Annotated in this window: 48 protein-coding genes and 2 pseudogenes; 20 read left to right on the top strand and 30 right to left on the bottom strand. The window is 56.4% G+C overall.

The genetic code is table 11. From position 1 onward, the window contains the following. Positions 1 to 119: 119 nt before the first annotated feature. Positions 120 to 2,096: a ferrous iron transport protein B gene (feoB, locus tag APY94_RS10905; protein WP_058939656.1), complete on the bottom strand. Its 1,977-nt coding sequence runs from the start codon at positions 2,094 to 2,096 to the stop codon at positions 120 to 122. A 10-nt stretch (positions 2,097 to 2,106) separates the two neighbouring features. Continuing rightward, positions 2,107 to 2,334: a FeoA family protein gene (locus tag APY94_RS10900; protein ID WP_014011926.1), complete on the bottom strand. Its 228-nt coding sequence runs from the start codon at positions 2,332 to 2,334 to the stop codon at positions 2,107 to 2,109. A 221-nt stretch (positions 2,335 to 2,555) separates the two neighbouring features. Between APY94_RS10900 and APY94_RS10895 the strand changes: the two genes are divergently transcribed. From APY94_RS10895 to APY94_RS10885, 3 genes are read left to right on the top strand one after another with little or no spacing between them, the layout of a single operon-like run. Then, entirely contained in the window at positions 2,556 to 2,918 is a 363-nt protein-coding gene (locus APY94_RS10895; RefSeq protein WP_058939655.1) for a DUF4870 domain-containing protein, read from the top strand. Between the two features lie 37 nt (positions 2,919 to 2,955). Continuing rightward, the gene (locus tag APY94_RS10890) at positions 2,956 to 3,756 is read left to right on the top strand and encodes a 7-cyano-7-deazaguanine synthase (RefSeq protein ID WP_058939654.1); all 801 of its coding nucleotides are present in this window, start codon (positions 2,956 to 2,958) and stop codon (positions 3,754 to 3,756) included. Then, positions 3,753 to 4,763 carry an AIR synthase family protein gene (locus APY94_RS10885; protein WP_058939653.1) on the top strand — a complete coding sequence of 337 codons (1,011 nt, stop codon included), beginning with the start codon at positions 3,753 to 3,755 and terminating at the stop codon, positions 4,761 to 4,763. Before APY94_RS10890 ends, APY94_RS10885 begins: the two co-directional genes overlap by 4 nt. Here APY94_RS10885 and APY94_RS10880 read toward each other — a convergent pair. Beyond that, the gene (locus tag APY94_RS10880; protein ID WP_058939652.1) at positions 4,750 to 5,823 is read right to left on the bottom strand and encodes an mRNA surveillance protein pelota; all 1,074 of its coding nucleotides are present in this window, start codon (positions 5,821 to 5,823) and stop codon (positions 4,750 to 4,752) included. The genes APY94_RS10885 and APY94_RS10880 overlap by 14 nt on opposite strands. A gap of 55 nt (positions 5,824 to 5,878) precedes the next feature. Beyond that, positions 5,879 to 6,925: a Xaa-Pro dipeptidase PepQ gene (gene pepQ, locus APY94_RS10875; RefSeq protein WP_058939651.1), complete on the bottom strand. Its 1,047-nt coding sequence runs from the start codon at positions 6,923 to 6,925 to the stop codon at positions 5,879 to 5,881. A gap of 122 nt (positions 6,926 to 7,047) precedes the next feature. Here pepQ and APY94_RS10870 point away from each other — a divergent pair, with 122 nt between their 5' ends. From APY94_RS10870 to APY94_RS10860, 3 genes and pseudogenes are all read left to right on the top strand, one after another. Next, complete coding sequence (locus tag APY94_RS10870; RefSeq protein WP_058939650.1) at positions 7,048 to 7,707, top strand: HAD family hydrolase; 660 nt, start codon at positions 7,048 to 7,050, stop codon at positions 7,705 to 7,707. A gap of 48 nt (positions 7,708 to 7,755) precedes the next feature. Further along, positions 7,756 to 8,022 carry a 50S ribosomal protein L35ae gene (locus APY94_RS10865; RefSeq protein ID WP_058939649.1) on the top strand — a complete coding sequence of 89 codons (267 nt, stop codon included), beginning with the start codon at positions 7,756 to 7,758 and terminating at the stop codon, positions 8,020 to 8,022. A 46-nt stretch (positions 8,023 to 8,068) separates the two neighbouring features. Beyond that, positions 8,069 to 9,213: pseudogene (locus tag APY94_RS10860) on the top strand (tRNA (guanine(10)-N(2))-dimethyltransferase). A gap of 14 nt (positions 9,214 to 9,227) precedes the next feature. On the opposite strand, the gene glmA reads toward APY94_RS10860, so the two are convergent. The 7 genes from glmA to APY94_RS10825 all read right to left on the bottom strand — a co-directional run bounded on the left by glmA (position 9,228) and on the right by APY94_RS10825 (position 18,362). Beyond that, entirely contained in the window at positions 9,228 to 11,576 is a 2,349-nt protein-coding gene (glmA, locus tag APY94_RS10855) for an exo-beta-D-glucosaminidase (RefSeq protein ID WP_058939658.1), read from the bottom strand. Positions 11,577 to 11,581: 5 nt separating this feature from the next. After that, positions 11,582 to 12,562, bottom strand: a complete 981-nt coding sequence (gene glmD / locus APY94_RS10850; protein ID WP_058939648.1) for a glucosamine-6-phosphate deaminase — start codon at positions 12,560 to 12,562, stop codon at positions 11,582 to 11,584. Then, positions 12,563 to 13,525: an ABC transporter ATP-binding protein gene (locus APY94_RS10845; protein WP_058939647.1), complete on the bottom strand. Its 963-nt coding sequence runs from the start codon at positions 13,523 to 13,525 to the stop codon at positions 12,563 to 12,565. Then, a complete protein-coding gene (locus tag APY94_RS10840) occupies positions 13,522 to 14,487 on the bottom strand; it encodes an ABC transporter ATP-binding protein (protein ID WP_058939646.1) in 966 nt (321 codons plus the stop codon). Before APY94_RS10840 ends, APY94_RS10845 begins: the two co-directional genes overlap by 4 nt. Further along, positions 14,474 to 15,427 (bottom strand): ABC transporter permease, encoded by a 954-nt coding sequence (locus APY94_RS10835; protein ID WP_058939645.1) that lies wholly within the window; start codon positions 15,425 to 15,427, stop codon positions 14,474 to 14,476. The genes APY94_RS10840 and APY94_RS10835 overlap by 14 nt, the downstream gene beginning before the upstream one ends. A gap of 2 nt (positions 15,428 to 15,429) precedes the next feature. Beyond that, on the bottom strand, positions 15,430 to 16,422 hold the full coding sequence (locus APY94_RS10830; RefSeq protein ID WP_058939644.1) for an ABC transporter permease: 993 nt from the start codon (positions 16,420 to 16,422) through the stop codon (positions 15,430 to 15,432). 104 nt (positions 16,423 to 16,526) lie between these two features. Then, complete coding sequence (locus tag APY94_RS10825; RefSeq protein ID WP_083500652.1) at positions 16,527 to 18,362, bottom strand: ABC transporter substrate-binding protein; 1,836 nt, start codon at positions 18,360 to 18,362, stop codon at positions 16,527 to 16,529. Positions 18,363 to 18,569: 207 nt separating this feature from the next. On the opposite strand from APY94_RS10825, the gene bgaS reads away from it, so the two are divergent. The 3 genes from bgaS to APY94_RS10810 are packed head-to-tail and all read left to right on the top strand — an operon-like array spanning position 18,570 to position 20,685. Next, on the top strand, positions 18,570 to 20,042 hold the full coding sequence (bgaS, locus tag APY94_RS10820) for a beta-galactosidase BgaS (RefSeq protein WP_058939643.1): 1,473 nt from the start codon (positions 18,570 to 18,572) through the stop codon (positions 20,040 to 20,042). After that, positions 20,023 to 20,232, top strand: coding sequence for a hypothetical protein (locus APY94_RS10815; RefSeq protein WP_058939642.1), 210 nt, complete (start codon positions 20,023 to 20,025; stop codon positions 20,230 to 20,232). Before bgaS ends, APY94_RS10815 begins: the two co-directional genes overlap by 20 nt. Positions 20,233 to 20,235: 3 nt before the next feature. Continuing rightward, positions 20,236 to 20,685, top strand: a complete 450-nt coding sequence (locus APY94_RS10810) for a type II toxin-antitoxin system VapC family toxin (RefSeq protein ID WP_058939641.1) — start codon at positions 20,236 to 20,238, stop codon at positions 20,683 to 20,685. Here the strand turns inward: APY94_RS10810 and APY94_RS10805 are convergent. Beyond that, positions 20,682 to 21,482, bottom strand: a complete 801-nt coding sequence (locus APY94_RS10805) for a PIG-L deacetylase family protein (protein WP_058939640.1) — start codon at positions 21,480 to 21,482, stop codon at positions 20,682 to 20,684. The genes APY94_RS10810 and APY94_RS10805 overlap by 4 nt on opposite strands. Before the next feature lie 136 nt (positions 21,483 to 21,618). On the opposite strand from APY94_RS10805, the gene APY94_RS10800 reads away from it, so the two are divergent. Beyond that, the gene (locus APY94_RS10800) at positions 21,619 to 22,713 is read left to right on the top strand and encodes a VIT1/CCC1 transporter family protein (protein WP_058939639.1); all 1,095 of its coding nucleotides are present in this window, start codon (positions 21,619 to 21,621) and stop codon (positions 22,711 to 22,713) included. On the opposite strand, the gene APY94_RS10795 is transcribed toward APY94_RS10800, so the two are convergent. From APY94_RS10795 to APY94_RS10775, 5 genes are all read right to left on the bottom strand, one after another. Then, positions 22,710 to 23,108 (bottom strand): type II toxin-antitoxin system VapC family toxin, encoded by a 399-nt coding sequence (locus tag APY94_RS10795; RefSeq protein WP_058939638.1) that lies wholly within the window; start codon positions 23,106 to 23,108, stop codon positions 22,710 to 22,712. The two genes, APY94_RS10800 and APY94_RS10795, sit on opposite strands and share 4 nt — an antisense overlap. Further along, entirely contained in the window at positions 23,095 to 23,316 is a 222-nt protein-coding gene (gene vapB / locus APY94_RS10790; protein ID WP_058939637.1) for a type II toxin-antitoxin system VapB family antitoxin, read from the bottom strand. The genes APY94_RS10795 and vapB overlap by 14 nt, the downstream gene beginning before the upstream one ends. A 47-nt stretch (positions 23,317 to 23,363) precedes the next feature. Then, entirely contained in the window at positions 23,364 to 24,764 is a 1,401-nt protein-coding gene (locus APY94_RS10785; RefSeq protein ID WP_058939636.1) for an MATE family efflux transporter, read from the bottom strand. Positions 24,765 to 24,874: 110 nt separating this feature from the next. Next, positions 24,875 to 25,066, bottom strand: a complete 192-nt coding sequence (locus tag APY94_RS10780) for a 50S ribosomal protein L37e (protein ID WP_058939635.1) — start codon at positions 25,064 to 25,066, stop codon at positions 24,875 to 24,877. Between the two features lie 20 nt (positions 25,067 to 25,086). Next, the gene (locus tag APY94_RS10775; protein ID WP_058939634.1) at positions 25,087 to 25,317 is read right to left on the bottom strand and encodes an LSm family protein; all 231 of its coding nucleotides are present in this window, start codon (positions 25,315 to 25,317) and stop codon (positions 25,087 to 25,089) included. Positions 25,318 to 25,471: 154 nt separating this feature from the next. On the opposite strand from APY94_RS10775, the gene glyS reads away from it, so the two are divergent. After that, entirely contained in the window at positions 25,472 to 27,184 is a 1,713-nt protein-coding gene (gene glyS, locus APY94_RS10770; protein WP_058939633.1) for a glycine--tRNA ligase, read from the top strand. Here the strand turns inward: glyS and APY94_RS10765 are convergent. Next, positions 27,181 to 27,525, bottom strand: coding sequence for a HepT-like ribonuclease domain-containing protein (locus APY94_RS10765; RefSeq protein WP_058939632.1), 345 nt, complete (start codon positions 27,523 to 27,525; stop codon positions 27,181 to 27,183). The genes glyS and APY94_RS10765 overlap by 4 nt on opposite strands. Further along, on the bottom strand, positions 27,518 to 27,820 hold the full coding sequence (locus tag APY94_RS10760) for a nucleotidyltransferase family protein (RefSeq protein ID WP_245610464.1): 303 nt from the start codon (positions 27,818 to 27,820) through the stop codon (positions 27,518 to 27,520). The genes APY94_RS10765 and APY94_RS10760 overlap by 8 nt, the downstream gene beginning before the upstream one ends. A gap of 51 nt (positions 27,821 to 27,871) precedes the next feature. Between APY94_RS10760 and APY94_RS10755 the strand changes: the two genes are divergently transcribed. The 3 genes from APY94_RS10755 to APY94_RS10745 all read left to right on the top strand — a co-directional run bounded on the left by APY94_RS10755 (position 27,872) and on the right by APY94_RS10745 (position 29,874). Beyond that, entirely contained in the window at positions 27,872 to 28,378 is a 507-nt protein-coding gene (locus tag APY94_RS10755) for a DUF402 domain-containing protein (RefSeq protein ID WP_058939631.1), read from the top strand. A gap of 1 nt (position 28,379) precedes the next feature. Continuing rightward, the gene (locus APY94_RS10750) at positions 28,380 to 28,664 is read left to right on the top strand and encodes a DUF167 domain-containing protein (protein ID WP_058939630.1); all 285 of its coding nucleotides are present in this window, start codon (positions 28,380 to 28,382) and stop codon (positions 28,662 to 28,664) included. A 103-nt stretch (positions 28,665 to 28,767) separates the two neighbouring features. Continuing rightward, complete coding sequence (locus tag APY94_RS10745) at positions 28,768 to 29,874, top strand: aromatic amino acid transport family protein (RefSeq protein ID WP_058939629.1); 1,107 nt, start codon at positions 28,768 to 28,770, stop codon at positions 29,872 to 29,874. Between the two features lie 58 nt (positions 29,875 to 29,932). Here APY94_RS10745 and APY94_RS13725 read toward each other — a convergent pair. Together APY94_RS13725 and APY94_RS10730 are read right to left on the bottom strand one after the other, a co-directional pair. Beyond that, positions 29,933 to 30,733: pseudogene (locus APY94_RS13725) on the bottom strand (PhzF family phenazine biosynthesis protein). 69 nt (positions 30,734 to 30,802) lie between these two features. Further along, positions 30,803 to 31,807, bottom strand: coding sequence for a phosphorylating glyceraldehyde-3-phosphate dehydrogenase (locus APY94_RS10730; RefSeq protein ID WP_058939626.1), 1,005 nt, complete (start codon positions 31,805 to 31,807; stop codon positions 30,803 to 30,805). A gap of 157 nt (positions 31,808 to 31,964) precedes the next feature. Here APY94_RS10730 and APY94_RS10725 point away from each other — a divergent pair, with 157 nt between their 5' ends. Then, entirely contained in the window at positions 31,965 to 32,723 is a 759-nt protein-coding gene (locus tag APY94_RS10725) for a molybdopterin-binding protein (RefSeq protein WP_058939625.1), read from the top strand. Positions 32,724 to 32,788: 65 nt separating this feature from the next. Next, a complete protein-coding gene (locus APY94_RS10720) occupies positions 32,789 to 33,616 on the top strand; it encodes a translation initiation factor eIF-2B alpha/beta/delta subunit family protein (RefSeq protein WP_058939624.1) in 828 nt (275 codons plus the stop codon). 38 nt (positions 33,617 to 33,654) lie between these two features. Here the strand turns inward: APY94_RS10720 and APY94_RS10715 are convergent, their stop codons facing one another. Both APY94_RS10715 and APY94_RS13720 read right to left on the bottom strand, forming a co-directional pair. Then, positions 33,655 to 35,940, bottom strand: a complete 2,286-nt coding sequence (locus tag APY94_RS10715) for a CBM96 family carbohydrate-binding protein (RefSeq protein WP_245610465.1) — start codon at positions 35,938 to 35,940, stop codon at positions 33,655 to 33,657. Further along, positions 35,924 to 36,112 (bottom strand): hypothetical protein, encoded by a 189-nt coding sequence (locus APY94_RS13720; protein WP_245610467.1) that lies wholly within the window; start codon positions 36,110 to 36,112, stop codon positions 35,924 to 35,926. The genes APY94_RS10715 and APY94_RS13720 overlap by 17 nt, the downstream gene beginning before the upstream one ends. A gap of 67 nt (positions 36,113 to 36,179) precedes the next feature. On the opposite strand from APY94_RS13720, the gene APY94_RS10710 reads away from it, so the two are divergent. Beyond that, a complete protein-coding gene (locus APY94_RS10710; RefSeq protein ID WP_058939622.1) occupies positions 36,180 to 36,695 on the top strand; it encodes a cob(I)yrinic acid a,c-diamide adenosyltransferase in 516 nt (171 codons plus the stop codon). Here the strand turns inward: APY94_RS10710 and APY94_RS10705 are convergent. The 7 genes from APY94_RS10705 to APY94_RS10680 form a co-directional block, all read right to left on the bottom strand. Further along, positions 36,688 to 37,932 carry an MFS transporter gene (locus tag APY94_RS10705; RefSeq protein WP_058939621.1) on the bottom strand — a complete coding sequence of 415 codons (1,245 nt, stop codon included), beginning with the start codon at positions 37,930 to 37,932 and terminating at the stop codon, positions 36,688 to 36,690. The genes APY94_RS10710 and APY94_RS10705 overlap by 8 nt on opposite strands. Beyond that, positions 37,929 to 39,176, bottom strand: coding sequence for an MFS transporter (locus APY94_RS10700; protein WP_058939620.1), 1,248 nt, complete (start codon positions 39,174 to 39,176; stop codon positions 37,929 to 37,931). Before APY94_RS10700 ends, APY94_RS10705 begins: the two co-directional genes overlap by 4 nt. Before the next feature lie 63 nt (positions 39,177 to 39,239). After that, positions 39,240 to 39,893, bottom strand: a complete 654-nt coding sequence (locus tag APY94_RS10695) for a DUF4097 family beta strand repeat-containing protein (RefSeq protein ID WP_058939619.1) — start codon at positions 39,891 to 39,893, stop codon at positions 39,240 to 39,242. Further along, positions 39,890 to 40,027: a hypothetical protein gene (locus APY94_RS13255; RefSeq protein WP_157065532.1), complete on the bottom strand. Its 138-nt coding sequence runs from the start codon at positions 40,025 to 40,027 to the stop codon at positions 39,890 to 39,892. The genes APY94_RS10695 and APY94_RS13255 overlap by 4 nt, the downstream gene beginning before the upstream one ends. Before the next feature lie 5 nt (positions 40,028 to 40,032). Further along, on the bottom strand, positions 40,033 to 41,334 hold the full coding sequence (locus tag APY94_RS10690; RefSeq protein WP_058939618.1) for a hypothetical protein: 1,302 nt from the start codon (positions 41,332 to 41,334) through the stop codon (positions 40,033 to 40,035). Next, positions 41,331 to 41,744 carry an ArsR/SmtB family transcription factor gene (locus APY94_RS10685; protein ID WP_058939617.1) on the bottom strand — a complete coding sequence of 138 codons (414 nt, stop codon included), beginning with the start codon at positions 41,742 to 41,744 and terminating at the stop codon, positions 41,331 to 41,333. The genes APY94_RS10690 and APY94_RS10685 overlap by 4 nt, the downstream gene beginning before the upstream one ends. A 145-nt stretch (positions 41,745 to 41,889) precedes the next feature. Next, on the bottom strand, positions 41,890 to 42,378 hold the full coding sequence (locus APY94_RS10680) for a PadR family transcriptional regulator (protein ID WP_058939616.1): 489 nt from the start codon (positions 42,376 to 42,378) through the stop codon (positions 41,890 to 41,892). 117 nt (positions 42,379 to 42,495) lie between these two features. Between APY94_RS10680 and APY94_RS10675 the strand changes: the two genes are divergently transcribed. From APY94_RS10675 to APY94_RS10665, 3 genes are all read left to right on the top strand, one after another. Continuing rightward, positions 42,496 to 46,548 carry an MMPL family transporter gene (locus APY94_RS10675; RefSeq protein WP_058939615.1) on the top strand — a complete coding sequence of 1,351 codons (4,053 nt, stop codon included), beginning with the start codon at positions 42,496 to 42,498 and terminating at the stop codon, positions 46,546 to 46,548. A gap of 97 nt (positions 46,549 to 46,645) precedes the next feature. Further along, positions 46,646 to 47,524, top strand: a complete 879-nt coding sequence (locus tag APY94_RS10670) for an AEC family transporter (protein WP_058939614.1) — start codon at positions 46,646 to 46,648, stop codon at positions 47,522 to 47,524. 185 nt (positions 47,525 to 47,709) lie between these two features. Next, on the top strand, positions 47,710 to 48,591 hold an 882-nt coding region (locus APY94_RS10665; protein WP_058939613.1), incomplete at its 3' end, for a M42 family metallopeptidase.

Here is a 48,591-nt window from a genome sequence, read left to right as displayed (position 1 = left end):
GCCAGCACCTCCATGGCGCCGACGACCTCGTCCCTCGGAACGTCCAGCTCCCGGGCTATCCTGTCTATGCTCCTCCCTTCCTCCAGCAGTTCTAGGATCCTCTCCAGCATTCCAACACCTCAGTAGCCCAGCGCTGTCCCCACGTTCCATATCAGGATTCCAACGAGCGACGCGAGGCTGATCATGTAAACCACCGTGAAGGTGGCCCATTTCCAGTTGCTCTCGGCTCTAATGGCGCCTATCGTGGCTATGCACGGGACGTAGAGGGTGGTGACCATGCCAAGCACGTAGGCCTGGAGCGGTGTCATTGCTCCCACTATGGCCTCCTCGCTTCCGTAGATTATTCCGTAGGTCGATATGACGTTCTCCTTGGCGATTATCCCGAACAGCAGGCTAACCGCCGCCTTCCAGTCGAGGCCCATGAGACGCATGTACGGCTCGAAAAACATACCGAGCCTCTCCGCGTAGCTTCCCCCGGTGCCCATCTGCACGGGATAGCTGCTGAGGTACCAGATGGCCATCGATCCGAGCAGGATTATGGTTCCCGCCTTCTTTATGAACTCCTTGCTCCTCTCCCACGAGTGGAGCGTCACCGTCTTCCACGACGGGATGAGGTACTCCGGTAGCTCGATGATGAACGGGCTCTCCTCGCCCCTGATAACAAACCTGCTCAGGAGCCAGGCCACGAGGAGGGCAAGCAGCACCGCCGTGGCGTAGATGCTCACCGCGACGAGCGCCTGGTGACTGGCGAAGAAAGCCCCCGCCAGGAAGCTTATGACGCTCAGCCTGGCGCTACAGGGTATCAGCGGGTTGACGAGCATGGTCAGCAGTCTGTCCCTCTCGTCATCGAGCGTTCTGGTGGCCATCACGGCAGGGACGTTGCATCCGAAGGCGAGCACCAGCGGGATGAAGCTCTTGCCCGGCAGGCCGAACTTTCTCATTATGCGCTCCATGACCACAGCCGCCCTGGCCATGTATCCAACGTCCTCGAGGACGGAGAGGGCCAGGAACAGCAGGAAGACGAGCGGGAAGAAGCTGAGCACGGAACCAACGCCCGCTATGATTCCATCGACCAGGAGTCCCCTCAGAGCCTCGTTTGCTATATGCGGCGCGAGCCATTCCCCGAAAGCCGTGAAAGCATCGTCGAGGTATCCCTGGAGGGGCAGCCCGACGGCAAACACGAATTTGAACATGAGGTAGAAGACGCCAAAGAGTATGAGGAGGCCGTAGACGGGGTGGGTGAGGAACCTGTCGAGCTGGTCGCTGAAGCTCTCGCCTTCCACCTTTGTGTACCGCACAAAGCGGTGCATGAGCCTGTCGATGAACTCGTACTTCTGGCTGGCTATTATAAGGTCCATCGCGCGCTTGTAGCGCTCTTCAACCTCCGCTATGTGCCCCATGATCTCGTCGAGCTTCTCACTCCCGAGGTGCCGGAGGATGAGCTTTATGACCCCATCGTCGCGCTGAAGGAGCTTTATCGCAAGCCAGCGGAGGTTGTACTCCTCCCCCAGTTCGGTGCCCTTGAGAACTGCCATTATGTGCTCTATCTCCCTCTCGACCTCCGGGTCGTACTGGGGGATCACGGGCCTCTCCTTCAGCATCCCGTTGGCCATCAGGTGTATCTTCTCCTTCAGCTCGTCGAGGCCGGCGCCTTCCTTTGCGCTCATCGCCACGATGGGAACACCGAGAACCTCCTCCATCCTCTTCACGTTTATCTCGATACCGTGCTTCTCGGCCAGGTCTATCTTGTTGAGGGCTATGATAACGTTGTTGAGGCCCATCTCCAGTATCTCCATGGCGAGGAAGAGGTTTCGCATGAGGGCCGTTGCGTCGATGACGTTCACGACCACATCGGCGCTCCCCTTCAGGAGGAAGTCCCTCGCGACGAGTTCGTCGATGGAGTGGGCCGTGAGGGAGTACGTGCCGGGGAGATCAACTACAAGAAACTTCTGCCCCTTGTATTCCAGTATTCCCTCCTTCTTCTCGACCGTGACGCCGGGCCAGTTGCCAACGTGCTGCCTCAGCCCGGTCAGTGCGTTGAATATGGTCGTTTTTCCGACGTTGGGGTTCCCTGCCAGTGCAATGACCTTCATCATGACGGCCACCTCACAGTTTTCGTATCATGACCTTCGCCGCCATTCCCCTGCCGATAGCGAAGCGCACGCCGCCGACGGAGATGATTATCGGGCCGTACTGGTGGGACTCGATTATTTGAACCGTCGCTCCGGGGGTGAGGCCCATGCCCACAAGCCGCTGCCTTGCGGTGGGGCCGCCGAGGATATTCACCACAATCCCCCTGTCCCCGGGTCTGAGTGCGTTTAAAGGTACAATCATGAGCATCACCGTTAGGCTTTCCTAATTCGATATTCCAATCCCTCGATGACCTTAAAAAGCTTTGGTGAGCCTAACAAAATCGGGGAGTTCGAAATCAGAAATCCGCGGGTTCTAAGATGCCCCGGGAAGGTGTTCCCAGGGGATACGGAATTTAAAACTTCGGAAAGGTATTTAAGGGATTGGAGAGAATACAACAAGTTGAATTTCGGAGGTGTGTTATCATGGAGGAGACTCCACCTGAAGAACCCAAGAAGACGTCCCTCGGCATGGATGAGAACCTTGAGGGACTGCTTGCCTATCTCGCCTGGTGGATTACAGGGATAATATTCCTGGTGCTTGAGAAGGAGAGCGATTTCGTCCGTTTCCATGCTATGCAGTCGACGATAACCTTCATAGGCATCACGGTGCTCCAGGTGATCCTCAGCTTCATCCCGTACATAGGGGGCATTATCGCCTGGCTCCTGGGAATCGTGGGCTTTATCCTCTGGATCCTCGGCATGGTGAAGGCCTACCAGGGCGAACGCTACAAGTTCCCCATCGTCGGCAACCTGGCCGAAGAGTGGATGGAAAAGGTCAACGTCTGAGGCTTAGCTTTTTAAGCCTCCTTTTTTACCTCACCTCATGAGGGGCATCGAGAGCGTCGTTGAGGAGATAGCGAGGTTTTCCAGGGAACACGGGCTTTATGAAAAACGCATACTCGTCATGTTTTCGGGCGGAAAGGACAGTTCACTGGCCCTCCACATCCTCAAGGAGGCAGGTCTTGAGGTCTCCGCGCTGACCTTCTTCCACCGCTGGAGCTGGAGGGAAACCCTGAACTGGGCGATGGGTTTTACCAAAAAACTCGGAGTTGAACACTACCTCGTTGATGTTACCGACGGGCTTCTTCGCGAGGCGGCCGGAAGAAAGGGGCCGATCTGCATAAACTGCAAGAAGGTCATGCTCTGGAACGCCAAATGGTTCGCCATCAACAACGGCTTTGATGTCCTTGCCAAGGGGGACAACGCCAACGATAAGATAATAGGCGCCCTCCTGGATCAGTGCACGAGGGATATAAGGCTCTGCGACATACCGAGGATTGGGATTCCATTCTTCAGACCCTTAATCAAACACACTGCCGAGGAAGTCGAAAGGCTGGCCGATGAGGTGGGGATAAGACCCTACCGCATGTACGAGCACGCGAGGAGGCGGCAGTGGAGGGAGGGCTGTCCGCTCCAGTACATCGACCGTGAGGAGGTCGTCACGGAGGAGCTCATGAACCTGGCCTTCAGGGTGAACTACGAGGTGAGCAAAATCGCCCGGGCAAGAAAGGTTCGCGTGAGCGTCCGGGTGCCAAGCTTCGAGATAATGTGCTGGGACTGTGATGAGGGAACCCTCAGGGAGGTGGGGAGGGTTACCTCGATGTTTGGGGGGAAAGGAAAATGAGGCTTCCTCTGGGGAAGATACGAAACGACGTCCTGCACGATGTTGTATTCCCAAACCTGGGCGTGGAGGATATGAAGGTGGTATACGGGCCCAGGGAGGGCTTTGACTCGGCCGTCCTCGAATACGACCACGACCACTACCTTGCGGTCGCCACCGACCCCACCCTCGGCGTTCCCAGGGAAACCTTTGGATTTTTCTCGTACCATTTCGCGGCCAGCGATGTGGCGGTTTTCGGGGCGAGGCCGAGGTGGCTGGTGGTTGATATCCTCCTTCCCCCCGGAAGCGAGAAGGGCTTTCTCGAAAAGACGATGCGCGACTTAAACGCGGAATGCCGGAAGTACGGGAGCGCGATAATCGGGGGCCACACGGGCGTTTATCCGAGCGTAGCCGAGCCCACCTCAACGACCACCGCCATGGGTCTTGTGAAGAAAGACCAACTGAGGCTTCCACTTGCAAAGCCCGGCGACAGAATAGTCGTGACCGGCAAGGTCGGTCTTGAGTTCGCGGTCTCCGCGGCGTACTTCCGGGAGGACGAGCTTAGAAAGCTCCTCTCTTTCAGGGAAATTCAGCTCCTCAGGGGGCTCTACCGCTTCGAAACCGCGGTTCCGGATGCCCTCGCGGCCGGACCCTTTGTCAGGGGCATGCACGATGCCACCGAGGGCGGTTTAACTGCCCTCCACGAGATAGCCGACAACTCCGGGGTCGGCTTCACAGTTCACGCCGAGAAGCTCCACCTGGACCCCCTCGTGAGGAAGGTCCTCGACTTCTACGGCCTCGATCCGTGGGGCGTTTCGTCCACCGGCACGCTGATAGCGATAACCCCACCGGAAAACATCGATTCCCTAATTAAAGAATTCAATAAAAATGGAATTATTGCATTTGAACTCGGCGAGTTCACCGCCGATAGGAAGCGCATCCTAATCGAAAACGGGGAAGAAAGGGAGTTTCCAACGTTTAAGAGCGACCCCTACGTGGAGCTGTACAGCAAAGAACTCACTTCACCCTGAACCTCAGCAGTGCCGCCAAGCCTCCGAGGGCCTTCAGCTTGTCGCCGCCTTCGTGCTCCGAGCTTACCACGACCACCTCGCCGCGGGAGTAGCGAACCGCGTCCATGAGCTCCTCTATCTTCTCCCTGTGCTCCCCTTTCAGGAGCTCATCGAGGACCAGGAGCGTCTCAACAGCTCCGTAGTTCACGGCCTCCTCGACCTCTCTAAGACCGTAAGCGGCCAGGCCGTTGTTCTTGGCTATGTTTTCGAGCACCTTCTCGACGAGCTGAACCTCTTTAGCAACGCGGTTCTCGTGGTAGACCTTGTCAACCGTTCCGCGTTTGATGACTTCGTAGATGCCCGTCCTTCCAGTTACGCTCGTGTCCTCGATGACCACCTTCTTCGCCAGCTCGGGATAATTCTCGCGCAGGAACTTGTAGAAGTCCTCTTTGACGAAGCCGGGGCCGGCAACTATGGCCCTCTCTATGCCCTCCCGGTTTATTATCTCCTCCATGCTCTTCGCCACATCGTGGAAGAACTTCTTCTCCTCACTCTCGCGGTTGGTGCTGTACCTCTTCCCCCCGAGGTTGTAGCGTATCCCCTTGAGTATCTCGACGCCGTATTCTCTGATTATCGCCATGTCAGCTTCGCCGTCGTCTATGACGACTATCATCACGCGCGCTCTCTTAGAAGCCTCCACGGCTTCCTTTAGCCTTTCGATGTGGTGCTCCTTCCAGCGGGGCTTCTGAATGGTTACCACAGTGCCTTCCTCTATCGCTATCGTGTGGTACTTGCCGAGGGGGACGTCGTCCCTGCTGACGTAGACTATCGGCCCGGTAACGCGGACCTGGTTGGCGAACTTGTGAAAGTTTATCTTCTCGGCCCTAACCCCAAGGAAGACGGGAATGACCTCGACCTTTTCTGCCCTGAGCGAGTCCGAGCGCTGGGCCTGCTTTCTGAGGGTCTTTGCGTAAACGGTATCCCCCGGGTCTATGATGTGGTAGAGGTGCCAGAGATCATCGAGGGTCTCTGCCTTGACCTTTATCTTGCCCTCCTTGACGTCCTGGTGAATTATCTGCACTCTCTCACCCCCGAGAAAAGTTAGCCGATGGCCTTTAAAAAGTTGTTAGAGGGGGTTAAATGAGTTCCCTCTCCGTCTTGGTGAGCCTCTCGGCGCCGTTCTCCGTGATGAGGATGGTGTCCTCGATGCGGACGCCACCGAACTTGGGCAGGTATATTCCTGGCTCAATGGTTATCACCATTCCCGGCTTGAGCTCCGTATCGTCCTGCTGGCTCACGCGGGGCCATTCGTGTATCTGAAGTCCGACGCCATGTCCAGTGGAGTGTATGAAGTAGTCACCGTAGCCGTACTCTTTGATGACGTCCCTGACGAGGGTGTCGAGCTCTTTGGCCGTCATGCCGGGCCTGGCCGCCTCGACGCCTTTCCTCTGGGCCTCGAGGACGGCGTAGTAGATGTCCTTCTGCTTCTCGTTCGGACTGCCCACGACTATCGTCCTCGTGGTGTCCGAGTGGTAGTGCCTGTAAAGTGCTCCTTCGTCAATGACAACCAGGTCTCCCTTCTCTATCCTCTTGTCGCTGGCCAGACCGTGCGGCAGGGCCGCCCTCCAGCCGCTGGCTATTATCGTGTCGAAGGCCGGCTTTTCGGCACCGTTCATTTTCATGACGTACTCCATCTTCGCCGCTATCTCCCTCTCGCGCTTGCCTTCGCTTATCTCCTCAAGCGCCGCCATCATGGCCATGTCCGCTATCCCGCAGGCGGCCTTTATAACCTCAATCTCCTCGGGAGTCTTGATTATGCGGAGCTCCTTCACCACATCATCGACTGAGACGAAATCCGCGGCGCCCACCTTTTCCCTGAGTGTCTGGAGGGTCGAGAAGCTCGTTCTGCCCTCTATGCCAAGCTTCTTCAGCTTGAAGGAGGAAAGCCTCTCGTAAAGCTCCTTTCCTGTCTTGAATTTTTCGACGGGAACCCTGGAGGTTTCCCTTGCCTCCTCGTACTCCAGCTCCGGGACGATGAAGATGGCATCGTCAGGGGTAACGACAAGGTAGCCGCCGAGAACCGGGGAGCTGCCGGTGAAGTAAAAGAGGTTCTCTTTCCCGGTAATTAGAACTCCATCGAGCTCGTTTTCGGATATGAACTCCTTAAGCCTGTCAATCCTCATCTTTTAATCACCGGGCATTTGTAATCGTCATTGCAATAAAACCCTTTCGGCAGACCACCGACGAAAACCCGACGCTTCTCGTTTCAGGAAAAGGTTATAATCCAGCAGAGGATACTAGGTGCATGGCGGTTTATCTGTTCGACTTTGACGGGACCCTCGTGGACAGCACGGGCGCGGTTGAGAAGGCTCTCCGCATAGCCATCGAAAAGACCGTCCCTGCAGTCATTGAGAGCGACCTGTACGAGGACTACTATAAGGCCCTTGCCCTGTTCATCAAGGGTCGGCTCACATACCAGTACCTCGGGGTTATACACGAGCTGGTGGCACAGGGGACTATACACGAGTACTACAAGCTCATGCCCCGATACATCAAGGACTTTCCCCACTCCCGGAACGTCGTCCGAACGCTGAGAAAACGTGGACGCTATGTCATCAGCTTCTCCGGCGAGCACACCTACCCCGGGGGAAAGGTCATCTTCATGAAAAGGACAAACTGGTACGACGAGTTCGATGAGGTGATAACCTTCAGGGGTACCAAGGACATGCTCAAGAAGTTTGAGAACCTGCGCGAACTCTATCCCGACGAGCCCTTCGTCTGGGTGGACGACAGCCCGAGCAGGTTCACTTACATACTGGATGAGAACACACTCCTCGTTCAGAAGGCATCGCCGTACAAGAGCGACGTCGCTCTCCTCTTCGAGAGGCAGAACTTCCTCAAGATCAAGTCCCTCCGGGAGATCCTGGAGATAGACGATGGGCTCTCCGCCTGCACTGAGGGATAAAACTTAAAAATGCCGCCGGATGAACCCCCTTCGCTGGAGGTGGGGACGATGGCCAGGGGAAAGGCTCTCGTCCTTGCCTACGCCGGGACGAAGGAGCACCAGAACAACCACCACATGATTCTGAAGCCCCTCGGCATCGACGACAGGAGCACTGCTTCGAGGCTCATAGGCAGGAAGGTCGTCTGGAGGACTCCAACCGGCAGGAGAATGTACGGCAAAATCCTCAGGACGCACGGCAACAGGGGCGAGGTTAAGGCCTACTTCAAGCCAGGACTGCCTGGACAGGCGGTCGGTGACTACGTCGAAATCCTCTGAGCGCAACCCTTTAAACCTCCCAACCTTTTCTTTCTCCGGTGAGAGAATGGAGTTCGTCGAGGTGCGCGAGGGTCTTGCAAAAATCCTTGTCCCGAAGGCGGAGAGGATATACGACGCCCCGGTCTTCTACAACCCGGTCATGGCGTTGAACAGGGACATAAGCGTCCTCGCCGTGGGGGTACTCAAACCGCGGACCGTTCTCGATGCCCTCTCGGCCACCGGAATCCGGGGCATCCGCTACACCCTCGAAACCCCCGCCGAGGAGGTCTGGCTCAACGACATAAGCGAAGAGGCCTTCAACCTGATTCTGGAAAACGTCCGGCTGAACCTCGGCGTTGATGGGGAGAGGATAGGTGAGAAGAGGTTCTCCTTCGGAGAAGAGAAGAGGGTTGTGGCCAACCTCGACGACGCTAACCGGCTCATGGCCGAGAAGTTCCGCTACTTTGACTTCCTCGACCTCGACCCCTTCGGCTCTCCCCTGGAGTTTCTCGACACCGCTCTGAGGAGCGTCAGAAGAAGGGGCATTTTAGCGGTCACCGCCACCGACACCGGCGTCCTCTGCGGGGCCTACCGGCACGCCTGCCGCAGGAAGTACCTGGCGGAGCGATAAGGGGCGAGCTCTGCCACGAGGCAGGTTTGAGGATACTCATCGGAACCGTTGTCAGGTACGCCGCCAAATACGACCTCGGCGTCGAGGTTCTTCTCGCCTACTACCGCGACCACTACTTCAGGGTCTTTCTGAGGCTCAAGAGCGGCGCGAAGAAGGCCGACGGGAGCATTGAAGGGCTCGGCTACCTGTGGCAGGATGAAAACGGTAGGTTTGAGTATGAGAACTCCTTCCTGCCCAGAAAACCGGGCTCATACGGCCCCCTCTGGCTCGGTCCGCTAAAGAGCCAGGGGTTCGTTGACGATATGCTGAAGCTGGCCGGGGAGTACCCCCTCGCCCACAAGAAGACGCTCCCGTTCCTCGAAACCCTCGCGGGGGAGCTGGACACCCCCTTCCACTACGACACCCATGCCCTTGCTAGGAGGAACAACCTTCAGGTCGGAAAGCTCGCGGAGATAATCGAGATTCTCCGCGATAAAGGCTACTCTGCAACGAGAACCCACTTTTCGCCGATGGCCCTCAAGACCGATGCCCCGTTTGAAGAAGTCCTCAATGCCCTCAAAGCCCAGAATAAAAAAGCGTGAAGGAGACAGTGGAGTCAAAACTCCAGCTCAAAGCTTCCGGCCTCGTGCTCTACGAGAACCGTCAGAACACCCCCGGAGAGAGATTCGTCCACTATCCTGCCCCCAACGGCCCTGACGTCCTCAACGTTCCTCAGCGCCACCTCACTCAGGCCCGAGAGGTGGTTGCGGAGGTGGAGCACGTCGCCGTCCCTGCTGAGGACGGTCGCCGTGGAGTAAACGACCTCGACATCCCCGTACCTGACCCCGAAGGGCAGGAAGAGAACGCCGCGCTTCCTCATCTCTATTCCATCCATGAGCCTTGGAACCTCAAGCCCGTTGTACCTAATCTTTCCGAAGACCCTGTGGCCGCGCGGGTTGGCGAGAACCAGGTAGTTCCCGCGGGGAATCGCTATCATGTCACCGTCTGTGACCTCAAAGTCCCGTCTAACGCCCTGAAGGGACAGCAGTTTATCAACGAACTTTCTGTGGAGGTCGTGGTGGCTGCTGAAGTACTGGAGCCTGAAGCCCAGGACTACTGCGCTCCCTGTCCCCTTCCGAACGAGCGCTCCGACGGGCTTTCCGTCGGCGAAGGCTATGGGAGTTCCTCCCCTCACCTCCCTGGCAACGTTCCTGGTTATCATCCTGTCAATCCCGTCCGAGGAGACGCTGACGAAGGGGATGAGCCTGAAGTTGTCCCTCGCCTCGGCTATCCTAACCTCAACGCCGAGATAATCGGCCAGGGCGGAGTACGGCTTCATGTTCTCGTCGAGGTAGGGAAGCATCGGGAGGATTACGAGGTTGCCGCCCCGCTCAATGAACTCTACCAGCTTGTCCTGAACGTCCCTGGCCATGAAGTCGAGGCTGTAAACCCAGAGCTGGTTGTACTCTAACATCTCCCCGACGCTCGCCTCCTCCAAGTCCAGAACGTCAAAGGGCACGTTACTCATCGCCAGGAGCGTCAAAAGCCCGCGCTCTCCAAGAAGGTACTCGTTGAGGTTGACGCTCTCTTTCAGGTCGCCTCTAAGCCCCCACACCGCGAGGGGCTCGTAGGGCTCGTAGCTCCCGAAGGCGACCCTTGGCTTGAGCCCACTTTCCACGAAACCTGGGTTGCCCCTCAGAAACTCACCGAGCCACCTAATGGGCTCGACGTGCGGCCTTTCACTTCCATCAAGGCCTATCGGCGAGTAAACGTCCCAGGTTACTCCGTTGTGCGACTCGTAGCCTTCGGGGTTCTCTCCACCGGCGTAGAGGTAGTAGTTGATGTTGTGAATTCCAAGGGCAGGAAGGAGTGCGTAGAGCAGCTCGGCCTCGTCCGGCTCTATCGTGTGGGCCAGCGAGACCTGGGTCTCTATGCTCAGCGGCGGCGTTCCAAGTTTTCCCTGGTAGAAGCGGTAGATTCCGGTTTTGTAATAGATGTGCCCGAGCCTGTCCTCCTTGAAGTCGAAGGAGCGGTAGAAGGAGTACCAGAACTCCGTCCAGAGGTGAATATCGAGGTTCCTCTCCCTCACGTAGCGGTAGAAGTGCCTCCACGCCGCCAGGAGAAGGTAGGGGTCGAGTATGCTTATCGGGACATCAACGTAGCGCCTCAGGTGGTCGTAGAGGATCTCGACGTAGTGGTTGGTCATCCATATCTTGAAGTGGTGCCAGTCGAGGAGCTTTGTGAGGGGCTCCGATGGGTCGGTCGGGGGTTTGACCTCCCCGTAGTCCGAGATTTCAGCTCCGTACCGCTCCGCGAGAGTTTCAAGGGGGTAGTTTTCTCTGAGCCATCCCTCCCAGAGGCCGCCGGGTTTAGCGACGACATCGTTGTAATCGGTGAGGAACGGCTGGAATATCGTCTCCCAGTATGAGGGCTCGTCATCGATTGAGACGCTTATTATGGGGCCCCCTTTGGTGTAGAGGTAGTCCCGGATTACCGGCAGAACAGCCTCATACCACTCAGAAACGGCCTTCAGGTAGGTCGGATGCAGGTACGTGATGGGTGGATAATAGATGTCCCGTGGAAGGGCCCCGTCCGGCCCCCTGGCGAGTATCTCGGGGTGCTCGTTGATGAGCCAGTCGGGGATTCCGCCGTTCCGCCACTCGCCGCAGATGTATGGGCCGGGCCTGACGATGGCGTACATCTCCAGCTCCTGAACCAGCTCAAGGAATCCCACCATGTCCCTCTCTGGAGTTGTTTCTCCGGTGAAGTCGAGCTCACCCTTCGAGGGCTCGTGCCAGTTCCAGACGACGTAGGTATCGACGATGTTGAGGCCGTGCCTCTTCATTTTTTCCAGCCTGTCGCGCCAGTGTCTCTTCGGAACGCGGAAGAACTGGAGCGTTCCGCCGTAGATCACCACTCTCTCGCCATCGATAACGTAAACTCTGCCGTCGTGCTCAACCTTCATAACCATCACCACTTCACCACCTTGCTCAGAAACCTCGGCCTGTCCGGATTGAGTCCACGCTCAACGGCCTTGTAGTAGGCGAGGAGCTGGATAACCGGCAGATAGAGAACCACGTTAGCCGGTGGGCCCAGCTCTGGGACCTCGATAAAGTAATCGGCTCCAGCATCGTGCCTTCCAACGGTGAGAACCCTCGCTTTTTGCCCCTGGAACTCCTCCGTGAGCTTTTCGTGCCACTCGAAGGGCTCGTCCACGAGTAGAACCACGAGGGTTCCGTCGTCGGCTATGGACTTGAAGCCGTGCCTGACCTCGAAGGTCGGGTAGGCCTCGCTCCAGAAGAGGGCCATCTCCTTCATCTTCAGCATGGCCTCAAGCGCCACCGGATAGAGTATTCCGGAGCCGAGGAAGATGACGTTTCTGAAGTCAAAGCCGTTGACGATTTCCCTGATGTACTCCTCGCTCCCCAGGACTTCCTTAGTTAGCGACGAGACGAGTTCCGCATCGTAGGTTTCCCGCCCGTACGAATGGAGGAGAAGCTGCAGGAAGGCGAAGTAGAAGGCCGTGAAGGAGTGGGTCATGACGACGCTCTCCTCGTGAGCTGGGACGATTAGGGCGTAGTCTGACTTCCTTGAAAGGCCGCTCTCGTAGGCGGTGAGGGCGAACCTGGGAACGTTCAGGGCATCGAGGGCTTTTATGGCCTCGGTTGTCTCACCGGAGCGCGATATGGCGACGAGAAGTTCGGGATTTCCTATTGGGTACCACTCCCGCGAATACAGAAGTTCGGAGCAGGGGGCGCTGAACCCCCTGCCCCCAAGGCGGGTGGTTGCCATGGCCAGCGGCTGCGACAGGAAGTGTGAGCTGCCACAGCCAGTGTAAACTATCTCCCTCGGTAACCGGAAGTCGTGATGGGTTAGGAAGTCCTCAAAGGCCTTCTGGGCGGTGAGTATCCCCTCCGGAGTTTTCCTTATCTCCCTCAGCGTCGCGTGCATTCAACCACCCCCGTAGAGATGACAGGCAACCCAGTGGTTCTTCTCGACCTCACGAAGCTCGGGACGAATCTTGAAACAAACGTCCTTGGCCTTCGGGCATCTAGGCGCGTAGCGGCATCCGGCTATCTCATAGATGCCGCGCTCCTCCTTCTCGGGCTCGATTCCCTTGAACTCCCACTTGACGTTCAAATCGGGAACGCTCTCCAGGAGCATCCGGGTGTAAGGATGCAGCGGGTTGTGGAAGACCTTCTCCGTGTCGCCCATCTCAACGATGGTTCCGCGGTACATGATTATCGTCGAGTCGCTGATGTAGTATCCGAGCGCCAGGTCGTGGGTGACGAAGAGAATCGAGGTGTCGTACCTGTCCCTGAAGTCGCCGAGGAGGTTGAGGATGTCGATTCTGGTTGACGCGTCGAGCATTGAAACGGCTTCGTCGGCTATGAGGAGCTTCGGCTTCACAAGGAGGGCCCTCGCTATGAGTATGCGTTGCAGCTGGCCTCCGCTGAGCTGGTGCGGGAACTTGCCGTGTACCTCGCTCGGATTCAGACCGACCTGGGTCAGCGCGCCGTTTATCATCTCGTCACGCTCGTCCTGACCAACGTCCGGGAAGAACGACCGAAAGACCAGGTCAAAGGCCCTGTCAATCTCGTGGAGGGGATTGAAGCTCGCGAAGGGGTCCTGGAACACCGCCTGGACGTCCTTGTAGTACTCCCTCCTCAGCTGCTTCTTGCTCAGCTCGGTTACCTCCCGACCCTCGAAGAGTATCCTTCCGGAGGTTGGCTTTATCAGCCTGAGGATGAGCTTCCCGACGGTGGTCTTTCCGCTCCCGCTCTCGCCGACGAGGGAAACTATCTCGCCCTTTCCAACGGTGAAGCTGACGTCGTCAACGGCCCGGATTTCAAAGCCGCCAATCAGACCTGAGGTGAATACCTTGGTCAGGTGTTCGACTTCGAGAAGGCTCATTGCTCCTCACCTCCAAGGAGATGGCAGGCCGCGTAGTGCCCCTCGCCGACCCTCACGAGCCCGGGCTCGACGTGGGGACACTTGTCGAGGGCGTAAGGACAGCGGGTGTAGAAGCGGCAGCCCTTAGGGGGGTTGAGCAGGCTTATCGGGTAGCCTGGAATGCCGCTCAGCTTCTGCTTTTTGTACTGCACGCCCATCCTCGGCAGGGAGTTGAGGAGAAGCCGGGTGTATGGATGAACCGGGTTGTTGATTATCTCCTCCGTGGGGCCGATTTCGACGACTTTGCCCGCGTACATGATCATTATCCTGTCCGCTATCTTGTCGAGTATCGCCAGGTCGTGGGTGACGAAGATTACCGACTTGACTATGCCCTCCTCCATGAAGTGGTGGAGCAGCTCGATGACGACGCGCTGGGTCGTGACGTCCAGGGCGGAGGTTATCTCGTCCGCTATGAGCAGATCCGGGTTGAGAAGCGTTGAGACGACCATTGTGGCGCGCTGGCGCATTCCACCGCTCAGCTCGACGGGGTACATATTCGCCACATTGGGACTGAGCTTCACCATCGCCAGCCTCTCGCGAAGGAGCTTCTCGACCTCTTCCCTGTCCGTCTGGCCGTGTTCCTTCGCCAAATCCCAGACTATGTCCCTTATCTTCTTGGTGGGGTTGAGGGCGTTCATCGCGTACTGGGGGATTATGGAGAGTTCACTGTAGCGTATCCTCCTAGCCTCCTCCTCGCTCAGCCTCATCAGGTCCCTTCCCTTGAAGAGCGCCTTTCCACCCATGTGAACCATCGGGGGCTTTCTGAGGATAAGGGAGTGGACGAGCGTTGATTTCCCGCAGCCGCTCTCGCCGGCTATGCCGAAGACCTCCCCCTCCTTGACCTCGAAGCTGACGCCGTCAACGGCCTTTACGTGGCCGACGGGAGTCGCGTAGTAAATTTTAAGGTTCTCAACGGTGAGCATGACATTCCCTCCTAAGCCTCGGGTTGAATGCCTCCTCCATTCCCAGGTTGATGAAGAACAACGCCGTGATGATGAGGGTGATTATCAGCCCGGGCGGAATGAACCACCACCACCAGCCGAACTGGAGGGCGTTGTGGGCTATCGCCTTCTGGAGTATCGTTCCCAGCGATACCGCCGTCGTTGGGCCGAGGCCTATGAAGTCGAGCGTCGCTGAGGCGAGTATCGCGCCGCTGAACTGCAGGATTCCGACCATGAAGATGTAGGAAATCATGTTGGGCATTATCTCCTCGAAGATTATCCTGAGGTCGCTGAGGCCGACTATCCTCGCCAGGTTCACGAACTCGCGGTTCTTTAGCGAGAGGGTCTGGGAGCGAACGGCTCTAGCCACCCAGGGCCAGCCGGTTAGACCTATGATGACCGCCTGAACCTCAGGGCTTCTGGCTTCAAGGTAAGCCGCCACGAGGATTAGGAGCACTATCGACGGGATAACCAGCATTATGTTGACGAACATCATGAGCAGCTCGTCGGTCAGTCCGCCCTTGTAGCCCGCTATGAAGCCTATGGTGATTCCGAGTGCGGTTCCAATCACCGCCGCCAGCACCGCCACCCAGAGGCTGGTCCTCAGACCGTAGACGAGGAGGGCGTAGAGGTCTTTTCCGAGCTTGTCGGTTCCGAGGATGTGGAGAACCTCCACCTGCCTGCCTGTGTAGGTCGTGAGCACCTCTCGCGTCATGGGCGGGAGGGTCTTGGTGGAGTACGTCGCCACCGTGATGTTCGTTCCGGGTATGGTCTCGTAATAGAGGCCATCGCTCAAGAACACCGTGAATAGGGGGCCGATTATGGCGAATACCACGAAAAACAGGAGTACCCCAAAGCCGAAGCGGAACTTGTTGTTCCTCATGGCGAGTTTGAACTTGTAGAGCTTGCTCTCCCTGGCCATCTTCAACCCTCCGTGTAGCTTGTCCTGACGCGCGGGTCAATGAAGGCGTAGACTATGTCTATGATGAAGTTCGCCGCGAGAACCGAGACCACGACCATGAGGAACGCCCCCTGGAGCAGGAAGTAGTCCTGGCTAAGCGCGGCGTTCATGAGGAGGATTCCAATGCCGGGGTAGTTGAAGACTATCTCCGTCGCTATAGCTCCAGCAACCATCAGGCCGAGCTGAAGCGCCAGACCGGTGACCTGGGGAAGGATAGCGTTCCTGTAGGCGTGCTTGGTCATGAGCTTCTCGCTCGCGCCGAGGGCTTCGAGATAGCGGACGTAATCGGCCTCAAGCTCGTAGATGATCATGTTGCGCATTCCGATTGCCCAGCTGCCGATCATGACTGTGAAGAGGCTCAGGAAGGGAAGAATCCAGTGCTCCAGGAAGCTCTTTATGAACTCCCAAGAGAGGCTGGGAACGAGGGCCGGGTCGTAGGCACCTTGGTAGGGGAGCAGGTCGGCCCTGACGCCGACGAAGTAGACGAGAAGCATGGCGAACCAGAAGTAGGGCATGCTCGCGAGGAAGTAGAAGATGGGCATCATGTAGCGGTCGTACCTCGTATTCTTACCCGCTATCGCGCCCAGCCAGTTTCCGACCAGCCAGCTGAGCGCTATGGCCGGGAGGAGGATGGCAATATCATAGGGAAGGGCGTGCTTGATTAAATCCCACACCGGGGCCTTGTAGAGAAGGCTGTAGCCGAGGTCCCCGTGGAAGAGCCTAACCCAGAAGTTCACGAACTGCCTCCAGAGGGGCTCGTTGAGGCCATAAAGCTCCTCATAAAACTTTATGAGTATCTCCTTCTCGCCGGGGGCGAGGTTGAGGTTGGATTCTATCATGGCCTCGATTGGATTGCCGGGCATGAGCCTGGGCAGGAGCCAGTTGAGCGTAACCGCGAAGAGGAAGGTTATCAGGTAAACCACCGTCTTCCTGAGCAGGTACTTCCTGAACCCCATTCGTTTCCCCCCATCGATTTAAAAGAAAAGGAAGAACTCAGCGCCTCCTCCTCAGGAGGAGGGGCACCGCCGCCAGTAGGATCAGGGCGGCCGGACCGCAGGTGCTACCTCCGCCACCGGTTGTAGTTGTGGTTCCGCTCGGGCTGCGTGGTCGTCGGTGAGGTGGTCGAGGGCGTGGTCGTGGTGGACGGTGTGGATGACGTGGTGGTCGTTGTCGTCGGGGCCGGCGTGGCCGGCGGATTCTCGTTGTACATGATGCTGTAGTAGACGCTGTACGGGTCGGGCTTGAAGGTTCCGGCCCAGTGGAGCGCAAGATCGAAGTTGCCGCTGTTGAGCTTCTGCATGAAAAAGTTGGTCCAGTCACCCTTGTCGATGACCACCTTTATTCCAAGGGGCTTGAGCTGGTTGGCTATGATCTCGCCCGCCTGTATCCAGTCGGAACAGCCGGAGCAGGTAACGAAATGAAGCTCAAGGGGTTTTCCGTTGTACTCCCTTACGCCGTCACCGTCGGTGTCCTTGATGCCGAGGCTGTCGAGTATCTTTATGGCCCCCGCTATGTCGCCGTACTTCCAGCCGTACTCGTTGATGAGCTGGTCGGCGCCTATCTTGTCCTTCCAGCCCTGCATGATGGGTCCGAGCGGGGTCTGGTCGGGGACGGCGCTTATCGGACCCTGCTGAACGATCTGCTGCGGGTTGATGGCCATGGCTATCGCCCTCCTGACCCCAGGGTTGTTCAGGGGCTCATGGGCGGTGTTGAAGTAGAGAACCACCGGGACGACGGGCGGGAAGTAGGGTTCACTATTGAGCCAGCTGACGATGTTCGGGTTCTGCTTCTTGAGCTCGGCGATGTCCAGGTAGTACGTTGCGACGTCGAGGTCGCCCTTGAGGAACATGTTGGCGGCCTGGTCGTTGCTTGAAACGTAGAGCTGGATGATGTACTTGGCGGCGGGTTCATTGAAGTACTTCGCACCCCACCAGTTGTCGTTCCTCTCAAGGATGGACTTCTGCTGCTGGACGACCTCCCTGAGCCTGTAGGCGCCGGAACCGACGAGGTACTGCTTGTCATCGCCGGTGAAGGTCATGGTCTTGACCTTATCGGGGTCGAGGCTCTCAAAGACGTGCTTCGGGATAATGAGAACGGAGTAGAGGTTGCTCCTCCAGGCCCAGACGTTGGGCTTGCCCTCAAAAACAAAGTCAACCGTTCTATCATCAACGACCTTTATCTCCTTGAGCCCCAGGGAGCTCCAGTCCTTGAGGCCGAGCTTCTCGTAGTACTCGAAGGAGAACTTGACGTCCTCCGCCGTCAACGGCCGACCGTCCTGCCACTTCGTTCCCTCGCGAAGCTTGACCTCGAAGGTGTTGTCGTTCACCCAGGTGCCGCTCTCGGCGAGCCAGGGCTTGAGTTCCGTCGTCATGAAGTTCAGCATGAAGAGGGGCTCGAAGACGAGACCGTCTATGCCAATTATGTTGCCGCCCTGGAAGGGGTTGGCGCTGGTCGGGGGAGCGCTGTTGGCGGTGTATATCGTCTCGTGCCTCGGGAAGTCGCCACCGGCATCGTCCTGCACTCCAGTCGGCTTGACGCCGAGGAGGGCCAGGGCGGTTCCCCAGGTTCCGAAGCCGGCCCAGAATATCGGGACGCCGTAGGGGTTCTTTTCGTTGGGCCAGTCCTTCCAGTACTTGGTGTTGGCCTCGTAGAAGACCGTACCCGTGTAGACGGGAACGGCTGGAACGTCCTGAAGCCATATCTTGGTCAGCTCCCCCAGGTACTCAACCTGCTTGTTCTCATCGGAGGCAGTTGCGAGGGCCTTCAGGAGCTCGTTAGCCTCAGCGTTGTAATAGTTGCCGAAGTTTGCGGGGCCTTTCTCCTCAGCGGCACTTGCAAAGCCTGCTAAACTCCCAAGCAGAAGAGCCACCAGGGCAAGGGTGAGGTACTTTTTCATAGTTTCCCACCTCATTATAAACAATGTCAATTTTATAACATACTGAGAATCTATATAAGCTTTTTGGTGAACAGGATGGGTATACAGTGCACATAAAAGTTCATGAGAACAGAAGCGACGGGCACGGCCAATGCACCACGGCGTCACGGCAGCACGAGTAGGAAAATTATAAAAACACTAAAATCTATAACTGCCTAGGTGGAACCGATGGAAGAATTTTACTGGGGCGTCGTTCAGTCGGCCTTTCAGTTCGAGATGGGTGACCCCCTACGGCAGGCCATAGACGCGAGGAGCGACTGGTGGCAGTGGGTCCGCGATCCGTTCAACATCAAGAACGACCTCGTCAGCGGCGATTTGCCCGAGGACGGCATAAACAATTACGAGCTATACGAAATCGACCACAGACTCGCCAAGGACCTGGATTTAAACGCCTATCAGCTCACGATAGAGTGGAGCAGAATCTTCCCGTGCCCGACCTTCGGCGTCGATGCCGAGGTTGAGAGGGACTCCTACGGCCTGATAAAGCGCGTTAAAATCAAGAAGGAAACCCTGGAGGAGCTCGATGGACTGGCCAACCATTCCGAGGTCGCCCACTACAGAGCCGTGCTGAAGAACCTCAAGAAGCTCGGCTTCTCGACCTTCGTGACACTCAACCACCAGACCCTCCCCCTGTGGCTGCACAACCCCATCGAGGTGAGGAGGAACCCCGAAGGGGCGAGGGCAAGGGGCTGGGTTGACGAGGGGAGCATAGTCGAGTTCGTTAAGTTCTCGGCGTACGTTGCGTGGAAGTTCCCGGACCTGGTGGATTTCTGGGCTACCTTCGACGAACCGATGGTTACCGTTGAGCTCGGCTACCTCGCCCCCTACGTCGGCTGGCCGCCGGGGATACTAAACCCCAACGCGGCGAAGAAGGTCATAATTCACCAGATGGTCGCACATGCAAGGGCCTACGACGCGATAAAGGAGTTCTCCAAGGCACCGGTAGGGATAATCCTCAACATAATCCCCGCCTATCCCCTGAACCCAAGGGACGAGCGGGACGTTAAAGCCGCGGAAAATTACGACTACTTCCACAACCGGCTCTTCCTCAACGCCCTCAATGACGGCCGGGTTGACCTAGAACTGAACCGGGAGGAGGTTAAGATCAACCACCTGGCCAGGAACGACTGGATAGGAAACAACTACTACACCAGGGAGGTTGTTAAGTGGGTCGAGCCGAAGTTCAAGGAGCTGCCGATGGTCAGCTTCGTGGGTGCCGAGGGATACGGCTATTCCGGAAATCCGATGGGCGTCTCGCCCGACAACAACCCGACCAGCGACTTCGGGTGGGAGGTTTATCCGAAAGGTATATACGACTCGACGATGATAGCCGCGGAGTACGGAAAGCCGGTCTACATAACCGAGAACGGGGTAGCAGATTCCAAGGACATACTGAGGCCGCGGTACATAGTCAGCCACGTGAGGGAGCTGTTCAGGGCGATTGAGAACGGCGCCGACGTTCGGGGCTACTTCCACTGGGCGCTGACGGACAACTACGAGTGGGCGATGGGGTTCAAGATACGCTTCGGCCTATACGAGGTCGACCTGATAACCAAGGAGAGAATCCCGCGTAGAAAGAGCGTGGAGACGTATAGAAGAATAGTCACGGAGGGGTTGGGAGATGAAAACGATAGCAGTTGATGAGAGCACATGGAAGAAGATAAAGCTCCTCAAGGACAAGCTTGAGGCTCGCTCCTACGATGAGGTGCTCCAGAAGCTCATAGAGACCTGGCACCTCGTCGAGCTCGACAAGAAGGTTGACAACGTCATAATGGACGACGAAGAGGCCGAGATGCTCATCAACCTGCTCGAAAAGAAGAAGGGGAGTTGAATCATGCCGCTCCCATCGGAGATAACCTTCGACAGCCGGACGCTCCTCAAGATGCACACCGCCAGCAGAAAGAGGCAGCTGGAGATAACGCTGGCCAAGTTCACCGTCTCGCTCTCGGCCATCACGCTCTACCGCTACCTTTCGGTTCGTGCGTACCTCAAGAAGAACGTCGAGGGGGAGCTGGAGGTACTGAGGGACATCTACACGGTAGTCCCCCTGAGTGATGAGATACTCGTTAAAGCGGCCCGGATAGAGGCCCAACTCCTCCAGAAGGGGAAGATGCTCGACCTTGAGGACATCTTAACCGCCGCAACGGCTATCTGCACGGGCAGTTTGCTTGTCACGGACGACCCCAAGAGGTACGAATCGATCAGGCAGTTCGGCCTGGACACGATGCCCCTCGAGAAGTTCCTGAAGGAACTCGAGATAATGGTGAAGATGGAGCTGGGTTAAATCAGCTCCGCGAAGGGCGTTATGTGCAGGAACATGCCCGGCATGAAGCGCAGCCCCTCGGCGTACTTCACTCCCGCTTTTTTACCGTAGTAGAGTGCCACCGTTCTCAGGAAGGGCTCCCATTTCTCCCAAACGTCATCGGTGAACTGGCTTCTGTGGGCCCGTATCGCCCTCAGCTTGAGCTCCATGACGTCGGTTATGTCCACGAAGTAGTTGGGCTTCGCCGTGTAGTAGAAGCCGAAGACCTCGACCTGGTGGGGTTCCAGGCCGGCCGCCACGTCGGTGCTTGCGAAGTTGGGAAGCTGAGAGAAGGCCACGGCGTCGAGGGCCAGGAAGCCCGCCCTTCTGTGGTCCGGATGTGCCTCGTAGGGGAGCCAGGGGTCGGGGGCGAGAACCGCGTCCGGCTTCTCGGCGCGGATTATCTTTACTAAGTCTTTTCTGGCCTCCCTCGTGTAGGGAAGCTCGGTGTCCCGGTAGTCAAGCCAGATTATCCTTTTGACGCCGAGCATCCTCGCACTCTCTTCCTCCTCGCGCTTTCTCACGATGGCAAGCTCGTGGGAGCTCAGGTCGTCGTCAAGAGTTCCCATTGAGCCGTCGGTCATGCAGACGTAAACGACCTCCACGCCCGCATCCGTCAGCTTCTTTATCGTGCCCCCCAGGCCTATGACGCAGTCGTCCGGGTGGGGTTCGATGCACAGAACCTTTTCGACTTCCTCAAATGGATTCGAGAGGTCGAATTCAAGCTCTTTGAGGAGCTTTTCCAGGGCATCCTCAAAATCGTTCACATCCTCAAACATCAGTGCCACCCCATTACAATTTCCACCAGTTTTACAAAATCCTCATAATATATAAACAATGCGGTTTGAGGTTCCAATCACAACAGTTCCAATACCGTTTTAACCACAATCATCTTTCTTCTTTGGGGGTGAGGGAATGGACGAGATGCTGGAATTAGCGAGAGGCTTTTATAAGGACGAGTACGCCGATTCGGTTCTCTACGCCCAGCTGGCCAGGATAGAGAAGGATGAGGATATAAGGAAGGAATTTCTTCGGCTCTCAAATATAGAGTCAAAGCACGCCAAGTTCTGGCACGACTTCATAAAGCGGCATGGGGGAGAGGTTCCAAAGCCTTCCGTGAAGAGGCTCATGATCTTCAGCGTCAAGCTCCTCAGGAGACTCCTTGGACCGGGTTCGGTCGCCTCGCTCCTTGAGATGGGCGAGAACAGTGCGATACAGAAGTACTTCAAGTACCTCACGACCTACGCCGAGGGGTTCAGCGAGGATGAACTGAGGGAGATAAAGGACGTTATACTGGACGAGCTTGAGCACGAGAAGTTTTTCTACGAGAGCAAGGAGCGCTTCCACGTCGAGAATACCCGCGACCTCGTTCTGGGCATGAACGACGGGCTGGTTGAAATCCTCGGTGCCGTCACGGGTCTTTCCGCCGTGTACCCGAACAATCCGCAGCTCGTCGGAATAAGCGGCCTCATAGTCGGTGTAGCGGGTGCGCTCTCGATGGCCATAGGCACCTTCGTCTCGGTCCGCTCTCAGAGGCAGATTAAGGAATCCATCCGCGATAGGATGGAGGTCCTCTTCAGAGTTTCGCCGGAAAGGGCGGCCGAAGAGCTTGTGGAGAAGCTCGTCGAGGGAGGAATGCCGGAAGAGGTTGCGAGGGAGGTCGCAAAGGAACTCGCAGACAACAGCGATGCGATTATGCAGCTCCTCCTCCCGGAGGCGGAGGAGAACGAGATAAGGGCGGCACTCTACACGGGTCTCTCGTACCTCGTCGGCGTTGCCTTTCCGGTTACGCCGTACTTCCTCGCCTCCAGCTCGCTGACGGCCCTTCCCTTCTCGATACTGCTGGCGGGCTCTGCCCTAGCGATAGTGGCGACCCTGATATCGCTCCTCTCCGGAATCTCAATCAGAAAGAAGGTCGCGGAGATGGTGGCAACCGGCCTGGGTGCCGCTTTCCTGAGCTATCTCTTCGGTCGTCTCATGGAGGTTCTCTTCAACGTCTCGGCGCTTTAGAGGTAGACGACCTCAACGCCGAGTTTCTCCGCTATTTCTCCCTGCTTTTCGTCGCTGGTGGCAAGTTCGCCATACTTCAGGGCCTGAGCGATGTAGAGGGCGTCATAGATTGGGATTCGGTGGTTAACAGCTATCCCCCTTGATTTCTCCAAATACTGCATTCCACTCTCAAGAACGACGACGTTCGGGAGAGCATCCACAACCTTTGATCTCTTATTGAACTCCTCCCGGGATATCTCACCGTAGAGGACGTGATGTTTCCAGAGGGCGTTTGAAACCTCTGCCAAGGCATAGTCAAGTGAGACGACGTCTTTAAAAAGTAGCTCCTCTACCCGTTCCCAACCGGGTTCAAGGAGAATGTACTTCGCAAGGACGGAGGCGTCAATTGCTATCACGGTCCTCCCTCACGTATCTTTTTGCGGTTCCTTCTTTAGCAGGAGTTCCCCCAGCGAGCAGCTCGTGCATCATCTCAATGGTCCTTCTTTTCTCCTCTTCGTTTATTCTCAAAACTATGAACGCCCTTATCTCCTCGCTCCAGTTAATGTCGTACTCCTTCATCTTGGCCTTTAGTTTATCGGGAATACGGACGCTTATCACAGCCATGCAACCACCATTTACAAAAACGCATTACAAAGATATAAACATTACTGTCATACCTTCACGTATTTCCACTTCCCCCTCTTGAACGCCCACCAGAAGAGGGCCGCGGTCGTGAAGGTTTCGAGGCTCATCGCTATCCACGCGGCTATGACGCCCAGACCCCCAAAGGTGAAGCCGGGGAAGGTTATGCCCAGTATCTCGAAGGGAGGTATTGTAAAGCCGAATCCGAGGAGGTACGCGGGCACTATGCGGAAGAGAAGCTTGCTGACGGCGGTGATGTACATCGGCGTCTTGGTGTCCCCTGCTCCCCTAAGTGCACCGCCGAGGACGAAGAGCCAACCGAGGGGAATCTCGCTTATTCCGACTATTATGAGGTATATGCTCGCCAGCCTCATGACCTCGCCGTAGTTCGGGTCGCTCGGGCTTATGAAGGGCATGACGAGGTAGCGCGGGAATGCTATAAGTACGAACGCCATGACCGCCATGAACACACCGACCATCTTGAGGGCCTCATAAACGGTGCGCTCCGCCTTCTCCGGGTTCTCCTCTCCAAGACCCTGGCCGACGAGGGCGGAGGTGGCGACGTTGAAGCCAAAGGCCGGCATGTAAGCTATGCTCTCCACGCGGAGGCCAACCTGATGGGAGGCAAGGGCCACGGTTCCAAAGCGCGTGACTATGCTCATGTATATGAAGTTGTAAAAGCTAAATATCCCGCGCTCAACCATGGTGGGGATTCCTATGCGGAGTATCCTTCCCGCCATGTCCGGGTGGAAGCTCCAGCTCGGCCGGAACCTCAGCACGAGCCTCCCGCTCCAAAGGAGATAGAGACCGGTGAGGAACGAGGTGGTGATTCCTATGCCCGACGCCCAGGCGGCGCCGACGGGGCCAAGCTCGGGAAAACCGAGCTTTCCGAATATGAGGAGGTAATCGAGAACCGCGTTTACCACGTTCATAAGGATGCCGAGCTTCATGGGCGTCTTCGTGTCTCCGGCGCCCCTGAGGGCGGAGAAGGCTGTAAAGCCGGCGAATCGAATCGGATAGAACGCGAAGAGCACCTTTATGTACCTGTAGCCCAAGGCAACGACATCCGGTTTTGCCCCCATTATCCTCAGGATATCGTCGCCGAAGACCCACCCAAAGAGCATGACGGGGATTCCCAGGAGAAATGCGAGATAGAGGCTCTGCTCCAGTGCAAGAACGGCGCTCTCCTCGTCCTTCGCCCCGACGAATCTCGCGACGAGAGCTAGTGTCCCCGTCGCAATGGCGGCCATTATCGGCATCATGAACCAGCTGACCTGGCCGCCGAGACCGACTGCTGCCAAGGCCAACGCACCGAGCTGGCCGACCATCATCATGTCCACTAAGTTGAGCAGGGTCTGGGAGATGTTGCCCATTATGGCGGGCCATGCTAAAGCCCAAAGCCGCCGCTGGTTATCGTTGAGGTGTATCATTAAGACGTCCCTCTAAACGGGCAGAACGGCGTTTGAGTTAATAAGGATTGCGGTAAGGATTAAAGATGTCACTGCTTCAGAAAAGCGGGCGGAGAAGAAAATAAAAGGGCTCAGTAGGCGAGGTTCCTCTTCTTCTTCCACTTGTGGGACCAGCTGTACTTCCTCATGCGCCTGCTCCTGCCGAAGCCGCAGGCAGCACAGTAGCCCTTCTTGACGTTAAAGGCGCGCCTTCCGCAGCGCCTGCATCTGATGTGAGTTGGAGTGTGGTTCCTCCTGCCCTTGGGTTCTGTTCCCGCTCCCATGATATCACCCCACTAAGGTCTCACTCGATCTCGACCGGGGAGATTGCAAGGACGTTGTCTCCCCTGATGACGATTTTACCGTACCTCTTAACCTCCTCGCCGTCCTGAATAAGAGCGGCGTCGGCGAGGACGACGTTCAGGTGGATGTCGTAACCGATAAGCTTGCCCCTGAACTCGGAACCCCTCTTCAGGAGCACGAGGACATCCTTGTCAAGGGACCTGTGGATAACATCGAGTGGTCTTTCCGCCATTTTCACGCACCTCCAAATAATCAAAGCTCATAGCGATAACGAGGGGAACGGTTTATAACTCTTTCCGTCCGCGGACGGGGCGTTGGCAATTAGACAACGACACCCCCAAAAGCTTTTTATGAAATGGCCTTACTCCAGTTTCAGGTGGTGAGTAATGGGAGAGAAGCCCGACAGATACGAGATTCTTCAGGATTTGATGAGGAGGAGGGGCTTTGCATGGGGCAGCTTTGAAATCTACGGCGGCTCACGCGGATTCTATGACTATGGTCCGCTCGGTGCGACGATAAAGAGGAAAATCGAGCGGAAGATACGCGAGGCCTTCCAGAGGGAGGGCTTCTTCGAGCTGGAAACACCAGATATAACCCCCGAGAGGGTCTTCATCGCGAGCGGTCACGTTGAAAAGTTCGTTGACCCGCTGGTTGAGTGTAAGAAGTGCGGGGCAAGGTTTAGGGCCGACCACATAGTGGAGGAGGCCCTTGGAATAGACACAGAGGGTATGAGCGCCGAACACCTCACTGAACTCATCCGCGAGCACGGGATAAAGTGCCCCGAGTGCGGCGGTGAGCTCGGCGACGTCTGGTACTTCAACCTCATGTTCGAGACCAAGATCGGCCCCTACGGCGACCAGAAGGGCTACCTGAGGCCAGAAACTGCCCAGGGCATCTTTGTGAACTTCAAAAGACTGAACGCTTTCGCCAGGAACAAGCTTCCCTTCGGCGTTTTCCAGATAGGAAAGGCCTACCGCAACGAGATTTCACCGAGGCAGGGCATGCTCCGTCTGAGGGAGTTCACCCAGGCGGAGGCGGAGATATTCTTCAACCCGAAGGAAACGGAGCATCCGCACTTCGACGAGGTCAAGGACGAGGTTCTGCGCCTTTATCCAATAGAGCACCAGCTCAAGAACCTCGGCACGATTGAGATGACCGCGCTGGAGGCCGTGGAGAAGGGCTACATCATGAACACCTTCTTCGCCTACTACATGGTCATGGTCAAGAGGGTTCTCCTCGACATAGGCATCCCCGAGGATAAGATACGCTTCCGCCAGCAGCTTCCCGAGGAGAGGGCGCACTACTCGCGCGACACCTGGGATGCCGAGATTCACAGTGAGCGCTTCGGCTGGGTGGAGTGCGTTGGAATAGCCAACCGCGGTGACTACGACCTGAGCAAGCACCTGAAGATGAGCGGCGCGGACATGACCGTCCTTATCCACTACGATGAGCCCAGGATAGTCAAGCACCTCAAAGTGAGCCTCAACATGAAGCGCGTCGGGCCTAAGCTGAAGAAGGACGCCAAGAGGATAAACGGGCTCATCCAGGGCTGGGACGAGGAGAAGCTGAGGAACCTGGTTGGAGTCCTTGAGAAGGACGGCAAAATCACCATCGAGGGCTACGAGCTGGAGAAGGACGACTTCATAATCAAGGAGGTCGAGGAGAAGATAACGGGCGAGAAGATAGTTCCCCACGTCCTTGAGCCGAGCTTTGGAATAGACAGGCCGTTCTACCTGCTCATTGAGAACAGCCTCGTCATAGAGGATGACAGAACCTATCTCAGACTGAAGAAGGACATGGCGCCGATTGAGGTCGCAGTTCTGCCCCTCGTCGCCAAGGAGCCCCTCAAAAGCATAGCCTACGAGGTCTTCAGAACCCTCCAGAAGGCCGGCTTCATAGTCGTCTACGACGAGAAGGACACCGTCGGGAGGAGGTACATGCGCTACGACGAGATAGGAACGCCCTACTGCGTAACCATCGACAACCAGACGCCCGAGGACAACACCGTTACGATCCGCGACCGCGACACGAGGGAGCAGACGAGGGTGAAGATTGAGGAGCTGCCGGATAAGCTTAGGGAGCTGATTTTCGGAAGTTAGCACTCCTCCAGAAGTATCTTCTCCACTTCTTCTTTTAGCTCTCCAACTTGAGAGCTGACGATAACCCACACTATTGAGAGGTCAACACCAAAATAGTGATGGACAACGACGTTTCTCAGGCCCACTACCCTTCTCCAAGGGACGGACGAATACTTCCCCCGGATATCCTCCGGAACGTTCTTTGCAGCTTCTCCGATTATTTCAAGGTTTCTTAGAACTGCGTCAACGGTTTTTCTATCCTTCACAAAGGTTTCGAAGTCGTAGCCCTCAAGGTATTCTTCAATTCTCTCTATCGCCTCCAGGATATCGTTGAGGAAGAGGCAGGGATCACGCTTAGACATATACCAGCTCCCCTTTTATGTGCTCCCAGAACCCTTTCCTGCTCATTGCGGCGTTTTTCGTGATTAGGTCAACCTTTATCCCCAACAGGGATTCGAGGTAGTCCTTAAGGTCCACTATCTCCCAGCCTATCGGCCTCTCGAATTCCACCAGAATATCGACGTCGCTGAGCTTTGTCTCCTCGCCCCGGGCATAGGAACCGAATATGGCTATCTTCCTAACCCCAAAACGCTCTCGGAGTTCCTCCTTGTGTTGACGGAGAACCTCCTCTATCTCCCCGAGTTTCCGCACTCCCATCGAATCAACTGGGACACGAAAGTATAAAAGCGTTAAGTCAAATTCCGCACCATGCCTCCAAAAATCCACCTTACCTACAGACGCATCCCCAACCGCGTTTTGGAGAGGGACGACGAGGTAGTTGCAGATTTTGGGAACGTTGTAGTCGCAAAGTCCCGCTTCTCCGGCATGCTCGCCCCGCTCAGAGTGAACGGCGTTGAGGTCATCAAAAACGGCTACCGCATGCTCTACTTCGCCTTCGTTGGGGAGAACTACGACATCCTGAAAGTCTACGACGAAAACGGCGGGTTCAAGGGGCTTTACATCGATGTCCTGGCATATACGAGGCGCGACGGGAACACTCTTGAGATGCTGGATCTCTTCCTCGACATCTTCGTCTTTCCGAGCGGGGAGGCCTTCCTCCTCGACGAGGACGAGCTTGAGATGGCCCTCAACTACGGCGTGATTGACAGGGAGACCTTTGATTTCGCCTACCGCGTTGCGAGGGAAATCCTCGAAAAGATTAAGCGGAAGGAGTTTCCGCCCGATATTGTGTGGGAGTACGAGTGGAGGGATTGAGATGAAGTTCCTAAAAGATACCAAGGACGGAACGCTGCTCCTGGTCTACGTCCAGCCGAAGGCGAAGAAGAACGAGATTGAGGGGATAGATGGGTGGCGCGGAAGGCTGAAGGTCAAAATAAAGGCCCCACCGGTTGAAGGAAAGGCGAATAAGGAACTTGTGAAGTTCCTCTCGAAGATTCTCGGTGCTGAGGTCAGCATCCTAAGGGGGGAGACCGGCAGGGAAAAGGACCTGCTGGTGAGGGGCGTGGACTCTGGGGAAGTCCTGAAAAAACTTGGACTCTAGTGTGCTCCTCCGTTCTGCCCTCGTTCTTTTAATTCACCACGGAACAGTCCTTTCCAGACAAAGCTTAAATCCATGAAGCGTTTTTCATCCAGAGGTGGTGCTCATGAAGAGACTCACTCTGGCCGAGGCAAGTGCGATTCTTATTGGGACTCAAATCGGGGCGGGCGTTCTGGGTCTGCCGTATGCACTTCGAGAGGCCGGCTTTGCCGGAATCGCGGTTATAATTTCGGTGGGATTCCTCACCCTGCTGACGGCCCTGTTCGTGCTGGAGCTCGCGGTTCACCGGGGCGGCACAATGACATCTCTAGCGAGGGAGACCCTTGGAAAGGCCGGCGGCTGGCTCATGCTGGCGAGCATCTCGGTTCTAAGTTATGGAGCCCTCATAGCCTACATCGCCGGAAGCGGCGACATACTCTCGTCCCTCACGGGGATCAACGGCACAATTGCGGCGGTAATCTTCTGGCTGGTCATGAGCTGGGTAGTTTTCATGGGGCTCAAAGCCTCGGGAGAGGCTGAGCTGGCACTCAATTTCCTATTGTTGGGTGCCCTTGCGGTTGCAGTGGTTCTGATGCTTCCGAAGGTAGACCCTGTGAACATGACCAGCGTAGACCCTTCAGCAATCGTCTCCGGAATCGGCGTTGCCATATTCGCCTACGTCAGCCACATGGTCGTTCCAGAGATGTACAAGGGGCTTGGAAGTGCGGAGAAGACCAAAAAAGCGGTCCTCATTGGCTACCTCGTGCCGATGGGATTCTACGCCCTCTTTGTCCTGGCATTCGTCGGCGCACTTGGAGCGGACACACCACAGCTGGCAACTTCAGCCCTCGAGAACTACTACGGCTCCCTCGGAAAAGTCCTGGGTCTCGTTCTTCCGCTGGCGGCCATAAGCACCAGCTACATCGGTATAGGCTTTGCCCAGATGGACAACCTCCGGGAGGCGTTTAATCTTGAGAAAAGGACTGCATGGCTGCTCACAGTCCTTCCGCCTCTGCTGATATACTTCGCCGGGCTCAAGAGCTTCGTCAGTGCTCTCTGGCTCGCCGGAACCTTCGGCGGACTGCTTTACGCCGGAATCCTGCCGGTGGCGATGTACCTTAGAACAAGAGACGTCCATCCCCCGAAGTGCGTCCTGATTCCCCACAGGATAGCTTACTTTGCAGGCGCGCTGTTTCTCCTGGTGTTCATCTATTCGGTCGCTTCACTTGTTTGAGCATTTCTTTTTCCCCATCAGATGCACTAAAACCATAAAAAGAGGAAAACCAGTTTCATCAGACCCTGAGCCTGCCCTCAAGGCTTATCCTCGCCTCCCCGCCGACCCAGGGCCTTTCACCTTCAAACTCAACGTACACCCTGCCCTCGCGCCTCAGCGCATGCCCCTGCTCGAAGACATAGCTACCCTTCACGAGTTTCTCGGTGAGCCTTAGATAGCCCGCGAGGATTCCACTGGCCGTTCCGGTAACTGGGTCTTCGGGAACTCCGACGGCCGGGGCAAAGAATCTCCCCGCGGCATCGAACCGGGAATCGAGGGTGTAAACGTAGATCCCTATCACACCGTTCTCCTTGGAGAACTTCGTGAGCTTTGCCATGTCTGGCTCAAGGTTCATCAGCTCTTCAAACGTGGGAATTCCAACGATGCCTTCCGGGGTTCCCGTCGTCATTGCCAATGCTGGGCCGACCAAGTTTTCCGTGCCGAGAATTTCCTTCAGGGCCTCAATACCAAGCTCTCCAATTACCTTCGGCTTCAGCTGCTTGAGCTACACCCTCCCGTCCTTGATGAGGACGTCGATCTCTCCGGCCTTGGAGAACATCTTGTTGATGCCTTCAGCCGCCAGACCAAGACGCCAGAGCAGGTAGAACGTCGCAACCGTGGCGTGGCCGCAGAGGGGAATCTCATCCCCAGGGGTGAAAAACCTCACCTGAAAGCCGTCCTTCTCCGGCCAGACGAAAGCCGTTTCGGAGAGGTTAAGCTCCCCCGCAATAGCTAGCATTGTTTCCCTATCGAGTTCCGGACAGTCGAGAACAACGGCCGCAGGATTTCCCTTAAGAGGCGTGTCGGTAAAGGCATCCACCTTAAATGCCCTGCACTCCACAGCATTCACCGGAAGAAGTAGGAGGAGAAATGTAAAAGGCTTGCGGCGTCACTTCAAAATCCCTAAGCTTTCGTTCGTCTTCCTTATGCTCTCCCACTTGTCGGCCATCTCAAACATGGCCCTTATCGCGTCTATGTTCTCCGGAACCACGTCGCTCTCCTGGTGAACCGCCTGGATGTAGAAGAGCCTGTTTCCGCGAACGCTGATGCTCTCCTTCCAGACCGCTATTTCGTAGAGGTTGTTCCACTCGCGGTGCAGGTCGCGGGCGAGCTCTATGAGCTGGGCCGTGCTGTCGAAGCCCTTCTCCTTCTCGAAGAGGAGAACCCTTGTAGTGTTCTCGAAGATATCAACGACGTCCTTGGCCTCGACCGGCTTCTTCAGCTCGACCATGATGCTGTGAACGTGCATGAGCGTAGTTGGAACGACAAAGGCTGAGGTCTCGATGTTTATCGGAATAACTGTCTGAACGTCCGGGCCGTGGTGGGACGGGACGGTAACGCTCGGGGTTATGGCATTCACCGGGCCGCGCTTGGCGTCGTTCGGGTCAGCCGCGCGTCGAATCATGACCGCGTAGACGTAGTCGATGTACTCCTGAATGGCCGAGAGGGTTCTGGTAAGACCTGTGGTGTTGCAGGAGACGACGCGGACGTAGTCCTTCCCAAGGGCCTTCTCGTAGTTGGCCTGGGCCACGAAAGAAACCTCCGCAGTGGTGGCCTTCTCACCGCCCTGGAAGATGGCCTTAACCCCCGCCTTCTCGTAGAGCACCTTGTTCTTGGCCCCCATTCCACCGGGGGTGGCGTCGACTATGACATCAACCTCCTCAAGGAGGTCACTGAGCGTCCCGGCCACTTCAAAGCCGGCCTTCTCGAAGCGTGAGAGGAACTCCTCGCTCGCTGCATAGACGGGGATTCCAAGCTCCTTCGCGCGGTAAGCCTCAAAGTCCGGCTTCGTCTTGGTGACACCTGTGAGCTCCATGTCGTCCTGTTTCGTTACGGCGTAGGCGACGCGCTTTCCAATTGTTCCGTATCCATTGACTCCAACCTTCACCTTCATGCTACCACCGGAGAATTTTACCGCGATAAAATACTTAAACGTTGTTTTCACTCGTGGTGAAAACCGCTATTGATGGTACTAGATTTTTACATTTTTGTGCAAAGGACTTCCGCTGGGGTTATAAGCCAATCCGCCGGAAAGTTTACCGGTGATTGTGATGTTCGCCGAGATACTCACGATAGGCGATGAACTGCTCACCGGGAACACCGTGGACAGCAATTCCGCCTTTATTGCTCAGAGGCTCACCGAGAAGGGCTACTGGGTGAGGAGGAAGACGACCGTTGGCGATGACGTCGAGGAGATAAAGACCGCCGTTCGGGAAATCCTCGCGAGGAATCCGGGGGTTCTGGTCATCTCCGGCGGCCTCGGGCCGACCCACGACGACGTTACGATGCTCGCCGTTGCGGAGGCTCTGGGGAAAAATTTTGTCCTCTGCGAACCGTGCCTTAAAAGGATCAAAGAGTTCTACCGTGAGCTTTACGAGAGGGGTCTGATAGATGACCCCGAGCTTAACGAGGGAAGGAAGAAGATGGCCTACCTGCCCGAAGGTGCGGAACCCCTTGAGAACCGGGAGGGGGCGGCGCCAGGAGCGTACATCGAGCACGAAGGGGTCAGGATATTCGTCCTTCCGGGGATGCCGCGCGAGATGAAGGCAATGCTTGAGCGGGAAGTCCTCCCCCGCCTCGGCGAGAGGAAGTTCCTCCAGAGAAAGCTGTTGGCTGAGATAACCGACGAGAGCAAGCTGGCGCCGATTCTCATCGAGGCCCTCAAAAGGTTCCGCGTGAGGATACACTCATCGCCGAAGGGCTTCGGCAGGTACATCGGCATCATAATCTTCGGCGAGAGCGAGGATGAGATAGAGAGGGCCAAGGCTTTCATGGAGGAGCGGGGGGTTCGCTTCGAGGAGGGCTGGTAGCGAAACGCTGATAAGGGAAAAGGCGAATTAACCGCGTTCCGGGCTAATAACGCAAGGTGTTGCCCATGCTTCCTGCCGAGGTTCGTTCAATCATAGAGGAGATGAGGGCCGAGAGAATCAGAGGCGCCAGCTGGCTGGCCAGAAGGGGCGCCGAGGCGTACCTTGTCCTCTCCGAACTCCTTGAAGGGGAAGAGCTCGAGAGCGCCCTGAGGGAGATGAAGAGGGAAATCCCGGCCGTCAACGGTACGATGGCTTCGCTCTACAACCTCACGAGGTTCATTCCGATAACCGGAGACCCCGACGTGGTGAGAACGAAGGCCGAGGAGTTCATCAGGCTCGGGGAGGAAGCGAAGCGCGAGATAGGCAACATCGGGAGCGAGCTGATAGACGAAAACGAGGTTGTAATCACACACTCATTCTCCTCGGCCGTTCTTGAGATATTCAAGGCCGCACGAAGGAAGGGAAAGCACTTCAGGGTCATCCTAACCGAGAGCGCGCCCGACTATGAGGGAATCGCCCTCGCGAGGGAGCTTGATTCCATAGGGGTTCCATTCGAGGTAATAACTGACGCACAGCTCGGTCTTTTCGCAAGGAAGGCCACCCTCGCCCTGGTCGGTGCCGACAACGTTACCCGCGATGGGGCGGCGGTGAACAAGGCCGGAACCTATCTCCTCGCCCTCGCCTGCCACGACAACGGTGTTCCCTTCTACGTCGCCGCCGAGAGCTTCAAGCTCCATCCGGAGCTGAGCTCCGGTGATGTTGAAATCGTCGAGAGGCCCTACGTGAGGCAGGGCTACAGGGTAAGAAACATGCTCTTCGACGTTACCTCCTGGCGGTACGTTAGGGGCATCATAACGGAGTTTGGGATTCTGGTGCCCCCGAAGGAAATCTGAAGGCCGACGCGAAAAATCAGAAAGGGAAGAAAAGAGGCTCACTCCTGGTGAGCCAGCCAGAGGAGGGCACCTTTGATGAAGGGCCAGTTGCTCTTGATGTACTTGAAGTTGTAGCTGTCGCTGAGGGCCTTGCTTGAGCCGTAGGCAACTATTCTGCCGGTGCCAAGATCAACGGCGGCCGCGATAACCGGGTTGGTGCCCTTTATCCTGACGACCTTTCCGTCGGCATCGACTGAGTAGCTGGTGTCGTAGCCTTTGATGAGCCACACCGCGGTGCCGCCTATTGTGAGGGTGTTGCCGTTGTAGTACATCGTCCAGTCGTCTGGCACGAACTTCATGACCGGGTGTGCCTTGTTGTATACTCCAACGAACGGATAGTAAGGCCTGCCGCTGTTCTGGTCGTCGTCCATGAGCTCGTCCGGGTTGAAGGTTATTCCATAGTCACCGACGATCTCGTTGAAGTTCTCGACGTTGGCGTACTTGTACCATTCGCCCGCTATTAACAGGCCTCCGCCGTTCTCGACGTACTTTTTGATGCTCTCAATCTCGGCGGGCGTAAAGTCGTCCTTCGGGTCGGTGAGTATCACAACGTCGTACTCCTTGAGTAGGTCGTATGTGAGCGGGAGCTGGTTTATCTCCACCTCCCAGCCGAGCTCGCTCTGTATCTTGTCCACGAGGTAGCTGACACCGGCTTCGTTAATGTAGTACTGCCCATGGGAGGCATCGATAAGCACCTTGGGGATCGTTATGGTAATGTTCATGGCGGGTGTCTGCTGGCTGGCGTTCTGGGTTGTGTTGGTTGGAACTCCCGCGGTCTCATTGTCAGGGATTGCCCCGGTTTCAGTTTCATTTCCCGGTTCTTGCATCTGCTGAGCGGCCTTTATTTCCTCCAAGGCCCTCTGAAGGTGGGGCAGGAGGAACTGGATTTCCTCCTTGACATCCTCGCCAAGGAACAGCGCCTTACGCAGGTGTATCATGGCGGGGAGGTAGAACCCAGTCTTATCAGCGCGGTTCTTGAACTGCTCGTAGAGCGAGTACTCTTCCATAACCTTAGACATGCTGTCGTTTACCCAGTTAATCTTGTCCGCGACGTCGCTGTCGAAGGATACCCCGTAGCTGACGAGCTCTGAGACCGTGTTGGTGAAGTTCTCGTAGAGATTCTCAAGGTCTGAGAGCCTGGAATCGTACTGGCGGCTATAATACATCGTCAGGCCGTAGGAGATGGCGTTGGGGTTAGGTTTGTAAACCTCGATATCACCGGAATCCCGGGGTTCTATTTTGAAGTTGCCATAGGAGTACCACACAATACCCCTAATGTAAACATACTTGGAGCGGTGGCCAGGGGAGTAATCGTAGAGCTTGTCGTCTATCCTAACCGGGCCGGTTCCGTCGTCAACCTCCCATTCGCCGTGACCGAGGTCTGGATTAATGACCCTAACGTCCCTAACCTCGACGAGAACACTCTCCCACTGCTCCTGGGAGACGTTCCCAGTTGGAAGAACAACCGGATCCGGAACCTCCGCTGTTCCAAGAACCTCTATTGCCCTCTGATCACTAGAGGTATCCGCGTAGTTAATCTCTGTGAAGTCATCGTATTCTTTAACCATTGCCTGGACACTAACGTAGTCTCCAACATTAACTGAGGGAGTGCTCCTGGTGTAGACCCAGACGCCGCTCCAGGGGCCAGAGCCATTCTGAATCGCAAAGCCGTATGATGCAACGAAGGTAACAACACCGGTTGTTTTGACGACCTGGCCAGCGTATGGCGAGGAAGAGGCCTCACCCTGTATCTCCTGGATGGATACAGTGGGAATCTCTGATACTTCATATGTTATCTCAAGATACGGCTTGGTACTGTAGGTGGTCTCTTTTGAATTATAGGTTATACGTTCAGTGAGGTCACCCTCCGCATCAGACATTAAAACAAAACTCACTATTTTGTCGCTGTTAAACTCGGATTGGACAAAAGAGGTAACGTCCCATACAGACCAATGCTTGCCATCGGTGCCAACTAGGTCTTTGTCCAGTAGTGTTCCTGGATTTGGCTTGGTGTTCCATGTTATGCTGGTTTCACTCCAAGAATCATCGTCCACAGAACAAACGCTTATATTAACAGGGGTACCATAGGCACCATAATAGGTGTACACATAAAGACGAGCACTTGTTATCACAGCCCCCTCAGGAAGTCCCGAGAGGTCAAACTTCAGGTAGGAGCGATAATTGGAGCCATCACTGTAATAGGTTCCCACATAAAGACGAGACTCGGTTCCATAATTTGTGTCCGGACTTGCGTCATTGACGTATGCATCATCCGTTGGGGACAATTCTACCGTGGCTTGAACAGCATTCGCAGGCTTTATGGCCCATCCCGGTACCAAACTCAAAACCAAAATCAATGCTATTATCAACGCCCATCTTTTCATATAGACCACCCAAAGAAGAAGGGCATTGGAGTATAAATAAGTTTTTCCACAAATTGTCGATCTCTATTATCACCCAAGGTGTTCATCAACACCCATAAAGGCTAAAAAGCGTGCAGATACCAATTAAAGAGGTGGTTAAAATGTCCATCACAACCAAAACAGGGGATAAGGGTCTAACCGGTCTCTTCACCGGCGACCGCGTGGCAAAGTACTCGCCGATAATGGAGGCAAACGGAAACATAGACGAGCTCGACAGCTTCCTGGGGGAGGCCAAGCATTATGTACCCGAGGAGATGGCGGGGATTCTCGAGAGGATACAGGTTCACCTCTACGACCTGATGGCGGAGATAGCGAGCAAGGGAAAGTACGCAAAAGTTGGCGATGAGGAAGTTAGATGGCTTGAAGGACTTATTCATAAATATGAAGAAGAAGTCCAGCTTAGGGCCTTCGTCCTCCCGGGTTCAACCATCGCGAGTGCCAAGCTCGATGTCTGCCGCGCGGTGGCCAGGAGAACGGAGAGGAGCGTTGCAAGGCTCGTGCTCGACTATGGCTTTGGTCAAAACGCTCTCGTCTACCTAAACAGGCTCAGCGACCTGCTCTTCATAATGGCAAGGGCCGTTGAGAAGAGGGAGGGGAAGATGAAGGAAGTCAAGTAACCTCTTCGCTTTCCCCGTATTTCTGCTCCTTGAGCAGAACCTCCCGATACCTGGCCCAGAAATATGCGACGACAACCGCCATGCCCGCCCAGATGGCCACGGTAACCTCCCAGGCAGGGAATCTGTCGAGGAGCGGCCCGACGGCGAGCAGACCGAGCGGGCTTGAGAGGTGCATCAGGACGGCCATTGCCGACATAACCCTGCCCCTGAGCTCGCTCGGTATCGCGCGCTGTATCTTCGAATTGATGGGCACGTCTATGAAGGCCTCTATGCTGCCCCATAGGATGTTTATCCCCGCGAGGAAAAAGAACGCCTCGTTTCTCCCCAGGCCGGAGAGGGGACTTATCGCCCACGTGAAGGCGAGTATCATCACCCCGTCCAGGAGGAGGGTGTGGAAAAGGTACCTCCCTGCCTTCTTCCCGAATTTAATCGCTATCAGGCCGTTTCCGATGAGCGCCCCTCCCATGAAGGCGCTCTGCAGAAGACCGAACTGGTAGCTCGAGAACTTCAGCACTTCTCTGTAGGAGTACGGCATGATTACGGCCCCAAAGGGCTGACCGAGGGCTATCATAAAGAGGGCGAAGAACATAAGGGTCGAGAGATATCTGTTAGAGCGGAGAAAGCCGATGCCCTCTTTGAGGTCCTCGATAACCTGGGAAAAGCTCTCCAATTCCTTCGTACGCCACTCGTACCTTATCAGTATCTCAAACAGTCCCGAGCCAAAGAAGCTGACCGCGTTGATGAGGATGGCCAGCTTGATGCCTCCGACGGCGTAAATAAACCCTCCGAGGGCAGGGCCGACGAGACGGGCGAGTATGGTGAACGACGAGACCGTGGAGTTGGCCTTCTCGAGTTCATCGGGTTCCACAAGGTCGGGAAACATCGCTCCCGTCCCTGCCGAGAAGAACGCCCCCATGGAGGCCATGATCACCTGGACGACCAGAAGCTGGTAGATGCCCAGGAGGTCGAACGCGATGACGCAGAAGAGAAGGGCTCCCCTCGCAAGATCAAAGCCGACCATCAGGTGCTTTCGGTTGTAACGGTCGCCCACCACACCGGCGAAGGGCATGATTATGAGGACCGGTATCATCTCGGCGAGGATGAAAACAGTCATCATCGAGCCGCTGTGGGTCTGGTCAAGGACGTAGAGGGGCAGTGCAACGTCCTGCACCGCCCAGCCGAGCTGACTTATGAAGCGGCCGACCGCAAAGAGCCAGAAGTTCCTATTGAGGCTCACGGCACCACCTCCGCAGTTTCTGAACCGATGTTTATAACGGTTTCCCTAAAGCGGAGGTAATAATACATGGCTATCAGCACGCTTGGGACGGTGAGGGCGAGGATTATTACAGTGGTTCCTGCGACGTCGAGGAGGGGTCCAACGAGGGCCATGCCCAGCGGGGTCGTTGCCATCATTATTGTCTCAAAGGCAGTGAAGAAGCGCGAACGCACGTCATCGGGAACCGCCTTCTGGAGCTTCGTGAAGAGCGGGATGTTAACCAGGGTGTTGAAGAGCCCTATCAGGCCGATTATTCCCAGTAGGGATGGATAAGCCAGTTCTCCTAGGATGGAGCGCGTCACGAAGGCGAGGCCCGTCAGGCAGAGGAGCTGGGCAAACAGTGCCCCGAAGAGGAAATCCTCGGATTTCTCACCGAGCTTCAAAGCGATGAGCATGTTTCCGGCTAGAGCGCCGAGGGTGGCGGCGGTTTCGACGCTGCCGAACTTGACGGCAGAGAGACCCAGCTCAATCCTGGCGAGGTAGGGAAGAACTACCGCGAACACCGGGTTGAGGAGGGTGTTGAGCAGTATCCCAAAGCTCACGAGCACCATGAGGTTTCTTGAGTTCTTCATGAAGCGGAAGCCCTCGAGCATGTCGTCCCAGACTTCGCGGATGCTTGAGAGCTCCCGCGTTTCCCTGTGGTACTCGATCAGAATTTCAAACAGCCCAGAGCCGAAGAAGCTGACCGCGTTTATGAGGATAGCAAGCCGCAAGCCCCCGAAGGCGTAGATTAGCCCACCGAGGATCGGGCCGAGTATCCTGAGTATTTGACCGCCGCTCTGCAGTATCGAGTTCGCCCTCGCCAGCTGCTCTCTCTCCACCAGGTCGGGGAACATCCCGACTATGCCGGCCGAGAAGAACGCTCCCATAACGCTCATCACCATCTGAACTACTAAGAGCTGGTATATCCCCAGCAGGTTGAACCCTATGACCGCGAAGAGGAGGACTCCCCTCGCTATATCGAGGCCGTACATGAGCTTCTTCCTGTCGTAGCGGTCGCCTATCACTCCGGCTATGGGGTTCACCAGCAGTCTCGGAACCAGCTCGGCCATTATGAAGAGGCTCATCATCGCCCCGCTGCCGGTCTGGTCGAGCACGTAAAGTGGAACCGCGACGTCCTGCACGACCCATCCGGCCTGTGATATCCACCTGCCCACGGTGTAGAGCCAGAAGTTCCGGCCCATCCCCCGGAAATTCTCGAACATCTCCACTAACCCCCATGTCTCTCTAACTTAATTACCGAATTAAATAATTGAAGAATTAAAGAATCAAATCAGCTCGACCCTCACGTCGCCGTTCACAGTGCTGGCCTTGACCTCAAACGAACCCGTCCCTATAACAGGGTCGTCCAGGTCTATGCCGACCAATTTGACGTCTCCATTAACTCTCTTGCTGACTATCTTGGCATCGCAGAACTCGGTCAGGCGAAGCACGATGTCTCCGTTGACGCAGCTTACCTCGACGTCCCCCTCAAGCTCCTCGATGGTAAGCTCGATTTCCCCGTTCACGGTGGAGGCCTTCAGAGGGCCGGCAACCGTTAGATGGGCCCTTACCTCACCGTTCACGGTGCTAAGCTTTTCGGCCTCGCAGTCCTTCAGGTCTATCTCGCCGTTTACCGTCGTGACGTCCTCAAAGCGCACGCCCCTGGCCTTAAGCTCGCCGTTCACGTTCTTCGCATTTATCAGGACCCTCCGCGGAACCTTCACCTCTATCTCCGCCCAGCCGCTCTCCCTGAGCAGGTTCAGGAACCTTTTCTTCGGTTCTTCCATGATGATTAGCCCGCTCCCCTTCTGCTCGACGGTGACCTCCACCTCGCCGTAGACGGTGTAGTTCACCTCGGCGTAGTCGTTTTCCCAGCCCTCTATCTCGATCCGGCCGTTGGTGGCCTTTATATCAACTTCCCGGACGTTTTCAAATATCATATCAAACCCTCCAGCGGATGAAGTTCAAAATCGAAAAGGGGCCTCTCGTGCCCCGTCTTCTTTTCGCAGCCTTCCTTTCCTTCATCAGGGATCGTGATGGCGTTTGAGGCCTTTGGGATTACTGCAGTCTCCATCTCGCTCACCCCAGGTAGGCAGTCAGTTCGTCGAGGAGCTCCTTCACGCGTCTGTTGAGCAGGGTTCTGTCTATGCCGAGGCCCTCTATCAGTTCGGCGCTCTGCTCCTCCACTATCTCCTTCGCCTTCCTGACCACCAGCCTGTAGGCGTCGCCGTTCTCTATGGTGTACATTCTGCCCCCGGTCCTTATCCGAACCGTGCCGTCTCTGGCGGAGATTACGACGTCCTCGATGCGTATCTTGGCCCTTTCCCTGCCGACGCTGACCGAGACGTCGCCCGAGCGCAGGGACACGGTTTCGCCCAGGCTGAGGCTCTCGCTTCCGCTCCTGTACACGACCCTCTCCCCATCGACCTCGATGGAATACTCGTCGGTCTGGATCTTCAGCCTCTCGCCGACCTTGGTGAGCTGGAAACCGTTGCGGAGTTCCCTGATGGTCAGCATGTCCTCCGGGGGCATCTCAGGGTTGCCCTCGCGGAACCTCATCGGACCTATCTTAACCTCTTCGCCGCCTGGCGTCTCTATGATCTCGATGAAGGGCAGCTTTACGTACTCGAAGCCCTCCCCCTCGTAGGCCTTGATGAAGCCCAGGTCAACCACGCTGTCCCTCTTGCCCTTCTGATAGAGCCTGTCCGGGTTCACAAGGTCGTTCACCCTCAAGACGAAGCCTGGATCCGCGGAGGTCTTCCGCCCGGCTATCTTCTCCTCGGTCCACACGATGACCGGGCTGAGGAGCCTCTTCGTTACCCTACCGAGCGGCGTATCGGCCTCGACCGTGACCTCGCCGTCTACGACCCAACCGACCTTCTTCCTCCCGAACTTCACGGGATAAGCCTTGCCGGTTCCCTTGAGCTTCACCTCGCCGAAATCGGCGCCTTCGAACTCGTAGGCCTTGCCTTCAACTTTGATGTCGAGCCTCTTCTCATCGAACTTCGCCAGCAGGATTCCCGCTATGACGAGGACGACGGCATATGCGAATGCCGTTCCCGCGTAGTCGTGGAGCGTCTCTGACATTCCCAGCCACTGTCCAAAGAACAGAAATATGCTCGTCCAGAAGAAGCCCTTGGCCAGGGCAAAGACTATTCCGCTTACCGTCACCCCGAACCACTTGCCCACCGCGAGCAGCTCGAAGGCGAACAGGAGCGCCACGATGGCGTAGACCAGCTGGTCGTTGTAGGCCTCAAGCCTCAGTGGCCCCTTGAACAGCCATGCGATGAGCAGTATCGCCGTGAGGGCTTTGAGGTACTCCGCTATCCTGAACCTTGGGCCTTCGTGCGGGACGGCCCGATACTTCCAGCTAAAACTCATTCTTCCACCTCCTCAAGGGCAGTTATTATCTCAAGCAAGCGCAAAAAGAGACGTCCGTCGGGCGATATTTCGTATCCTTCTCCCTTTCTCACCATCCGGGTTTTCACCAGGAGCTTCAGGTGGTGGGAAACGGTGGGGCTTTCCACCCCAAGGGCATCCTTTATCTCCTTGAATCCCATGGGCCCCTCGGAGAGCATCTTCAGAATCCTTATCCTGTCAGGGTTGGCGAGGGCCTTGAGGGTTTTGGCTGCCCTCTCCTCGTCTATCTCGGGCAGGCTTCCGCCTTCGAGCTTTCTCCTGAGACGGGCCTTTATCGAGAGCATGACCTCATCAACGGGGTCAATGCTTTCCTCTAGCACCTCCAGCCTTTTCTTCAGCTCTTCGAGCTGAATCTTCAGGTCGTTCTCCATGGTACCACCAGGTACAGATTTTTGTAGTACATTTTTCTGTACCCAACTAGCGCGCTAGGTATATAAAAGTTTATCGGTTGGTGGTCGCACGAGGTAAGCGCCGCCCTAAATCCGAGGAGGATGAAAGAAGAGAAAAGCGAGGAAATCAATTCTCCGCCGAAAGTTCGGCTTCTATAGTCTTTATTTCCTCGTCCAGTATGTCGCGTATCTTCTTGAGGAGTCCCAGGTACTCAATCACGGTCTCTCTGTCCATAACCTTTCTCTCCCCCATCTCCTCGAGCTTCTTCTTCAGGGCTTCGTGATAGTTGATGGAGGTGTACAGAACCCGAAGGGCCAGTTCATTGGAAGTTTTTAGATAATCGAGGCCCTTTTCAGTTAGGCTGTATTTCACACGCCTCACCCTGCCCCGGTACTCCTCGCGGGGCTCCAGAAGACCCTCGTCGACCATCTTGTTGAGTATCGTGTACAGGTTGCTGTGGCTGGGCTTCCAGAGGCCGATGGCTAGCTTCTCAAGCTCCTTCAGTATTTCGTAGCCATGTGCCTCTCCCTTTAGGCCAACTATGGCCAGGATTATGTTCTTCAGCGGGACCGTGAAGAGGCCCTTGATTATCTTCCGCTCAACGTCCTCCCCCATTGTCACCACCCATAGTCGAAGGTTGAACCACAATCCTTATAAACGCTTCTCTCAACGACATGTCGAACTTTGACATGTTTGAATTCATCATGTTGATGAGCGACAATGGTGGTGGAGATGGCTTGGAACGAGTGGATAGTGAAGCACGCAAAGGCCATCGTGGCCCTCTGGATTATCGTGGTCATAGCCGCGATGCCCCTTGCGGCAAAGATGAACGACCTCACCAACTACAGCATGGACCAGTTCCTGCCCAAGGACGTGGAATCCGTCAAGGTGCAGGAAACCCTCACAGAAGAGTTCCCTGAGTTCGCGACCAGCGACAACCAGACGTACATGATAGTGAGCGGAGTGGACGTGAACGACCCCGCGACGCGGGATGCCTATGAGCGCTTCAAGGCCGAGGCAAGGCCCTACGGCTCGAATTTCACCTCCTACTACGATGCCGTTGATATGCTCCACAACAAGTCCTATGAGATAGCGCTCAACCTCACCAAAACGACCGCCAACCTAACCGGAATCTTCTATGGCTCGGCAATCAACGCCAGCAGCACTTACGGAACCCTTCTTTCTCAGATTGAGAACCTCAGCGTTCAGGTTGAAACCCTCAACGAAACCGTCCCCCAGCTTGCAGGGGCCTACTTCGCGCTCGAGGCCAACCTGAGCGTTCTCTACAACCAGAGTCTCACCCTCCGGCAAGCGCTCAACCAGACGGATTTGGCCTACGTTGAACTCCACGGAAACCTCACCAGCGCAAGCGAGCAGTTGAGAACGCTGAACTCCACGATAGCTGGCCTTAACGTGGGCCTCTACAACCTGAGTGATAGCTACGCGAGAACTTACCTCGGAACGATAGGAGCCTACGACGCCCTCGTTCAGGCTGGAGCCTACGAGAGGGGCCTTGATGGGGCAACGGCGCAGGCGATAGCCACCCAGCTCGGCGTTCCCGCCGAGTTCGTTTACGCGGTTTACAACGCCACCTACCCGGCCTACTCTGTCTACGGGGCCAGTACAATAACCGACGGCTTCCTGGCCAATGTCACCAGGGCGATGGTTCTCGGCAAGATAAACGACCCAATGCAGAGGAACCTCGCGGAGGCATACTCGGTTGCCTTCTACAGGGGAGTTGTGGCGTTTGACGAGCAGGCGGGCAGTGATTACGCCCTCATTCAGCTCGGCGAGAACGCGGTTAGGCCCGTTGATGAGATAGCAAGCAACGCCCTCAAAAACCTCCCGCTCGTCATCGAAGGGGCTGGGGGAAGCTACGAGGTTCCAGGTTTCGGTGAGATCCCCGCCAGCACGCTGGCCCACATCGTCAACGTCTCGATAGGCCTTGGAAAGAACCCGAGCGCTTCAGCGGTCGAGAACGCGACAATCGAGGTCGCGAAGGCCCTCATGACTGGAAGCCCTCTCCTCGAAATGCCCAACGCCGACGAGATACTCAGAACCCTTCTTACCCACGGGCCGACTGGAGAACTTGAGAGCAATCTCCTCGCAGGTGCTCTAAAGGAGAAACTGCCCGGGGAGCAGAAGGTCCTTGCAGAGCCGATAGTCAAGACCGTTGTGGGATTCGACACCAACGCGACCGGAGTTCTGGCCAAGGACCCGGCCCTGCTGAAGGAGGCAACCGTCTCGCTGCTCGCCAAGATTATAAAGGAAAGGGGCGTTGAGATCCCAGAGAACGTCATAAGCGAGGTCTACGACTCCCGTGGGGATGTCGTCCCGATTGCGAGGGAGATTCTGATTCAAAAGACCTCCGAGGAGGTCGGGAGCGAGGAGGTTGCCGAAACCATCGTCGATGCGGTTCTTAAGAACCCTGAGGAACTCGCAGCGGGAGTCGGGGTAGAGGGGGCAGTCAAGGAGATAATCACGAGCCTGGCCGGAGACGTCCCGATAGACCTCGGCAAAGCTGTGGACGATGTTTACGCCGGCAGAAGTCCAGAGGAGATAGCCTACAGCCTGTTTGGGCAGGGGGTTGATGAGAAGCTCGCCAACGTCAGCGCGCCGGAGGACGTCAAGGAAACGCTGAAGGAGCTAATGCTGACCGTTGCCAGGGACTACCCGATGAGCGACTCCGGCATAGAGACCCTCGTGAAGGAGAAAACGGTGAAGCTCGTCGAGAAGTTCGTGGGGGAGATTAACCTCGGAGTTCCGCTCCACATAAACGCGACCGAGCTTGTGAACATCGCCTTCGAATTCAGGGACGACCCGGATAGGATAACGAAGGAAGAGGTCAAACCAATAGAGGAGCAGGTTTACCCGTCCATTTACAGCCTCGCAAAGAGCTACATCGGCATGCTCAAGAGCCCGGACAACACGACGATGCTCATCCTGTTTACCCCGAAGGGGCTTGAGGGTGTCAGCGACCTCGAAAAGCAGAGCAGGGTTCGGTACGGGAATTCGATCAAAGCGAAGGAAATAGCCGTGAAGGAGTTCGGAACGGTCTCGCCGAAAGTCGAGGTATACGTGACCGGAACGCCCATTCAGACCTACGAGGCCATTAAATACGGCAAGGAGGACAACGACAAGACTACGAAGTTCAGCATCGTCGGGGCGCTCCTCGTGCTCCTTATCCTGATGGGGGTGGCGCTGCTAGCGACGCTCCTGCCCTTCACCGGCGTCGCAACGGCAACCCTCACGGCGCTGGGAATCCTCTACCTGCTCGCAAAGGGTGACTATCTGGACGTCGGGAGCTGGGCCCAGATGCTGACCGTCACGACGGCGCTTGGCCTCGGAATAGACTACTCAACCTACTATCTCCATCGCTTCAAGGAGTACCTGGCGGAAGGCTACGACCACAGCAGGGCGGCGAGTGAGGCGCTGAAGAGGGCAAAGGACGCGGTTCTGGCCAGCGCATCAACCGACATCATAGCCTTCGCGAGCTTCATCCTGGCCTGGGAGTTCCCGATATTCAAGACCATCGGCATGATAGCACCCCTGGCGGTCATCGTAGTCCTCCTCGCCAGCTTGACGTTCATTCCGGCGATAACCGTTCTCATAGGCGACAAACCGGCCTTCTGGTGGCCGGGGCACATCGAGCATCACATCGAGAGTGTGGATATCCACGAGAGGAGCAGAATCGCGGAGTGGGCCGTCAAGCACGCCAAAGTGGTTGTCCTCATAGCGCTCCTCGTGGCAGTTCCGGCGGCCTACAACTTTGTCAACTTCAACGGAACCCACGACATAAAGCTGTTCATCCCCAAGGACAGCGAGACCTACAACTTCCTCCAGCTCAGCGAGAGCACGGTCGGTGCGGGCGTTACCTCCCCGACCTACGTCGTGGTCGACCTCGGACACCCAGTTGGCGACGGCGACCTCAAGACCATCAACGAGCTCGCGGACAGGATATCAGCGGTTGACGGCGTCGAGTACGTCTATACCCTCGCCCGCCCCTACGGAAGGCAGGTGAACGTCAGCGTGGACGAGCTGAAGAGCCTTGGCGGAAACCGCTACATCTCGGAAGACGGCACCAAAGTGCTGATACAGGTTACCGGGAAGTACGAGGCCACCGACGACCGCTCCAAGGACATGGTGAGGGAGATAAGGGATATAGTGAAAGACGAGGAGAAGTCAGGAGCAATAAAGTCCGGAATGGTTGGCGGAAGCACTGCACTGGCGCTCGACCTCAGCGACCTCATCAACGACGTCTTCTGGCACAGAATCTTCCCGGTGGCGCTCCTGCTGATGTTCCTGTCCCTCATACCGACACTCAAGGGACTGCCAGCGGTTATAACCACCATAGGCACCATAGCGGTCGGCGTGCTCCTCAGCATAACCGTCTCCAGCTGGCTCTTCGAGAGGGTCTTCGGCCAGCAGGTCATGTGGTTCCTGCCCATGATGGTCTTCATAGTGCTCATGGGTGTGGGCATAGACTACAACAGCTTCTACCTGGTCAAAGCCAGGGACGAGTTCGAGCGCAGGAGCGCTAGGGACGCGCTGGTGGTCGCCGCCGGAACGATGGACACGCTGGTCGTCGGCCTCGCCGCTGTGCTGGCGGTAACCTACGGCTCGCTGATGACTGGAGCAACGTGGGGAATAAGGGAGATAGGCTTCGCACTGGCCATCGGAGTGCTGCTGACTGCCACAGCGGCGGTTTACTTCATCGGCCCGGCCACGATGGCTCTCTTCGGTGAAAAGGCCTGGTGGCCCCTGCACAAGACGAAGAAGGAGTGAGCCTCAACCCCTGCTTTTATTTTTCAAGTTCTGCCCCAACCCCCTTTCATTTTTTCGTACTCGACAGACTTTTAAACGCTGAACCCCAGGTTTAAGCATGAACATCGCCGAGATGCTCGCCCTCATAGCGGTCGGCTACGTCCTCAAGAGGCTGGTCAAATCGGAGAAGCCCTTCGACTACCTCCGAATCCTGGTGAACGACTTTCTCCTCGCCCTGTTCATCTTCGGAAACGTGGCGAGCAAGGACCTGAACTACCTCCTGAGCATAAAGACCGTCTTCCTCTACGTCTTCCTGATAATCGCGATAAGCCTTGGGTTTTCGTACATCTACGGCCGCGTCGTCCTTAAAAACGACCCCTGGGCCGGTGCGCTGATGGTTCTCTCGGTCTACCCCAACACGGCCGCCCTTGGCTTCCCGATAGCGAGCCTCTTCCTCGATGACATAACGCCCGCGATACTCTACTCCACGACCAACTCGATGATAGTCATCCCAATCGTCACCTTCATAGCGGCCCACTACTCCAGCGGAGGCGCGAACGTTAAGGACAGCTTCCTGAAGGCGCTGAAGTTTCCGCCGACGGTGGCGAACCTCTTCGCCCTTGCACTCGTCATAGCCGGCGTTCGGATTCCGAGCCAAATCCTTGAGCCGATAAGAACCGTCGGCTGGCTCAGCATACCCCTGCTCATTATCTACTTCGGCTCGCGGATAACGCTGAGGAGCTTCGACTGGCGCAAGCTCGCGGAGGTCGGGGCCTTTCGGATAGCGATTCCCTTCACCTTCGTTTTCCTTACCCTTCGCTGGGCGGCTCCGGGCGTCTTCTACTCGGTCCTCGTCGAGGCCTCGATGCCCCCAGCTATAGCGGCCAACGCGATTCTAGCCCAGTACCGCCTGAAGGCAGAGGAGGCGATAAGCGTCACCTTCGTGCTGACCCTGCTCGTCATAGGACTCTTCATGGTTCTCAAAGCCTTCCTGTGAGGATGACCTCTTCCCCGCTCTGAAGGACAGGGAGGAGGTCAGCCCGATGAGGCATTCACTATCAAGCTCCTTCCAGAACATGAGGTGTACCTCTCATCGGGCAATATGAAACACCTCCGCGGGATTTTCGGACTCTGACCGATGCCCTTTTTAACCCTTCGACATTTCTTTTAACGGTGGTCATGATGGAAAGAATGATCGAGATTCTCAGGGAGATTCTGGAGATCCCGTCCCCGACGGGCTACACGAAAGAGGTTATGGCCTACATAGCAGGACTTCTCAACGAAAACGGCGTGAAAACCTACTTCACCAACAAGGGTGCCCTGATAGCGGGCAACCATCCGGAGCCGGAGCTGGTTGTGGCGGCCCACGTTGACACCCTCGGCGCGATGGTTAAAGGAATCCTGCCAAACGGACACCTGAGCTTCACGAGAGTAGGCGGCCTGCACCTTCCGGCCTTCGAGGGCGAGTACTGCACGATAATCACCCGCTCGGGGAAGAAGTACCGCGGAACGCTCCTTCTCAAGAACCCCAGCGTCCACGTGAACAGGGAAGCTGGAAAGAAGGAGCGCAAGGAGGAGAACATGTACATCCGCCTGGATGAGCTCGTCGAGAAGAAGGAAGATACAGAGAAGCTCGGCATAAGACCGGGTGACTTCATAGCCTTCGACCCGAAGTTCGAGTACGTCAATGGCTTCGTCAAGGCCCACTTTCTCGACGACAAGGCCAGCGCCGCGGTGATGATAGACCTGATGCTCGATTTGGGTGCCGAGGCCCTTGAAAAGCTCCCGGTGGCGTTCTTCTTCTCGCCCTACGAGGAGGTCGGACACGGGGGCGCGGGCGGTTATCCACCGAGCATGAAGGAGCTCCTCGTCGTCGACATGGGCGTCGTTGGCGATGGCGTCACGGGTAAGGAAACCGCGGTATCGATAGCGGCCAAGGACTCAAGCGGCCCGTACGACTACGAGATGACGACGAAACTCATCGAGCTGGCCGAGAAGCACGAGATCCCCCACGTCGTTGATGTATTCCCCTACTACGGCTCCGACGGCTCGGCGGCGCTCAGG

The organism is Thermococcus celericrescens (assembly GCF_001484195.1).
GTDB classification, from domain to species: Archaea; Methanobacteriota_B; Thermococci; order Thermococcales; family Thermococcaceae; genus Thermococcus; species Thermococcus celericrescens.
This window is presented reverse-complemented; position numbering and strand designations above follow the sequence as displayed.

Coding starts and splice junctions, on each gene's coding strand:
- feoB (WP_058939656.1), bottom strand. CDS start 2,096: ATGATGAAGGTCATTGCACTGGCAGGGAACCCCAACGTCGGAAAAACG.
- APY94_RS10900 (WP_014011926.1), bottom strand. CDS start 2,334: ATGATTGTACCTTTAAACGCACTCAGACCCGGGGACAGGGGGATTGTG.
- APY94_RS10895 (WP_058939655.1), top strand. CDS start 2,556: ATGGAGGAGACTCCACCTGAAGAACCCAAGAAGACGTCCCTCGGCATG.
- APY94_RS10890 (WP_058939654.1), top strand. CDS start 2,956: ATGAGGGGCATCGAGAGCGTCGTTGAGGAGATAGCGAGGTTTTCCAGG.
- APY94_RS10885 (WP_058939653.1), top strand. CDS start 3,753: ATGAGGCTTCCTCTGGGGAAGATACGAAACGACGTCCTGCACGATGTT.
- pepQ (WP_058939651.1), bottom strand. CDS start 6,925: ATGAGGATTGACAGGCTTAAGGAGTTCATATCCGAAAACGAGCTCGAT.
- APY94_RS10870 (WP_058939650.1), top strand. CDS start 7,048: ATGGCGGTTTATCTGTTCGACTTTGACGGGACCCTCGTGGACAGCACG.
- APY94_RS10865 (WP_058939649.1), top strand. CDS start 7,756: ATGGCCAGGGGAAAGGCTCTCGTCCTTGCCTACGCCGGGACGAAGGAG.
- glmA (WP_058939658.1), bottom strand. CDS start 11,576: ATGAAGGTTGAGCACGACGGCAGAGTTTACGTTATCGATGGCGAGAGA.
- glmD (WP_058939648.1), bottom strand. CDS start 12,562: ATGCACGCGACGCTGAGGGAGATAAGGAAAACTCCGGAGGGGATACTC.
- APY94_RS10845 (WP_058939647.1), bottom strand. CDS start 13,525: ATGAGCCTTCTCGAAGTCGAACACCTGACCAAGGTATTCACCTCAGGT.
- APY94_RS10840 (WP_058939646.1), bottom strand. CDS start 14,487: ATGCTCACCGTTGAGAACCTTAAAATTTACTACGCGACTCCCGTCGGC.
- APY94_RS10835 (WP_058939645.1), bottom strand. CDS start 15,427: ATGGCCAGGGAGAGCAAGCTCTACAAGTTCAAACTCGCCATGAGGAAC.
- APY94_RS10830 (WP_058939644.1), bottom strand. CDS start 16,422: ATGGGGTTCAGGAAGTACCTGCTCAGGAAGACGGTGGTTTACCTGATA.
- APY94_RS10825 (WP_083500652.1), bottom strand. CDS start 18,362: ATGAAAAAGTACCTCACCCTTGCCCTGGTGGCTCTTCTGCTTGGGAGT.
- bgaS (WP_058939643.1), top strand. CDS start 18,570: ATGGAAGAATTTTACTGGGGCGTCGTTCAGTCGGCCTTTCAGTTCGAG.
- APY94_RS10815 (WP_058939642.1), top strand. CDS start 20,023: ATGAAAACGATAGCAGTTGATGAGAGCACATGGAAGAAGATAAAGCTC.
- APY94_RS10810 (WP_058939641.1), top strand. CDS start 20,236: ATGCCGCTCCCATCGGAGATAACCTTCGACAGCCGGACGCTCCTCAAG.
- APY94_RS10805 (WP_058939640.1), bottom strand. CDS start 21,482: ATGTTTGAGGATGTGAACGATTTTGAGGATGCCCTGGAAAAGCTCCTC.
- APY94_RS10800 (WP_058939639.1), top strand. CDS start 21,619: ATGGACGAGATGCTGGAATTAGCGAGAGGCTTTTATAAGGACGAGTAC.
- vapB (WP_058939637.1), bottom strand. CDS start 23,316: ATGGCTGTGATAAGCGTCCGTATTCCCGATAAACTAAAGGCCAAGATG.
- APY94_RS10785 (WP_058939636.1), bottom strand. CDS start 24,764: ATGATACACCTCAACGATAACCAGCGGCGGCTTTGGGCTTTAGCATGG.
- APY94_RS10780 (WP_058939635.1), bottom strand. CDS start 25,066: ATGGGAGCGGGAACAGAACCCAAGGGCAGGAGGAACCACACTCCAACT.
- APY94_RS10775 (WP_058939634.1), bottom strand. CDS start 25,317: ATGGCGGAAAGACCACTCGATGTTATCCACAGGTCCCTTGACAAGGAT.
- glyS (WP_058939633.1), top strand. CDS start 25,472: ATGGGAGAGAAGCCCGACAGATACGAGATTCTTCAGGATTTGATGAGG.
- APY94_RS10765 (WP_058939632.1), bottom strand. CDS start 27,525: ATGTCTAAGCGTGATCCCTGCCTCTTCCTCAACGATATCCTGGAGGCG.
- APY94_RS10760 (WP_245610464.1), bottom strand. CDS start 27,820: ATGGGAGTGCGGAAACTCGGGGAGATAGAGGAGGTTCTCCGTCAACAC.
- APY94_RS10755 (WP_058939631.1), top strand. CDS start 27,872: ATGCCTCCAAAAATCCACCTTACCTACAGACGCATCCCCAACCGCGTT.
- APY94_RS10750 (WP_058939630.1), top strand. CDS start 28,380: ATGAAGTTCCTAAAAGATACCAAGGACGGAACGCTGCTCCTGGTCTAC.
- APY94_RS10745 (WP_058939629.1), top strand. CDS start 28,768: ATGAAGAGACTCACTCTGGCCGAGGCAAGTGCGATTCTTATTGGGACT.
- APY94_RS10730 (WP_058939626.1), bottom strand. CDS start 31,807: ATGAAGGTGAAGGTTGGAGTCAATGGATACGGAACAATTGGAAAGCGC.
- APY94_RS10725 (WP_058939625.1), top strand. CDS start 31,965: ATGTTCGCCGAGATACTCACGATAGGCGATGAACTGCTCACCGGGAAC.
- APY94_RS10720 (WP_058939624.1), top strand. CDS start 32,789: ATGCTTCCTGCCGAGGTTCGTTCAATCATAGAGGAGATGAGGGCCGAG.
- APY94_RS10710 (WP_058939622.1), top strand. CDS start 36,180: ATGTCCATCACAACCAAAACAGGGGATAAGGGTCTAACCGGTCTCTTC.
- APY94_RS10700 (WP_058939620.1), bottom strand. CDS start 39,176: ATGTTCGAGAATTTCCGGGGGATGGGCCGGAACTTCTGGCTCTACACC.
- APY94_RS10695 (WP_058939619.1), bottom strand. CDS start 39,893: ATGATATTTGAAAACGTCCGGGAAGTTGATATAAAGGCCACCAACGGC.
- APY94_RS13255 (WP_157065532.1), bottom strand. CDS start 40,027: ATGGAGACTGCAGTAATCCCAAAGGCCTCAAACGCCATCACGATCCCT.
- APY94_RS10690 (WP_058939618.1), bottom strand. CDS start 41,334: ATGAGTTTTAGCTGGAAGTATCGGGCCGTCCCGCACGAAGGCCCAAGG.
- APY94_RS10685 (WP_058939617.1), bottom strand. CDS start 41,744: ATGGAGAACGACCTGAAGATTCAGCTCGAAGAGCTGAAGAAAAGGCTG.
- APY94_RS10680 (WP_058939616.1), bottom strand. CDS start 42,378: ATGGGGGAGGACGTTGAGCGGAAGATAATCAAGGGCCTCTTCACGGTC.
- APY94_RS10675 (WP_058939615.1), top strand. CDS start 42,496: ATGGCTTGGAACGAGTGGATAGTGAAGCACGCAAAGGCCATCGTGGCC.
- APY94_RS10670 (WP_058939614.1), top strand. CDS start 46,646: ATGAACATCGCCGAGATGCTCGCCCTCATAGCGGTCGGCTACGTCCTC.